Source organism: Rhodococcus opacus (assembly GCF_012396235.1).
Lineage (GTDB): Bacteria > Actinomycetota > Actinomycetes > Mycobacteriales > Mycobacteriaceae > Rhodococcus_F > Rhodococcus_F opacus.
In genome coordinates, this window is sequence record NZ_JAAXPA010000039.1 from 1 (window position 1) to 57,496 (window position 57,496).

At 63.8% G+C, this 57,496-nt stretch carries 52 protein-coding genes and 7 pseudogenes (1 of these 59 cut by a window edge); 27 read left to right on the forward strand and 32 right to left on the reverse strand.

Annotation, left to right across the window (positions count from 1 at the left end; genetic code table 11):
* Positions 1-128: 128 nt before the first annotated feature.
* The 7 genes and pseudogenes from HGB39_RS39235 to HGB39_RS34160 form a co-directional block, all read left to right on the forward strand.
* A pseudogene (locus tag HGB39_RS39235) lies at positions 129-542 on the forward strand (transposase); the annotation flags it as partial.
* Positions 543-629: 87 nt separating this feature from the next.
* Complete coding sequence (locus tag HGB39_RS40550; RefSeq protein WP_420916646.1) at positions 630-950, forward strand: transposase; 321 nt, start codon at positions 630-632, stop codon at positions 948-950.
* Positions 929-2,149 carry a transposase gene (locus HGB39_RS34140; RefSeq protein ID WP_240482762.1) on the forward strand — a complete coding sequence of 407 codons (1,221 nt, stop codon included), beginning with the start codon at positions 929-931 and terminating at the stop codon, positions 2,147-2,149. Before HGB39_RS40550 ends, HGB39_RS34140 begins: the two co-directional genes overlap by 22 nt.
* A gap of 104 nt (positions 2,150-2,253) precedes the next feature.
* Positions 2,254-2,504, forward strand: a pseudogene (locus HGB39_RS34145) (transposase); the annotation flags it as partial.
* Positions 2,505-3,050: 546 nt separating this feature from the next.
* A complete protein-coding gene (locus HGB39_RS34150) occupies positions 3,051-3,389 on the forward strand; it encodes a hypothetical protein (RefSeq protein WP_005565090.1) in 339 nt (112 codons plus the stop codon).
* A gap of 245 nt (positions 3,390-3,634) precedes the next feature.
* Positions 3,635-3,805 (forward strand): hypothetical protein, encoded by a 171-nt coding sequence (locus HGB39_RS38245; RefSeq protein ID WP_210753162.1) that lies wholly within the window; start codon positions 3,635-3,637, stop codon positions 3,803-3,805.
* Positions 3,806-4,039: 234 nt separating this feature from the next.
* The gene (locus tag HGB39_RS34160; protein WP_005565087.1) at positions 4,040-4,234 is read left to right on the forward strand and encodes a hypothetical protein; all 195 of its coding nucleotides are present in this window, start codon (positions 4,040-4,042) and stop codon (positions 4,232-4,234) included.
* Between the two features lie 106 nt (positions 4,235-4,340).
* On the opposite strand, the gene HGB39_RS34165 is transcribed toward HGB39_RS34160, so the two are convergent.
* The 8 genes and pseudogenes from HGB39_RS34165 to HGB39_RS34200 form a co-directional block, all read right to left on the reverse strand.
* Entirely contained in the window at positions 4,341-4,541 is a 201-nt protein-coding gene (locus tag HGB39_RS34165; RefSeq protein ID WP_005565085.1) for a hypothetical protein, read from the reverse strand.
* A gap of 399 nt (positions 4,542-4,940) precedes the next feature.
* Positions 4,941-5,246 (reverse strand): helix-turn-helix domain-containing protein, encoded by a 306-nt coding sequence (locus tag HGB39_RS34170; protein WP_005565083.1) that lies wholly within the window; start codon positions 5,244-5,246, stop codon positions 4,941-4,943.
* Positions 5,243-5,593: a type II toxin-antitoxin system RelE/ParE family toxin gene (locus HGB39_RS34175; RefSeq protein ID WP_005565081.1), complete on the reverse strand. Its 351-nt coding sequence runs from the start codon at positions 5,591-5,593 to the stop codon at positions 5,243-5,245. The genes HGB39_RS34170 and HGB39_RS34175 overlap by 4 nt, the downstream gene beginning before the upstream one ends.
* A gap of 213 nt (positions 5,594-5,806) precedes the next feature.
* Positions 5,807-6,195 (reverse strand): annotated as a pseudogene (locus HGB39_RS34180) (ExeA family protein); the annotation flags it as partial.
* A gap of 145 nt (positions 6,196-6,340) precedes the next feature.
* Positions 6,341-6,817, reverse strand: coding sequence for a hypothetical protein (locus HGB39_RS34185; protein WP_428839125.1), 477 nt, complete (start codon positions 6,815-6,817; stop codon positions 6,341-6,343).
* A 169-nt stretch (positions 6,818-6,986) separates the two neighbouring features.
* Entirely contained in the window at positions 6,987-7,871 is an 885-nt protein-coding gene (locus HGB39_RS34190) for a crotonase/enoyl-CoA hydratase family protein (protein WP_005565077.1), read from the reverse strand.
* 20 nt (positions 7,872-7,891) lie between these two features.
* Positions 7,892-8,866: an NAD(P)H-dependent flavin oxidoreductase gene (locus HGB39_RS34195; RefSeq protein ID WP_182625116.1), complete on the reverse strand. Its 975-nt coding sequence runs from the start codon at positions 8,864-8,866 to the stop codon at positions 7,892-7,894.
* 2 nt (positions 8,867-8,868) lie between these two features.
* Positions 8,869-9,768, reverse strand: a complete 900-nt coding sequence (locus tag HGB39_RS34200) for an SMP-30/gluconolactonase/LRE family protein (RefSeq protein WP_005565074.1) — start codon at positions 9,766-9,768, stop codon at positions 8,869-8,871.
* Between the two features lie 201 nt (positions 9,769-9,969).
* Between HGB39_RS34200 and HGB39_RS38250 the strand changes: the two genes are divergently transcribed.
* Positions 9,970-10,227 carry a hypothetical protein gene (locus HGB39_RS38250; RefSeq protein ID WP_005565072.1) on the forward strand — a complete coding sequence of 86 codons (258 nt, stop codon included), beginning with the start codon at positions 9,970-9,972 and terminating at the stop codon, positions 10,225-10,227.
* Positions 10,228-10,367: 140 nt separating this feature from the next.
* Here HGB39_RS38250 and HGB39_RS40040 read toward each other — a convergent pair whose 3' ends face one another.
* Together HGB39_RS40040 and HGB39_RS40045 are read right to left on the reverse strand one after the other, a co-directional pair.
* Entirely contained in the window at positions 10,368-10,631 is a 264-nt protein-coding gene (locus HGB39_RS40040; RefSeq protein WP_312029822.1) for a hypothetical protein, read from the reverse strand.
* 129 nt (positions 10,632-10,760) lie between these two features.
* Positions 10,761-11,045, reverse strand: a pseudogene (locus HGB39_RS40045) (winged helix-turn-helix transcriptional regulator); the annotation flags it as partial.
* A gap of 52 nt (positions 11,046-11,097) precedes the next feature.
* On the opposite strand from HGB39_RS40045, the gene HGB39_RS34215 reads away from it, so the two are divergent.
* Both HGB39_RS34215 and HGB39_RS34220 read left to right on the forward strand, forming a co-directional pair.
* Complete coding sequence (locus HGB39_RS34215; protein WP_005565068.1) at positions 11,098-12,729, forward strand: MFS transporter; 1,632 nt, start codon at positions 11,098-11,100, stop codon at positions 12,727-12,729.
* Positions 12,707-12,871: pseudogene (locus HGB39_RS34220) on the forward strand (IS256 family transposase); the annotation flags it as partial. The gene HGB39_RS34215 and the pseudogene HGB39_RS34220, both read left to right, overlap by 23 nt.
* 588 nt (positions 12,872-13,459) lie before the next feature.
* Here the strand turns inward: HGB39_RS34220 and HGB39_RS34230 are convergent.
* Positions 13,460-15,469, reverse strand: coding sequence for a fatty acid desaturase (locus HGB39_RS34230; protein ID WP_043788924.1), 2,010 nt, complete (start codon positions 15,467-15,469; stop codon positions 13,460-13,462).
* Between the two features lie 133 nt (positions 15,470-15,602).
* Complete coding sequence (locus HGB39_RS34235; RefSeq protein ID WP_043788922.1) at positions 15,603-16,844, reverse strand: PucR family transcriptional regulator; 1,242 nt, start codon at positions 16,842-16,844, stop codon at positions 15,603-15,605.
* 614 nt (positions 16,845-17,458) lie between these two features.
* Here HGB39_RS34235 and HGB39_RS34240 point away from each other — a divergent pair.
* The 10 genes and pseudogenes from HGB39_RS34240 (at position 17,459) to HGB39_RS34285 (ending at position 30,326) form a co-directional block, all read left to right on the forward strand.
* Positions 17,459-18,616 (forward strand): PucR family transcriptional regulator, encoded by a 1,158-nt coding sequence (locus HGB39_RS34240; RefSeq protein ID WP_005565064.1) that lies wholly within the window; start codon positions 17,459-17,461, stop codon positions 18,614-18,616.
* A gap of 339 nt (positions 18,617-18,955) precedes the next feature.
* A complete protein-coding gene (locus HGB39_RS34245; protein ID WP_005565063.1) occupies positions 18,956-19,972 on the forward strand; it encodes an AraC family transcriptional regulator in 1,017 nt (338 codons plus the stop codon).
* 136 nt (positions 19,973-20,108) lie between these two features.
* On the forward strand, positions 20,109-21,656 hold the full coding sequence (locus HGB39_RS34250; protein ID WP_005565062.1) for a flavin-containing monooxygenase: 1,548 nt from the start codon (positions 20,109-20,111) through the stop codon (positions 21,654-21,656).
* The gene (locus HGB39_RS34255) at positions 21,653-22,606 is read left to right on the forward strand and encodes an alpha/beta fold hydrolase (protein ID WP_005565060.1); all 954 of its coding nucleotides are present in this window, start codon (positions 21,653-21,655) and stop codon (positions 22,604-22,606) included. Before HGB39_RS34250 ends, HGB39_RS34255 begins: the two co-directional genes overlap by 4 nt.
* 404 nt (positions 22,607-23,010) lie before the next feature.
* Positions 23,011-24,156, forward strand: coding sequence for a zinc-binding dehydrogenase (locus HGB39_RS34260; RefSeq protein ID WP_005565058.1), 1,146 nt, complete (start codon positions 23,011-23,013; stop codon positions 24,154-24,156).
* A 186-nt stretch (positions 24,157-24,342) separates the two neighbouring features.
* The gene (locus HGB39_RS34265) at positions 24,343-25,797 is read left to right on the forward strand and encodes a long-chain-fatty-acid--CoA ligase (protein ID WP_247607582.1); all 1,455 of its coding nucleotides are present in this window, start codon (positions 24,343-24,345) and stop codon (positions 25,795-25,797) included.
* Between the two features lie 81 nt (positions 25,798-25,878).
* Positions 25,879-27,276, forward strand: coding sequence for an IS1380 family transposase (locus tag HGB39_RS34270; protein ID WP_064080751.1), 1,398 nt, complete (start codon positions 25,879-25,881; stop codon positions 27,274-27,276).
* Between the two features lie 175 nt (positions 27,277-27,451).
* Positions 27,452-27,580, forward strand: a pseudogene (locus HGB39_RS40405) (AMP-binding enzyme); the annotation flags it as partial.
* A 1,004-nt stretch (positions 27,581-28,584) separates the two neighbouring features.
* On the forward strand, positions 28,585-29,514 hold the full coding sequence (locus tag HGB39_RS34280; protein ID WP_248949997.1) for a 3-hydroxyacyl-CoA dehydrogenase: 930 nt from the start codon (positions 28,585-28,587) through the stop codon (positions 29,512-29,514).
* A 212-nt stretch (positions 29,515-29,726) separates the two neighbouring features.
* A complete protein-coding gene (locus tag HGB39_RS34285) occupies positions 29,727-30,326 on the forward strand; it encodes an acyl-CoA dehydrogenase family protein (RefSeq protein ID WP_267204513.1) in 600 nt (199 codons plus the stop codon).
* A gap of 731 nt (positions 30,327-31,057) precedes the next feature.
* Here HGB39_RS34285 and fdhA read toward each other — a convergent pair.
* The 7 genes from fdhA to HGB39_RS34315 all read right to left on the reverse strand — a co-directional run bounded on the left by fdhA (position 31,058) and on the right by HGB39_RS34315 (position 37,794).
* The gene (gene fdhA / locus HGB39_RS34290) at positions 31,058-32,281 is read right to left on the reverse strand and encodes a formaldehyde dehydrogenase, glutathione-independent (protein WP_005565051.1); all 1,224 of its coding nucleotides are present in this window, start codon (positions 32,279-32,281) and stop codon (positions 31,058-31,060) included.
* 135 nt (positions 32,282-32,416) lie between these two features.
* Positions 32,417-32,833: a zinc-binding dehydrogenase gene (locus HGB39_RS34295; protein WP_081276639.1), complete on the reverse strand. Its 417-nt coding sequence runs from the start codon at positions 32,831-32,833 to the stop codon at positions 32,417-32,419.
* Positions 32,725-33,420, reverse strand: coding sequence for an MDR/zinc-dependent alcohol dehydrogenase-like family protein (locus HGB39_RS34300; protein ID WP_005565049.1), 696 nt, complete (start codon positions 33,418-33,420; stop codon positions 32,725-32,727). The genes HGB39_RS34295 and HGB39_RS34300 overlap by 109 nt, the downstream gene beginning before the upstream one ends.
* A gap of 63 nt (positions 33,421-33,483) precedes the next feature.
* Complete coding sequence (locus tag HGB39_RS39250; protein WP_005565047.1) at positions 33,484-34,464, reverse strand: PDR/VanB family oxidoreductase; 981 nt, start codon at positions 34,462-34,464, stop codon at positions 33,484-33,486.
* 36 nt (positions 34,465-34,500) lie between these two features.
* Positions 34,501-35,772, reverse strand: a complete 1,272-nt coding sequence (locus HGB39_RS39255; protein WP_005565046.1) for a cytochrome P450 — start codon at positions 35,770-35,772, stop codon at positions 34,501-34,503.
* A gap of 12 nt (positions 35,773-35,784) precedes the next feature.
* Positions 35,785-36,951 (reverse strand): serine hydrolase domain-containing protein, encoded by a 1,167-nt coding sequence (locus HGB39_RS34310; protein ID WP_005565044.1) that lies wholly within the window; start codon positions 36,949-36,951, stop codon positions 35,785-35,787.
* Between the two features lie 33 nt (positions 36,952-36,984).
* A complete protein-coding gene (locus HGB39_RS34315; RefSeq protein ID WP_005565043.1) occupies positions 36,985-37,794 on the reverse strand; it encodes an SDR family NAD(P)-dependent oxidoreductase in 810 nt (269 codons plus the stop codon).
* Positions 37,795-37,946: 152 nt separating this feature from the next.
* On the opposite strand from HGB39_RS34315, the gene HGB39_RS34320 reads away from it, so the two are divergent.
* The gene (locus HGB39_RS34320) at positions 37,947-38,612 is read left to right on the forward strand and encodes a TetR/AcrR family transcriptional regulator (protein ID WP_005565040.1); all 666 of its coding nucleotides are present in this window, start codon (positions 37,947-37,949) and stop codon (positions 38,610-38,612) included.
* 23 nt (positions 38,613-38,635) lie between these two features.
* Here HGB39_RS34320 and HGB39_RS34325 read toward each other — a convergent pair whose 3' ends face one another.
* From HGB39_RS34325 to HGB39_RS34335, 3 genes are read right to left on the reverse strand one after another with little or no spacing between them, the layout of a single operon-like run.
* Entirely contained in the window at positions 38,636-39,112 is a 477-nt protein-coding gene (locus HGB39_RS34325; RefSeq protein ID WP_005565039.1) for an HtaA domain-containing protein, read from the reverse strand.
* The gene (locus HGB39_RS34330) at positions 39,109-40,083 is read right to left on the reverse strand and encodes a PDR/VanB family oxidoreductase (protein WP_005565037.1); all 975 of its coding nucleotides are present in this window, start codon (positions 40,081-40,083) and stop codon (positions 39,109-39,111) included. Before HGB39_RS34330 ends, HGB39_RS34325 begins: the two co-directional genes overlap by 4 nt.
* A 1-nt stretch (position 40,084) precedes the next feature.
* Positions 40,085-41,206 carry an aromatic ring-hydroxylating dioxygenase subunit alpha gene (locus HGB39_RS34335; RefSeq protein WP_005565035.1) on the reverse strand — a complete coding sequence of 374 codons (1,122 nt, stop codon included), beginning with the start codon at positions 41,204-41,206 and terminating at the stop codon, positions 40,085-40,087.
* Between the two features lie 126 nt (positions 41,207-41,332).
* Here HGB39_RS34335 and HGB39_RS34340 point away from each other — a divergent pair, with 126 nt between their 5' ends.
* Positions 41,333-41,983 carry a PadR family transcriptional regulator gene (locus HGB39_RS34340; protein ID WP_005565033.1) on the forward strand — a complete coding sequence of 217 codons (651 nt, stop codon included), beginning with the start codon at positions 41,333-41,335 and terminating at the stop codon, positions 41,981-41,983.
* A gap of 177 nt (positions 41,984-42,160) precedes the next feature.
* Here the strand turns inward: HGB39_RS34340 and HGB39_RS34345 are convergent, their stop codons facing one another.
* The 5 genes from HGB39_RS34345 to HGB39_RS34365 form a co-directional block, all read right to left on the reverse strand.
* The gene (locus HGB39_RS34345) at positions 42,161-43,372 is read right to left on the reverse strand and encodes a cytochrome P450 (RefSeq protein WP_043788929.1); all 1,212 of its coding nucleotides are present in this window, start codon (positions 43,370-43,372) and stop codon (positions 42,161-42,163) included.
* Between the two features lie 152 nt (positions 43,373-43,524).
* Positions 43,525-43,998, reverse strand: a complete 474-nt coding sequence (locus HGB39_RS34350) for a MaoC family dehydratase (protein WP_005565030.1) — start codon at positions 43,996-43,998, stop codon at positions 43,525-43,527.
* A gap of 31 nt (positions 43,999-44,029) precedes the next feature.
* On the reverse strand, positions 44,030-44,920 hold the full coding sequence (couO, locus tag HGB39_RS34355; protein ID WP_168442989.1) for a 4-hydroxyphenyl-beta-ketoacyl-CoA hydrolase: 891 nt from the start codon (positions 44,918-44,920) through the stop codon (positions 44,030-44,032).
* A complete protein-coding gene (gene couN / locus HGB39_RS34360) occupies positions 44,917-45,828 on the reverse strand; it encodes a 4-hydroxyphenyl-beta-hydroxyacyl-CoA dehydrogenase (RefSeq protein ID WP_120660846.1) in 912 nt (303 codons plus the stop codon). The genes couO and couN overlap by 4 nt, the downstream gene beginning before the upstream one ends.
* Positions 45,829-45,957: 129 nt before the next feature.
* The gene (locus HGB39_RS34365) at positions 45,958-47,520 is read right to left on the reverse strand and encodes an AMP-binding protein (RefSeq protein ID WP_043789885.1); all 1,563 of its coding nucleotides are present in this window, start codon (positions 47,518-47,520) and stop codon (positions 45,958-45,960) included.
* Positions 47,521-47,652: 132 nt separating this feature from the next.
* Between HGB39_RS34365 and HGB39_RS34370 the strand changes: the two genes are divergently transcribed.
* A complete protein-coding gene (locus HGB39_RS34370; protein ID WP_005260640.1) occupies positions 47,653-48,573 on the forward strand; it encodes a PaaX family transcriptional regulator in 921 nt (306 codons plus the stop codon).
* 51 nt (positions 48,574-48,624) lie between these two features.
* On the opposite strand, the gene HGB39_RS34375 is transcribed toward HGB39_RS34370, so the two are convergent.
* The 4 genes and pseudogenes from HGB39_RS34375 to HGB39_RS39265 all read right to left on the reverse strand — a co-directional run bounded on the left by HGB39_RS34375 (position 48,625) and on the right by HGB39_RS39265 (position 51,849).
* On the reverse strand, positions 48,625-49,560 hold the full coding sequence (locus HGB39_RS34375; RefSeq protein WP_005566780.1) for an IclR family transcriptional regulator: 936 nt from the start codon (positions 49,558-49,560) through the stop codon (positions 48,625-48,627).
* 117 nt (positions 49,561-49,677) lie between these two features.
* Positions 49,678-50,430, reverse strand: a complete 753-nt coding sequence (locus HGB39_RS34380) for an SDR family oxidoreductase (RefSeq protein ID WP_005260638.1) — start codon at positions 50,428-50,430, stop codon at positions 49,678-49,680.
* 134 nt (positions 50,431-50,564) lie between these two features.
* Positions 50,565-51,494, reverse strand: a pseudogene (locus HGB39_RS39260) (aldehyde dehydrogenase family protein); the annotation flags it as partial.
* Positions 51,436-51,849 (reverse strand): aldehyde dehydrogenase family protein, encoded by a 414-nt coding sequence (locus HGB39_RS39265; protein WP_312029821.1) that lies wholly within the window; start codon positions 51,847-51,849, stop codon positions 51,436-51,438. The gene HGB39_RS39265 and the pseudogene HGB39_RS39260, both read right to left, overlap by 59 nt.
* A gap of 737 nt (positions 51,850-52,586) precedes the next feature.
* Between HGB39_RS39265 and HGB39_RS34390 the strand changes: the two genes are divergently transcribed.
* Together HGB39_RS34390 and HGB39_RS34395 are read left to right on the forward strand one after the other, a co-directional pair.
* Entirely contained in the window at positions 52,587-53,378 is a 792-nt protein-coding gene (locus tag HGB39_RS34390; protein WP_240482929.1) for an N-acyl homoserine lactonase family protein, read from the forward strand.
* A 173-nt stretch (positions 53,379-53,551) separates the two neighbouring features.
* Complete coding sequence (locus HGB39_RS34395) at positions 53,552-53,764, forward strand: hypothetical protein (protein WP_005566777.1); 213 nt, start codon at positions 53,552-53,554, stop codon at positions 53,762-53,764.
* A gap of 103 nt (positions 53,765-53,867) precedes the next feature.
* Here HGB39_RS34395 and HGB39_RS34400 read toward each other — a convergent pair whose 3' ends face one another.
* The gene (locus HGB39_RS34400; RefSeq protein ID WP_043789892.1) at positions 53,868-55,028 is read right to left on the reverse strand and encodes an acyl-CoA dehydrogenase family protein; all 1,161 of its coding nucleotides are present in this window, start codon (positions 55,026-55,028) and stop codon (positions 53,868-53,870) included.
* Positions 55,029-55,339: 311 nt separating this feature from the next.
* On the opposite strand from HGB39_RS34400, the gene HGB39_RS34405 reads away from it, so the two are divergent.
* Positions 55,340-56,779: an MFS transporter gene (locus HGB39_RS34405; protein WP_081276462.1), complete on the forward strand. Its 1,440-nt coding sequence runs from the start codon at positions 55,340-55,342 to the stop codon at positions 56,777-56,779.
* A 276-nt stretch (positions 56,780-57,055) separates the two neighbouring features.
* Positions 57,056-57,496: the 5' end (the start) of an indolepyruvate ferredoxin oxidoreductase family protein gene (locus HGB39_RS34410; protein WP_064080028.1), read on the forward strand. Its footprint extends 3,117 nt past the window's final position; 441 of the gene's 3,558 nt are visible here — the first part of the coding sequence; the start codon lies at positions 57,056-57,058; the stop codon falls past the right edge of the window.

Consider the following 57,496-nt stretch of genomic DNA (forward strand, 5'->3'; position numbering starts at 1 on the left):
CCGCTTACGGCATGCGCAACGAGGCCGTCATCGCCTACCTCTCCGACCACGTCGACACCGCCCGCCTGCCGAACCCGTGACAGTTCAGGCGTCACCTCGCACACGTTCGCGCGAACATGTGCGCTTTTGCCAAGTTCTGGCTCGCCGTCCTGACGGAAATCCGCAACCGCGGCGTCGCAGATGTGTGCATCGCCGTCTGTGACGGGCTCAAGGGGCTGCCCGAAGCAATCACGACCGTGTGGCCACTGACGGTAGTGCAGACCTGCCTGATTCATCTGCTCCGCAACACCTTCCGGTATGCGTCCCGTCAGTACTGGGACGAGATGTCACGCGACCTGCGGCCGATCTCCCCCGAGCACTGCGTGCAGGGAGGTGCCCCCACCGCCGTAAACGAACCAGCGGCCAAGGAACAGTTCACCGAGTTCGCCAGCAAATGGGGACCAAAGTATCCGGCGATCGTCCGACTGTGGGACAACGCGTGGAGCGAGTTCGTGCCGTTCCTCGACTACGGAGCCTGTTGCAGAATGCGTGTCGTCGGGACCGTTCGTGACGCTCGTCTGGGAAAATTGGGTATGGCCAAGGGATATCGTCCGGTGTTGCGCGATCAGGTGTTCCTTTTGCCTCCGGATATGCGGGAATGGCTTCCTGCGGATCATCTTGTCTGGTTTCTGTTGGAGACGATCGAGGTGCTCGATACCAGCGAGTTCGACCGGCGTCGTCGCCGTGGTGGGGTGGGCGCGGCCGGTTACGACCCGCGGATGCTGCTGGGACTTCTGATCTATGCTTACTGCAAGGGGATTCGATCCTCGCGGCAGATTGAACGGTTGTGCTCGACCGATGTCGCGTTCCGGGTGCTGTGCGCGCAAGACGTCCCCGACCATTGCACGATCGCGCGGTTCCGGCCGAGGGCCAGGACGCGTTCACCGGGTTGTTCACGCAGGTACTGCTGATCGCCGGCCACGCCGGCCTGGGGCACTTCGGAACGGTCGCAATCGATGGCACCAAGATCGCCGCGAACGCATCGATCGACGCCAACCGCGGGCACGAGTGGCTGAGCGAGCAGGTCACTCGCATGGTTACCGAAGCCGAACAGACCGACGCCACCGAGAACATCCGCGCTGCACAACGTGCACATGATGACGGTGATCGAATTCCTGCCCGGCTGATGGACCAGAGCAGTCGTGCACGGCGGATCCGTCAAGCGGCCGACGAGGTGGCCGCACAATTGAACCGCCAGCGCATCAACGAGGATGAGCGTGATGCAGCGGCGCGGGTACGGTTGGCGAAATCTCGAGCGGGTGAACCTGTGGTCGGTCGTATCCCGGACGGACCGCACCGGCTCGCGGAAGCACGCGCCCACCTGGCACGTGAAATCGCTACTCACCAGTCGAAACTCGAGCGGCGCGCCGCACTGATCGCCGCGGGGAAGAAACCGATGGGCGCCCCACCTGTTCCGCTGGAACAGCACTCACGAATCATCCGCGCCCGACGAGTCGTCGAAGCCGCATTGGCAGCCGAACACACAGCTTCCGCCACGAAGCCTGGGAAACGTGTATTGCCGAAGACGGTGGCCAATACCACCGATCCACAATCACGGTTAATGCCGACCAGGCGCGGATTCCTCCAGGGCTACAACGCTCAACTCGCCGTTACCAGCGATCAGATCATCGCGGCCGTACAGATTGGTCAGAGTCCCAATGACATTGCATCCCTTGTACCGATGATGGAGGCAAGTGGGCGCGCCGCCGCGATGCTGCACACCGATACCGGCCGGCCTGAACACGTCATCGGTGTCGTCCTCGCTGACGCCGGATACTGCAGTGACAGCAACCTTTCTGCGCCCGGACCAGAGCGGCTAATCGCGTTGAACAAGACACGCGACCACGTGAAGGCGGTTATAGAACAGCCCGTGACAGGACCACCTCCGGAAGGTGCGAGCCCGAGACAGGCGATGTCGCATCGGCTACGCACGCCAGAAGGATCCCGTCTCTACAAGCGCCGCGGGGCCACCGTCGAACCCGGCATCGGCAACCTGAAGAAGGTCCTCGACCGATTCTCCGGCCGTGGTCTGAACAGCGCCCTCGGCGAGCTCAACCTCGCGGCCAGCGCATTCAACCTGATGAAGATCCACCGAGCAACGGCCAGCTGAACGCGCCGGCCGGAACGAGTCGGCAACCTCAGAATCGGCAGCAAACGAAAAAATCGACTGGACTGCTCCACCTGTTATGTCAGCGCGCATTCTGCGACGGGCTCTACGACCCCGAGATCCGACGGGTCATCTGTTCGACGAACGCGATCGAGTCCCTCAATGCCCGCTACCGACGGGCGGTCCGGACGAGGGGCCATTTCCCCAGCGAGCAGGCCGCCCTGAAATGCCTGTACCTGGCGACCCGAGCGCTGGACCCGACGGGAAGGGAAGAGCACGATGGGTGGCGAGGTGGAAGCCGGCTCTCAATGCGTTTGCAATCACGTTCGAAGGCCGAATCACCCCAAGTAAGAACTAAACCGATGCGCCAGAGCTAGATCCACCGAAAACCTGACACTCCCGGTGACTACTCGCAGACTGGAGTAGTTGCTGGTCGGGACCTCGCTCACGCAACCTCGTGGGTTACCGAGCGTCGTTTATGCGCTCGGCCTTTCCGACAAGTGTGAGGAGGCCCCGGTGTTTTGTGAGCGTACGAGTGGTGGGTTGGATGTGCATGCTCGGCGATCACCGTCGCCGAGTCACCGGGCAACGCGGGTGGCTCGCGCAGGGCCACCGGACCGCGGCCGTCGAAGGTGGACGCTCTCGGGGAGTGTCGGGCACTTGTGTCTTTTTCTCTGGGAATCTCCGAGCAGTTGGGGAGTGGCTGCCGTCGTCCGACAGGTGACGCTATCGGGGGATGATCGCGGTTGCGCGGATGGTCCTGTGAGCCCGTGTTCGTTTAGGTGGATGGAGGTCGGGTCGTCGCTGTGTGAGCGTGGGGTGACCTGCGTAAACGGTAGTCGGACCCGTACACTGTGGGCACCGACCGCAGCGGTAGTCGGCCTGAGCAATGAGGGAGCGAGAGATGACCGTCGTCAACATGAAGGTCACCCGACAGAAGCTCATGCAGACCGCCATCCTGAACAAGGTCGAGCGCGAGCATCTGCCCCTCGACACCGTCCGCGTACGCCGCAGTCTGCAGAGTGTCCGCGAGCATGTGAGTCGCAGCCCGTACTTCACCGACGTCCTGGATCGGTGGGAACGAATCGTCGAGGACAACGACGTCGAGACCCTTCGTCAGATCGTCGAGTCGGACGACGAGACCGGGAACGAGATGCGCAACCTTTCCCCGCTGCACGTACTGCTGACCGAGGATGAACGAATGCAGGTCCTCGATGATCTGCGTGACGTCGTCCTGAAGTGAACCGCGAGGAGCTCGAGCAGGTCATCAAGGCAGCCTGCGCGAACCTCGACGAGGGTCAGGTGATTGTCTTCGGCTCCCAGTCGATCCTCGGGATGTAGTGGTACTGCCGAAGCATTGGGACAACCGGATGGTCGCAGTGAAGGTCGAGGACGGGTCGGAATACGGGCGGACGGGCTTGTCGTCTCGATCCCGTCGACCTGTGTGCGTCCAAGGCCATCGCTGGTCGCGAGAAGGACCGCGTGTTCGTGGCGACTCTCGTGGAGAACGGGATCGTCACCCCCACCCAGATTCTCGGCCGCATCGACAATTACGGTATCGAGTGGCCCGACACCTACGACGCTGACAAGGACGTAGCACTCGGTCGCGCCCGGAACCGGCTCGCCGGCCCCGGGAAATTCGACGACGGCCGCGGCTGATCGGGACGAAGCCCCACCGGACCAAGCCTGGACGCTGGAGGTCGCCGCGAACCCTGCGACCGTGGTCGTGTTCGTCGGGGTCCGAGGCTATTGACGGAAGTGCCAGGTCCAAGCGATGATTTGGGTATCCCACCTGCGGTGGGGTGAGGGCCCGTCCCTCTGTTGGAGATCACTCATTGGGCAGCACCACAACGGTCGCTGTCGTCGCGTGTCCGCCAACAGAAAGGGGTTCACATGGCCCAACCCGAAATTCTCGTCTCGATCGCCTTGGTGATTGCCGCCTGCTTCGTCTTCTTCGTGACGGCCTGCCTGGTCACCGCCATCCTCATCGTTATCCTCACCGGCAGCACCGCCGGTCTCCGCGACTTTGCGAAGGTGATCGTCGCCCTCGGCCGGGTGATCCGGTTCTGGTTCCGGTTCGGCAACTGACCCGCGCGAGGCTTCAAACGCGAGGACAGTCCCCGGCCTCGGGCCGGGGACTGTCCTCATTCGAATTTTCGCCTATCCGTGTTTCCGCGTTTCGGTTCCTGGGTTCTCATGTGCGTCGGATGGTCGCGGGCGTCATCGTCGACTGCGTTCGCGGCGAGCCGTGGATGTTATCCGGGTGGATCACCTGGTGGACGTGCAGGCCGGCGATCTCGTGCAGGTCATGTCCCAGCAGGGTGGCGAACGTCGGTTTGACGTCGAGCAGGCGCGACTGGGCGGGCGTGAGAATCGGAATAGGACTGCGCGCCAACCGGAACCGGTACCTTCCCGCTCAGCGCGCCGCCGTCCGCCGGGGTCGGTGTGTGCGGATGTTCGGCTCCGCATTTCGCGGTGGCTGGTTCAGCCCGCGCGGCGACGGCGGGGCAGGTTCGCCATCAGGGTGTCTCATTCGCCGAACCGGTCCGGTTCCCGGTCGCGCTGATGCGGGGGCGGTCCTAGCGAGGACGTCATGGCGGCGGCAGGCGATGCATGTCTGGGTCGACGCGCCCAAGGGGGGCCGGCGAGCGGCCGGGCGCCATCGCTATCAGCTGATCGGTGAGGCTCGGTGACGGGAGGGAGTCGCCCCGCAGATGATGCTCGAGGTCGATTTCGGCGGCCCCGGGCGTGTCCGAGCCTCACGGACCGAGTGGTCTTTGGCGGCGTGCCGTGGTCAGTGGCCGGTGAGGGTGTGGTCGGTGTCGATGTGGACGTCGAGGTGGACGCCGACCTTGCTGCCGAGGTTGACCAGGGCGTCGAGGGAGAACTTGCTCAGTTTGCCGCGGTGCAGGTCCGAGATCCGCGGTTGGGTGACGCCGAGGTTGTCGGCGGCCACGGCCTGGGACCAGCCGAAACGGTCGATCTGTGCGCGGATCGCGGTCATCAGGTCGGCGCGCAGCTGCCGGTTGTAGGCCTCGCCGGGGGTGTCACTGATCGCCTCCCACACGGAGGTGGTTTCGGTAATGTCTTTGTCGGTCATGATGTCTCCTGTGCGTATGCCTGGGCTGCCTTGTAGCGGCGTCGGCCGAGGTTGATGTCTGCTTTCGAGGTCTTCTGTGTCTTTTTGTGGAAGCAGTGCAGTACGTAGATCGCCTCGCCGAACTGGGCGACGTAGAACGTTCGGAAGGCGCCGTCCGGAGTGCGGACCCGGATCTCGCGGCATCCGGGCCCGACGTCCTTCATCGGTTTCCAGTCGTCCGGATCGAGCCCCTGTTGGGCCCGGCCGAGTTGGTAGCCGAGATCGTCCTGTGCGGCGGCGGGCAGATCGCGCAGGTCGTCGAGTGCGCTACCCACCCATCGGATCGGTTTCTCGTCGCCTCGGTTCACCTCCCTAGGTTATATCAGTACGAATATATGCTGTTGTGTGAGGTGGAGGTCCGAAGGTGTTGCGCGTCGTTGAAGGTGACGACGATGCGGTGCGAGAACGGCCCCGCTCGGGGGTGGTGGGCGTGGCCGTGGTGGGCGTGGTGACGGGGTGGTCGTCAGGTTGACGCGGTGGTGGTCGGGTTGATGGGGGTCGGGTTCAGTCCGCGGCGATCTCGCTGAGGCGGTGCGGGCGGCCTTCTCGTCGACGATGGCGTGGTCGGCGGCGAAGGCGGCGGTAAGCGCGTGCAATGCGAGGTTGTTCACCGCGCGCGGGTGTCCGCGTGAGGCGCCCACGGATGAGCCCGATCGCGTCGTCGGAGAACAGGGTGTCGTCGCGGCCGGCGATGCGACAGTGGTGACGGATGTAGTCGGCGGTGTCGGCTGCGCTCATCCCGGCGATCGTGTAGCGCACGGCGATGCGCTGGTCCAGCGCGGCGAGCACACCGAGTCGGAGGCGGTGCCGCAGGGTAGGTTGGCCGACCAGCACGACCGCGAACGGGGACCGAAGAGTCCATCTCGTGGTTGGTGAGCAGGCGGATCGCTTCGAGCTGGTGGTTTCCGATGCGTTGCTGCTTCTGGTTCATGAGCTGAAGTCACACGAACATGTGCCGCGAGTACACGGCGGTGAAGATCAGCGCATGCACCTTGCGGCGCCGCCCGGTCTCCGGATCGGTCAGATAGCCGAGGTAGCCGAAGTCGATCTGGCATTCACTGCCGGGATCGCCGTCGACGACGCGGACGGTGGTGTCCCTGCGGCCGAAACCGCACCGCTCGGTGGCGAATCGGTGCAACGTCCGATACAGCCGCCACGCAGCCCTGGCGGGCCAGCAGGGTTTCGATCTTGGTGATCGTCAGCGGCGGATGGTTCCCGTCGCCGGCCACCCACGCGGTGATCTGGCCCTCGAACACCAGCAGCCGGTCCCAGGCGGACCCGTGCCCGCTCGGGCGCGCCGGGCGCACCGCCTCGATCACCGCACCGATCAGCCCGTCGTCGAGGGCCTCGACACCGTCGGTGCGCTGCAGCCCCGCGGCCTGGGCGGCCTCGACATACCGCCGCGCCGTCTTGCGGTCCACCCCGCAGTGCGCCGCGATCGTGCGCAGCCCCGGTGGCCGGGACCCGGCCACCCCGAGCCAGACCCGGAGCACTTCCTTGACTTCGTTCACGTTGACCTCCCGAAAAGCCATGCCCGTCCGCCTTCGTGACCGGGGATACCGACACGACGATCAAACGAGTCATCCGACGAGACTCCGGCACGACGCGCCGGGTGGTCCCATGACTGGCAATCCGAGTGGTCCCATGAGGTTGCCAGAAATCAGGCCAGGACGGTCCCATGCTCATGGCAGGCGACAGTGTTCACGGGACTGGGGCATCGACCCACTCCCGGTAGAACGGCGGCATCTCGGATGCCTTTCCGCGGAAGCTGGGTGGGCGCTTGTCGAGGAAGGCGCGCACGCCGTCGGCCCCGTCGGCGATGCTGGTGTAGAACATGGCCAGGGAATCGACGCGATGAGCTTCTACCGGGTGCGGCGCTGCGGAATTGCGCAGCATCATCTGGCGCATGAGTGCCACCGACACCGGCGACCGGTCGCGTGTCCACGCGTCCGCCAGCGCTCGTGCCGCACCGAGCAGCGCATCGGGTTCGTAAACGGCCTGCGCCAGCCCGACTGCGTGTGCGGCGTCGGCGTCGAGGATGTCGGCCCGGTACACCAGATCGAGTGCCGCGGGCATGCCGACGAGCCGGGGCAGAAACCACGTCGAGCACGCTTCCGGCACGATCCCGAGTTTGCCGAACACCAGCCCGAACCGCGCCCTGTTCGACAACAGACGCGCGTCCATCGCCAACGTCATGGTCGCTCCGATCCCGACGGCCGCACCGTTGATCGCGGCGATCACCGGTTTCCGGCAGCCGTGGATCGCAAGAGTGACACGGCCACCGGTATCGCGGATCCGGCGCAGCCCCGGGTCGCCGAGATCGTGCATGTCGGCGAGGGACGGCGTCTTCGACTCGTCGAGACCGAACACGTTTCCTTCGCTCGACAGGTCCATGCCGGCGCAGAACGCGCGTCCCTCCCCGGTGACGATCACCGCTCGGACCTCGTCGTTATCGTTCACCGACACGAAGGTGTGCTCGAGTTCGTCGGCCATCTCGACGGTGAATGCGTTGAGGTGGTCGGAACGGTCGAGCACGACAGTGAGGATGCCGTCCTCGATCTCGTGGCGGATGGTCGTGTCTTCCATGATTGTTCCTTGCCTACATGTCAGGTGAGGTCGGCGGCGATCCTGCGGATGGCGGCTTCGGCGTCGCTCACGATGTCCGAGATGATCGTCTTACAGGGCAGGACGGTCTCGATGAGGCCCTGGGACTGGCCAGCCCACCACATTCCGCCGTCCATGTCGCCGGTCTGCAACACCTCGGTGCGTCCGCGTACCCCGGATGCGAGGTGCGCGACATCGGCGAATTCTGCGCCCGGCCGGGCCGAAACGGCTGCAATTTCCTCGGAAATCGAATTCCGGGCCACACGAGCGGTGTTGCGGAACTCCCGGAACACGAGGATGGTCTGGCGTTCGTCGTTGGCGACGATCTGGGCCTTGACGTTCGGATGCACGGGTGCTTCGTCGCTCGCGACGAACCGGGTGCCCATATTGATCGCGGAAGCCCCGAGGGCGAGTGCTGCTACGAGCCCGTCCCCGGTGGCGAACCCGCCGCTGGCGATGATCGGGATGTCGAGGACGCGGGCCGCGGCGGGGATGAGGATGAGCCCCGGGATGTCCTCGTTGCCGGGGTGGCCGGCGCACTCGAACCCGTCGATGCTCACCGCGTCGACGCCCATTGATTGGGCCTTCACGGCGTGCCGCACTGCCACCGCCTTGTGGATGACCTTGATTCCTGCGGCCTTGAACGCGGCGACGTGCTCCTGGGGATTGCTGCCGGCGGTCTCGACGATAGTTATGCCGCTGTCGATAATTGCAGCGCGGTACTCGTCGTAGGGGACGGGCGTGACCGTCGGGAGAAGGGTGAGGTTGACGCCGAACGGCTTGTCGGTCATCTCGCGGCACCGGGCGATCTCGGCGGCGAGTGCTTCGGGTGTGGGTTGGGTCAATGCGGTGAGGAACCCGAGTCCGCCGGCTTCGGCGACGGCGGAGATCAGCTCCGCGGTGCCCACGCCGGTCATTCCTCCGCACACAACGGGGTGTTCGACACCGAAAATCTCGGTGAAACGTGTATTCAGCATGGTCACGGCCTTCCTGCGTGCGGAACGTCGATGGTCGTCGAGAGGACCTTGGCCTCCCGTGCGGCACTGCGCTTGGCCTCGTCGAAATCCGGTGCGACCGAGAGGAACAGGGTGCGTCCGTCGTCTCCGCCGAGGGCGACCGCGAACACGCCGAGCGGTGCGGTGCTCACCTCGTCGAGGACGACTCCGCCCTCACCCAATCGGACGACGCGTTGGTTGACGCAGTCGGCGATCCAGATAGCGCCCTCGGCGTCGAGGGCCTGGCCGTCGGGGGCGATCGTGCATGCCGCGAGCCGCTTCTCCACGTTCGGTTCGTCGCCGAGGTCCCCGAAGGAGGCGAAATCTTCTCGGTGGCCGAGTGTTCCGCCACTTGTGATGTCGAACCTGGAGATCCGGTTGCCGAACAGTTCGTTGACGTAGAGCGTCTTTCCGTCCGGGGAGATGCACATGCCGTTCGGGAAGGACAGCCCGTCGGCGGCCACGCGGGAGGTACCGTCGGTGTCGACGAGGACGACGACGCCGTGCTCGTGGTCGGCGCCGCCCATGAGGTCGAACCCGAATTCGCCGACGTATGCCTGTCCGTTCGCTGCGACCACCATGTCGTTGGCGTAGCCGCGGCAGTGCTCGGAGATGTCGGCGTGTTCGACGAGCGAGCCGTCGGGTTCTCTGCGGAGGATTTTGCGGTCCTTCATCGAGACGACGAGCATGCGTCCGTCGGGGAGCCAGCCGAGACCGGAGGGCTGGTGCTCGACGGCACAGACCCGTTCGATGGATCCGTCGGCGTTCACGACGTTGACCGAGTGGGTGTAGAAGTCCACGAACCACAGCCGGCCCTCATGCCAGCGGGGGCCCTCGGTGTAGGTGAAGCCCGCCGCGATCTCGGTGAGCTGACGATCGGACATGTCGGTACCTCTTTCCTGGGTTCTGCTCGTGCCACGTGCCGTGCCCTCCGTCGAAGGACGATTGACCCGTACGGGTGGTGTGAGCCCAGTCTCGCGACGTGCGCTGTGGTGCGGGTGTCCCACAACGCAACAGTGCGTTGCAGAGCGGCGTGTGGATCGGGGTGCTGTCGCGAATTCGGACGGTATGCAGGGCGGTTCGGCATGGACGCTGGTCGCGCGCTCACCCACCGGATCCGGAGGAATACCGCCATGCTCACCACGATGATGGAGCGTCCACTGCTGACCAGCTCGCTGCTGTGGCACGCCGAGAACGTCTTCGCCGACCGGGTCGGGGTTTCGTGCGACGCCGGCCGCGGCGACCGGGAGTTCACCTACCGCGATCTCGGCGCGGCCACCCCTGTCGCGACAACGGTCGTTGCCACTCGGTGCCGACTAGGTACTTGGTGTTGGCCGCATTAATGGCGAAGTCGTAACTGCACCGCCCTCCGGCGAGGTTACCGCGCCAGCCGTTGACGCTGTGCCCGACCAACCGCCACCGTTCGTCGTGGTTACGTCAACCGATTCGTGTGTCCGGATGTCTGTTGATCCGACGGATTCGATCAGGTTGAGCGGTCGACGAGGCGGTCGAAAGTCAGTGCCGATGAGGTCAGTGCGAAAAAGCGTCGGAGCGCGTCGGCGTCGCCCGTGACGTGGGCGTGCGCGCCTTCGGTGCGGTCGCCGGAAAGCGTGCGGAAGATCTCCTCGGACGAGCCCTTCACTATCACCTCGGCCGGCTCGCCGGCGCTCGTCATCGACGCGTGCACTCCTGTCGGGTCGGAGACGAGCAGCAGATTGTCGCCTTCGGCATCGATACGTGCCGTCACAGCGGGAATGTCGGACGACTCCTGCGTCGCACCGGGCTCCGGAAACAACGCCATGATCGCGAATGCGAGCCACCGGCCTCGGCTGTGGTCCTCCCCGGCTCCCGTGGACATCAGGGGCACACCCCACCGAGCGAGCTCAACCAGTGGGCGTCGTAGTTTTTGGCCCCACTCGGTCAGAGCGTAGACACGCGCGGACACTGGCGCGGGCGCATCGGTCGATGCGACAACTCCTGCCTCTTCCAAGGTTCGCAGTCGACTCGCCAGCAGATTTGTGGCGATCCCCGGCAGCGCTTTGTGCAGGTCCGAATATCTGCTCGGCCCGACCAGAAGTTCGCGGACCACCAGCATCGTCCACCGGTCACCGATCACATCTAGCGCCCGCGAGAGCGAGCAGAATTCCGAATACGACTTCACGCCTCCATCCTACACTTGACTTTTTCGTCTTAATGCTTGAAATAATAAAGTCGTGAACTCAATCCTTGAGCGGCGTCGAACGTCGCGCACAGCGGTCCTGCTCGTGTTGTGCGCGGCGACTCTGGCAATCAGCCTCGCTACGACCGCGATCAACGTGGCCCTACCATCCCTCGCCCTGGATTTCCAGGCGAATAACCGCGAATTGCAGTGGATCGTCGACGCCTACAACCTGTTATTCGCCACGTTCGTTCTGGCCTTCGGCAGCCTCAGCGACCGCTACGGACGCAAGGGCGCTTTGCTTCTAGGGCTGACGATCTTCGGCGGCGGAGCTGTTGGAGCTTCGTTCGCCGAGAGTTCGGGACAGTTGATTGTCTGGCAGGCGGTGATGGGGCTCGGCGCGGCATTCGTCTACCCCACGACACTGTCGATCCTGTCCAACGTGTTCACGGAACGAGCCGAGAAGGCCAAAGCAATCGGAATCTGGGGAGCTACAACAGGAGTAGGCGTAGCGTGCGGGCCGATCCTGGGCGGCTGGTTGCTCGAGCACTTCTGGTGGGGGAGTGTCTTCCTCGCGCTGGCCACCGGAGCCGCCATCGCCATCATCGTGTCGGCGGGAGTGGTGACCACCTCCCGTGACCCCAGCACGCCGCGCATCGACGTGGGGGGGCTGATCTTGTCGGTGCTCGCAGTCGGCTTCCTGGTTTACACCGTTATCGAAGCGCCGGAACACGGCTGGGCAAGCGCTGCGACCCTGGGAGGTTTCGTCGGCGCCGCTGCCCTGCTGTTCGCCCTCGTTATGTGGGAGCGCAAGCAGATCGACCCCATGATCGACGTCAGGTTGTTCACCAACATGCGTTTCACCGCTGCGAGCGCCTCGGTGACGTTCGCCTACTTCGCATTGTTCGGATTCATCTTCCTTATCTCCCAGTACTTCCAACTGGTTCGCGAATTCAGTCCCTTCGAGACAGGATTGAAATTCATTCCGGTCGCGGCATCGATCGCGGTAGGGTCCGTCCTCGGCACTATGCTGGCGGTAAAACTGGGTAACAAGCTCATCGTGACCCTTGGCCTCGTTCTGTTCACCACGGCCTTTCTCTGGATCTCCACACTGAGTCAATCGACGAGCTACGCCGAGATCGCTTTGCAGATGATCCCGCTAGGGCTCGGACTAGGGCTCACTTCGGCTCCGGCGACCGAAGCAATAATGGGGGCCGTGCCGCTGGAGAAAGCGGGCATCGGATCGGGAATGAACGACGCCACGAGGGAGGTCGGCGGAACGCTCGGAGTCGCGATCATCGGCAGCGTCTACGCCTCCCTGTACGCCTCGTCTCTTGCGGCATCCGACTCAGCGCAAGCCCTACCTGAAGGCGTGAAATCTGTTGCAGGAGAATCGATAGGAGCTGCGGCGATAGCTTCCGATCAGCTCCGCGGAGGTGGTGACCAGATTGCAGCGGAGGCAGTGTCAAACGCAGCGAACAGTGCATTTCTCGACGGCCTGGCAGCCGGATCTTATTTCGCCGCGGGAGTCACCGCCCTCGGCGCCATCGTCGCAGCGTTCTTTCTCCCCTCGCGACCGAAGCAAGAGTTGACGGTGCACCACGCCGACGCACCTGCGGCGACAATCGCAGCGGACGGAGCCGCAGATCGAGCGTCCAATTCTAAGAACACGACACCTGTCCGTTAGCGGCACCGACCTCGCCGAACAGTACGACGAATGGATCGAAGCCCGCCGCTACCTCGGTCTCCACGTGCTGGCCCGCTCCCGCGGAACCTACACCCCAGCCGAACCCGCCGAGGAGGTGAGACCGGTGGCCCTGACCGCATAGCCGCCAGCCGAGGAATCACACGACGACGTCGTACACCACCTCACGGGACTTGACCCGGTGAGATCCATGACGCGGACCGTCCCGGGCAACCAGATCTGACGGCTGCTCCACTCCTTGTAAAAGCTCGGGAAGCGATCTGCCCGCGCTTCGGGTCGATATAGTTGCCGGTGATCTGGGCAGCCGTGATCTCGTCCAGCCAGGTCTGCGCGTCGACCCTTCGGTGAAAACCTTTGGTGTGACTGCGGCTGTGTCTCGGTGTGGTATCCAGTCGACATCGCTTCGGAAGAGTGTGAAGAAGGTCGCCGGGATGTGGGCGAATGTGTCCTTGTCTTCCGGTCCCACTTCCAGCACGACCTTGGAGTTGGGTGGATCTGCGCTGAGCCGTTTGGCGAGTACGGCTCCCGAGGAGCCCGCACGGCACCAGGGTTGACCAGATCGAAATCGGTGCGTTCGGAGCTGGCGCAGCCGACCAAGTGCTTACCGAGGCAAGCCGCCAGAATCTTTCCAGCCCAATGGTGCCCTGGCGATCGCCGTCGCCGAGGCACCGGTGACGAGTGCGGTCTTCTCGCGGTGTTCGCGCATGTCGGCTCAGCTGTCGTAGTCGACTGCGACAGTTGGGGTGGTGGGATGGGATTGACAGGTCAGTATGAAGCCGGCCTCGGTTTCGACTGTGTTAAGTGCAAGATTTTGCTCCATCGAGACTGCTCCTGTTGTGATTCTGGCTCTGCAAGTCCCGCACGCGCCGCCAAGGCAGGCATACGGGGCGTCGATGTTGTTTTTCAGCGCGGATTCGAGGACGGTCTCACCGGGGGCGAGTTCCACGGTGTGATTCGCGCCGGACAGCGTGATGATCACTTTGGAGGCGGGGAAGGCATCGACGTGTGTGGATCGGTTCGTGCCGCGGAACAGTTCGAGGTGTATCCGATCGGTCGGCACTCCTTCGGATGCGAGGTCATCGCGCATTGTGGTGGCGAGATCGCTCGGACCGCACAGGTACCACCGGTCGATCGGCGTGAGGTCGCTGGCGAGCAGACGTTGAACCATTGCCAGGTCGATACGGACACGAAGCGAGGCGGGGTGGCGCGCCTCGCCTGAGCGGATGTGGAAGATGCGCAGCCGGTCGGCATATCGGGATTCGAGCTCATCAAGTTCGGCGGCGAACATGGTCGACTCTGCGGTTCTGTTGCCGTAGAAGAGGGTGAAGCGGCTCTCGGTCTCGATCTCCATCGTGGTGCGCATGATCGACAGGATGGGCGTGATGCCGCTCCCGGCAGCTACCGCGACATTGTCGCGCCGAGTGAGTGGATCGAGGGGTGCGCCGAAGCTACCCGTGGGGGTCATCAGCTCCAGGACGTCACCGGCTCGCAGTGTTTCGACCGCGAAGGTTGAGAACATCCCGCCGGTGATGTGGCGTACTCCGATCGCCAGTTCTCCCGATGTGGCCGAGGCGCAGATCGAGTAGTTTCGTCGCACCTCTTGCCCGCCGGTGCGGTGTCGAACGGTCAGGTGTTGGCCTGCCTGGAAGGCGAACTGGTCGCTGAGGTGATCGGGAACGTCGAAAGTGACTTTGACGCTGTCCGGAGTCAGGCGCTCGACGCTTTTGACAGGGATCGGGTGGGTGCTGGCATGGCGTGCCGCGGAGGACCGCGGCATTCGGACCGGGAGCAGCGCAGCTAGTTTGCCGTTGAGGCGTTTCCACTCGCGGTACTGCGTGGCGTCGAGCTGCTGCCCAAAGACGGTGCTTATCGCGGAGTCGCGCTCGAGGTAGGCGGCCTCGTTGCGTCGCCAGGCCGCGACGTAGCGGTAGAAGGGGATGGAGGGGTGTAAGTGGTGGACCAGGTGATAGTTCTGTGACAAGAGCAGGGGAGTCAATATCCACTCCGAGCCGACCCGGTTGCGGGTCGCGCGATAGCGGTTCTCGCTTTGTATGTCTTCCAGGTCGTGGTGGGGTAGCCAGTCGAACCACCAAGCGAGCACGAACATCGCCACCCGCTCGGGAATTAGGTAGATCAGCGCGAGCGTCCACAGATGTCCAGCGAAGGCAGCCGCCGCGATGACCGTCACCGAAAGGGTCATCAAGGCCGTCGTTTCGAGAATCTCGGCGCGGGGGCGCCGGCGCAGATTACGTACCAGGAACCCGATATATGGCAGGTCCATTGCCGGGAAGCGGATGGGCAGCTGCCACCAGGGTGCGGCGCTGACGAAGTGATCGGGATCGGACTCACCGTCATTGGTGTTGCGGTGGTGTTCGATATGGATGAACGCGAACGACTTGAATGAGATCAGAGGCGAGACGAAGAACATCGCCGCGCGACCGAATGCGACGTTGACCCAGCGATGGGAGCTGATCGAGTAATGCGAGGCGTCGTGCAACACGGTGAACAGGACGAAGATTGCTGCGGAGCTCGCGGCGATGGTGGCGACGGCAGGAAAAACGTCGGTGAGGGCAGCCCAAGTCGAGGCGCCGAAGAGCGCGAGCGCAAATGTGAAGAGGCACACTATCGGCCAGGACAGCGTAGGAACCTGCTCGCCCGGATCGGGTAAGGCGTGTTGGGAGGCCCCTGCTGGGGGTTGGGGCTGTCGAGTCGTAGTCGACATCGGACTCCTCTTCGCGTTTCAGGGTGAAATTCCTCACAACCTATATACGGCCGATATTGGTCGACAAGGCCCTCCCAGCCCTCTCCGGTGTGCTGTCAGCACATCCGGCACGCTCTGGCTCCGGTCAGTGAGGCTACGAATCGCGCAACACCGAGGCCCCCAGCACGTCACAGACGAGTAGGGCGGCGTGCAGTTCGGCGATGTTGATCGTTGCGGGCCGGCCCCTGCGTTCTTCGGCACGACGCATTCTTTGCAGGACCGTGTTCCGGTGGATTCCCAAGGTGCTCGCTGCGGTCGCCAGGCTCCCTTGCGCGTCGAGAACAGCCAAGAGCGCGGCGCGCTCGCTGCGCTCTTTCGCCTCGTCCCGTGCGAGATCGCCGAGCTGAGCGGCGACGAAGGCCCTCGCCGCATCCAGGTCGCGCGAGATGGCGTCCACCAAGGCAACATCGCTGAACTGGGTGATCGATGGCGCCGCGCGCCCGGACAGTTCGATGATTCGGCGAGTGCGTAAAGCCTCGAGGTGGGAGGTGCGGAAGCCTGCTGCCCCCGGATGGGGTGAGCCCACCGCGATGTGAACTTTGTCGCGTTCGCCGGGAAATTCAGTCGCCATGCCGATGGGTGAAGTCCTCACGTCCCCCGGGATCGACGCCCATCCCCACACTGCAAGTGGGCTGTCCGCGACGACGAGTGAGTGTCCCGCCCCGAGGAACCTACCAACCTGCCTGGCGAATCCCTCGAGATCGACGCCGCGGTCGTCGACCCAGCACACGAAACCGATCTGCCGACCGGTGAGCCGGTGGCTGAGCACACGTTCGGCGCGAGCGATGTCAACGCGTTCCCCAGCGAGCAGTGCCCGCACGACATCGGCGCGTTCGGCTCTTGCCTGGTTCTGGAGCCGGTCGAGCTCAGCGACGTACTCGGCAGCCACCAGACTGGAGATGCGGTCGATGTATCGAAATCCGAAGCGCTCGAGATCGACGAACGTCCTCAACGCGACCGCGGGGTCCTCGATCCAGTCAGTGATCGATTCGGACAGCTTCACGGTGAAGTACTCATGACCCAACCGATAGAACCGCAGCATCACATCCACGCTGTGCCCTCGTGATGCCATTGCGCGTGCGTGTCCGAGGGCCGTGACCGGCGCCTCCGCAGCCGCTACATCGATCCCATGGCGAACCATCGAAAGTGCCGCTTCGAGATTCGACGAGCACGACCCCAGGGTCAGACCGCGAAGCTCGGCATCCCCACCGACCTCCGGTATTCGCTCGGCTATATACGTCAGCATGTCGTCAGCCAGGCTGGACACATTCGCCAGCAAATACGCAGCGATACCCCTTCCAGCATCCGCACCGTGAGCCGGCTCCAGCGCCTCCATACCTGCACACTAACCTCGACCGCCCCGCGGTCAGGAAGCCGACACTGGTCCGGGCGTGCACCGAGATGGTTCCGTAGTTCAGCTCCGCCAAGAGTATGTCGAACCCGGTGCCTATGTTGAATCGTCCTGGGGTTTGCGACGATACTGATGCCGAGGGTTCCGGCGAAGTCAGAGTTGACCATGCGGACAGCCGCAGCCGCGAATGTTTAACCAGTGCACAGTAATCCGACAACGCCGAGAACCGGAGCGAAGCACTTGGTCTGCAGGCGCGTGACCCCGTCGCCCGGTCGATGTCGTGGGTCAGCACCCGTCCACTCTCGAGCTTGTCAGCGACGCCCACGTATTGCTCGCCAGTGCGCACTCGTCGAGAGCACGGTCGACGTTCGGGTGTCCTGTGGTGTCGGGGTGTTCGCGACGTGCAAGTCGGAACGGGTTTTGTCGGACACTGCGATCACTCGTCTCTGCCCTTGGGGTGGGGAGCCGCGGCCACGTAAATGGATTGTGGTCTCGTCGGGCGCTGGTCCGCTATGGGCGACCGCTCTTCAACATCCGCGTCTGGTTGTGCTGTCGCACAACTTCGATGTGGTCCACCAGCTCGGGTCTAGGCTGCCCCCATGTCGACAGTGGTCACGAAACCCGTGCATGTGCAGAACGCCCTGCTTCTCCCGCTGCTGACAACGGTGGATGGCATGGCTTCGGAGTTGGTTGCACGCATACTGTCCGCCGAGCGCGGCTACCTCGAGTCATCCTTGCTGACCCGCGAGCAGCTGTATGACGCGTGTCATGCCAACCTGCTGGCGATGATCACCTGTTTGGCGGGCGAGGTCGAGCCGGAGCTCGAGTCGGCCGCCGAGGCTGGGCGGCTCAAAGCCGAACAGGGTGTTCCGCTCGCCGCCCTGTTGCACGCCTTCCGTCTGGGCGGTCGGCTGATCTGGGAAGAACTGATGAACCGGTCGGAGGCGGAGGCGACGCGCGCGCTGCTCGATATGGCCGCCCAGATCTGGGCGATGGTCGATGTGTGTTCGGATGCGGCCGCCGAGGCCTATCGACACACGGTCGACGCCCGAAGCGAGGAGGATGCCGAGTCGCGGCGACGTCTTATTCGAGCACTGTTCGGCGACCACGCGTCCAATCGGTCTGCGGTGGCAGCCGCTGTGCATACCTTGCGGATTCCCGAACGTGGCAGTTTCGTGGTGATTTCCGCGGATTCGGACCGGCTCGAGTTCTCCACGCGTGAGGTAGGCGCGGTGTGGGATTCGGAGGCCGACGGCGTTCTCGGTCTGCTGTTCGGGCGGTCGGACGCGATAGTCAACGAGGTGGTCGCGCATCTGGACGTATCCGGCGCGGTGGGGGTCAGCGAGATGTTCACTTCGCCGTCCGGAACGGCCAAGGCTGTTGCCCAGGCCAGGTTGGCGCGGGCTTGCGCGCGCGTTGACGACAGTGCTGTCACACGTTTTGGCGCGGTTCCGGTGCCGCTGTTGCTAGCGACCCATCCCGACAGCAGCCGCATCGCTGTCCGTCAGATCTTCGGGTCGCTACTCGATCTGCCCGAGGTCGAGCGAAACAGCCTGCTGGCGACGCTCGACGCCTGGTTCGCATCCAAGGGGTCCACGAGTGACGCCGCCGCGCGCCTGCACTACCACCGCAACACCGTCCTCTATCGACTCCGGCGGATCGGCGACCTGACCGGTAGGGATTTTATGAATCCGGCGCAGGCCGCGGAGCTCTTCGTCGGGCTTCGCGCGTTTCAGCTGGGTGAAGACGGGAGATGACGAACTACAGACGGGCGGCGCGAGCGCATCATCGTTCCAGGATGTCATCTCACAGGCACGACATCGAGACAGTCCATTCGGGTGCATTCGCTCCTGACGATGAAACTGATTGCGTCACAACCTATTAGCCTCCACAGGCTGAGTTGTGTCATCTAACCTTGACGAGAACCCCTGGTATTTGACCCTGCTAGTCAGATCTGATGTGGTGATGCGGACGGAACCTGCGCCGTCGCACCGGCAAGCTCAAGGGTAAACGCGGCTGCAGTGACTCGCCCGATAATTGAGAACCACCCCGGCCAAAACTTGTCTTTGTGCGACACTGCGCCCACACTGGGATCCGTGGCTGTCTTGACGCGAGGTTCGGCGATCTCCCGGGTAGACGAGCTCATCACCGAACTCGGAGGTGATGCCGACGCTCTCCTCCGGTCCCACGGCATCGATCCGCTCGCAGTCGGCGACTTCGACCGATATGTCCGCTACGAAGACGCGGCCGCGGTTCTCGGACACGCCGCCCGCGAGTTCGACTGTCTCGACTTCGGATTGCGTCTCGGTGGCATGCAGAGCATCGCATCGCTGGGACCGCTGAGCGTCATCCTGCGGAATGCTGAGACAGTGGGCGAAGCGATCACCAACGTCTGTCGCTTCCTCGGAAACCTCGCTCCGGCCGACACTGCGCGGCTGACCACCTCGGCGGGATCGGCGATCTACTCGTACTCGACGATCCTCCACAACGACTTCGACCGGCGCCAGACGGTGGAGAAGAGCCAAACACTGGCCATGAACGCGATCAACGTCATGAGCGGCGACAGAGTGATCCCGATAAAGGTCACGTTCCAGCATGAACGGCTCGCACCATTGGAGTCCTACTTCGACGTGTTCGCTTGCCCCGTGGAGTTCGGCCAGAGTCAGAACGCTATTCACCTGTCGCCGGCACATCTCACCCGCGTCATCGAGGATCGCGACGAAGCCGCACTCGCACTTGCTCAGGAATATCTGGCCCGGGTCCATTCCGGCGTGGCGCTGGCCGAGCATGTCCGCGACGTCACGCGGCGCTTGCTGCTGGTCGGCGAGGCGGGTCTCAGCCGGGTGGCCCGAGCGGTGTCACTGCATGAGCGCACGCTGCAACGCGAACTTGCGGCCGAAGGCACGACCTTCGAGAAGATACTCGACGAGGTTCGACGGGCGACAGCCTGGGAGCTCGCCGCAACCGGCTTGCAGGCCTCGCAGCTCGCCTCGGCCCTGGGCTATGCCGAACAGAGCAGCTTCACCCGGGCCTGCCGCCGCTGGTACGGCGAATCGCCGCGCGACCTGCTCAAACGGCGCCGCGGTAGCCGCCCGGAGGATCCGATCCTCTAGGTGGTCGGCGCAACCGACGCCCACTTGGCACTGTCGCCAAATGGCAAAATTATGTCGTCTGAGGACAAGTTTTCCCGCCGCCTGGTTGCGAGGCTTGTAAGCATCGTCACACTGAAGCTCAACTACGGGAGTTGACATGCCTAAAGCCCATGCGCCTGATTCGGGCCTCGCATTCGATCACGTCGACGTCCTCGTCGTCGGCGCCGGCCTCTCCGGGATCGGGATGGGATACACTCTCAAGCATTCACAGCCCGGCCGAACCTTCGCGATCGTCGATGGGCGCGAATCGCTCGGCGGTACGTGGGATCTATTCCGCTACCCCGGGATTCGATCGGATTCCGATATGCAGGCGTATGGCTTCGGTTTCAAGCCATGGCGCCGTGACAACTCGATCGCCGACGCCCACGAGATCCTCGACTACCTCCGGGAAACCGTCAGCGAAAACGGTCTGCAGCGCCACATCCATCTCGGTTTCACGGTCGTTCGGGCGGATTTCTCGACACCCGAGCAGCGTTGGGTGGTCACCCTCGAGCGCGTCAGTGACGGAGTCCGACACGACGTGACCGCGTCGATGTTGTTCTCGGCCGCCGGCTATTACGACGCCGGCGAGGGTTTCACGCCGGACTTCGCGGGCCGTGATGACTTCGAGGGACAGATCGTCCACCCGCAGCATTGGCCCGAAGACCTGGATTACTCGGGCAAGAAGGTTGTGGTCATCGGAAGCGGCGCCACCGCGGTCACACTTCTGCCGTCGATTGCGGAGGAGGCCGAGCACGTCACAATGCTGCAGCGATCCCCGTCCTACGTGATTCCCATCCCACGCAAGGATCCGCTCGCTAACACTCTCCGAAGAATCCTCCCCGAGAAGACTGCCTACTCGATCTCCCGTGAGATCAGCATTCGGAAAGGGAATCTCGTCTACAAGGGCAGCCGGAAGTTCCCTCGACAGGCTCGGGCACTCGTCCGCAAAATCACGGCCGCCGCGCTCCCGGAGGGCTTCGACGTCGACACTCACTTCCATCCGGAGTACGACCCGTGGGACCAGCGCATGTGCACGGTCCCAGATGGTGACCTGTTCAAAGCAATCGCGAAGGGCCGCGCGGCGGTTGTCACCGACAAGATCGTGCGGTTCACTGAAACCGGGATCGAACTCGAATCAGGCACACGGCTCGACGCCGACATCATCGTCACCGCCACGGGTCTGAATATGGTGCCTTTCGGAAAGATCGCATTCGAGGTGGACGGCCAACGGATCGATCTACCCGATCACGTCATCTACAAGAGCGCGATGGTGAGCGGCCTCCCGAACTTCGCGTTCACCGTTGGGTACATCAACCACTCGTGGACTCTCAAAGCAGACCTCGTCGCACAGTGGTTCTGCCGACTTCTCGACCACATGAGCGAGAACGGCTACTCCAGCGTCGTACCCGTCGTCTCGGACAGTTCGATGCCGGTCAAGCGATTCTTCGAATTCGACGCGGGCTACATCAACCGGGCGATGCACTTGTTCCCCAAACAGGGCACCCACGGACCGTGGCAAGCTCCCCAGGATTTTAACCACGACCGGATCGTTCTCGGCAAGGACCCGATCGACGACCCCGAGCTTCGCTTCACGTCGGCCGCTTCACCTGCCGCCGGTTTCGCGGACGACGCGACCGAGCAAGTCAAAGAAGCCGTCCAGTGACCAACGCACCGACCACGCATGAGACCCCCGCACCCACCGCCGACAAAGCCACTCGGCCAGGTGAGCCAACGCGATTCGCCGACGCCACCGACGGCGTCAAGCTCGCGATCTACGAGTACGGCGACAGCGATCGGCCAACGGTGCTGTTCGTCCATGGATATCCCGACGACCACTCGGTCTGGGAACCGGTAATCGCTCTAACGGCCGGCGACTTCCACGTCGTCACATACGACGTGCGCGGTACCGGAGCATCAGGGCAACCCGCCAAGCGGGGCGGGTATGCGATGTCCCAATTGCGAGACGATCTCGCCACCGTCATCTCCCTGACCAGTCCCGACTCACCCGTTCATCTGGTCGCCCACGACTGGGGATCGATCCAAAGCTGGGCCGCCGTATCCGATTCAGCGTTTGCCAACAAACTGGCGTCTTTCACGTCAGTCTCGGGGCCGGGCCTGGACATGGCCGGTGCGTGGTTGCGACGTGGGCACCGTCACCCGCGTAAGTTCGCACGTCAACTGGTTGACTCCTGGTACATCGTCGCGTTCCAACTCCCATTCCTCCCCGAACTGCTGGTGCGGCGCGGTGTCGTCGAGAAAATGGTCTCGCGATCCGAGAACATCGGCGTGCCGACCGACCGTCAGATCCCGTCCGGACGCCGGTCACGGCGTGACGCAATAGACGGGATCGGGTTGTACCGCGCCAATTTTCGCCACCTGCTCACGCCACGTCCCACTCGAGCGGTGTGTCCGGTGCAGGTTCTCGCCCCGACCGACGACGCCCACGTGACCGTTCCGCTCGGACTCGAAGCACCAAAGCCGTTCGTGGACCGCCTGTGCACGCACGCGATTCCGGGCAACCATTGGGTGGTGGAGCAGAACCCCACCCTGATCACCACCCTCGTCACCGAGTTCATCAGCACCATCACGCAGCAGGACGAAGATTCGAGATGACCATCAGACCACAGCGCCGCAGCGACCCCAGTAAGGTCGCGCTTCCCGCCCGCAACGTGAATTTCGGCCGGCCGGATTGCCGTTCGAGTCGAGGCCGGGTGGGCGCTTCTCCTCGTACTACATCAACATCCGTCACCTCCGGTTCGTTGAAGGTGAACACCGGTTCGTGAAGGTTTTGGAAGTACTCCTGCCGACCTATCATCCGTCCCATGAGGGCTCGGCATAACAGGCCGTCGCCTATCTGGTGACGTCGCCCGCGGCGATACGGGCGGACGCTGTTGCGGACGCCCCGACATCATGAGTCCGTATCGCAACGTTCTGACCGAATACGAATGCGACGACCACATGATCCTGTGCGTCTCTCGCGCTCAGGACTCAATTTCCATCGATAGGAGAAGGACGCGATGAAGGCCGTTGTCTGTACGGAGGGCGAACTCAGCGTTCGTGAGGTGAAGACACCCGAACCAGGTCCGGGCCAGGTCCTGATCAAAGTACTGCGGACCGGGATCTGCGGATCGGATCTGCATGCCAAAAAGGACGCCACCGAGGTGAACGCGTTGTTGCTCGAATCGGGCTACGCGACCGCGATCCTTCCGAACCAAGAGGTCATTCTCGGCCATGAGCTCCTAGGCGAGGTGGTGTCATACGGCCCGAAGACCCGCGGCCGTTGGGCCGCAGGGACGACGGTGACAGCGTTGCCCGTCCTGCAGACGGAGGTAGGAATGCATATGACGGGCTTCGACAGCCATGCAGCAGGCGGTTACGCCGAATACACCCTTGTAGAGGAAGCGCTGACATTCCCCGTTCCTGACGGCGTCTCCCACGACAAGGCCGCGTTCACCGAGCCCCTCACCGTCGCACGGCACGCAGTACGTCGATCGAGAATAGGCAAGAAGCGCCCCGCTGTCGTCATCGGATGCGGGCCCATCGGCCTGGCAGTGATCCTGATGCTCAAGGCCGCGGGGGTCACAAAGGTCATCGCCTCCGATCTCTCGCCCGGCCGTCGGAAGCTCGCCAGCCAGTGCGGTGCCGATGTGGTCGTCGACCCCAAGGTTCAATCGCCCTGGGACACCCTCACACTCAAGAGCCCGGTCAACTCGACACCGGAACTCCTCGCGTTCGCACTCGAGATGACCAAAGCCGTGCGTAGGATCCCGATGCTCTCGATAGAGAAGATCTTCTTCGGCGCCGATCGACTCGGGCAAACCCCGAGCGGCCCCGTCGTATTCGAATGTGCCGGCGTCCCCGGAATCATCGATCACGTTATCGCCAACGCGCCGCTTCGTACACTGGTGACAGTGGTGGGAATGTGCACCGAGGTCGACAGGTTCCGACCAGCTGTTGCCCTCAGCAAAGAGATCGACCTGCGCTTCGTCTTCGGCTACGACCCCGCAGAGTTCAGCCAAACGCTGGGCATGATCGCCTCCGGCAAGGTCGACCCGTCACCCCTGCACACTGCGACCGTCGGCCTCGACGGCGTCGCACAGGCGTTCAACGACCTCAGTGATCCCGAGCGCCACGCGAAGATCCTCATCGATCCGTTCCAGTGAGAGTGCAACACCCAGTGTTGTGATCGCGCACACATCTCGATGCCATCTCAGCTCCCATCACGGTGCCGCCGGATCTGATTGCGTGTCCGGCCAAGGTTTGCCCGTCTGTATCACGCTGAACTCAACCGACTTCGCGTGAAGGCTTCACCGCGGAGCAGTACAACTATTGACGACCTCAGGAGAATCATGTTGAACCTGTCTGTCCTCCTTGAGGATTCAGCGCGTAGATATCCATCCAAGGATGCGCTGGTCCTGGGCAACACCAAGCTGACGTACGCACAGGTTGACGGAGCGGCGAATCAGGTTGCGAACCTGCTGGTGGAACGGGGGGTCCAACCAGGCGACAAGGTGGCGCTGAGCAGCCCCAACCTCCCCTGGTTCCCCATCGTCTACTACGGCGTCCTCAAGGCTGGGTGTGTTGTTGTTCCGCTGAACATCTTGCTCAAGAGACGAGAGGTGGCCTATCACCTGACCGATGCCGACGCCGTGGCCTTCTTCTGTTTCGAGGGCACCGAAGAACTCCCAATCGGAATGGTGGGATACGCCGGCTTCCAGGAGTCGACCACCGCGAACTTCTTCCTCATTACCGCAGACCCAGCCGCGTCAAGCCCAATCGACGGCGTCGAGACGCTCGGACAGGCCCTCTCCGGGCGGTCGGATGTATTCGAGTCTGTCCCCACCGAGGCCACCGACACCGCCACCATCCTCTACACCAGCGGCACTACAGGCCAACCCAAGGGTGCGGAGCTGTCTCACGCCAATACGCTCTTGAACGCCCTCACCTGCAATCGACTCTTCGATAATAAGACCACGGATACGCACATCGTGGCACTCCCACTCTTCCACACTTTCGGTGCGACGGTACAGATGCATGCCGGCTTCTCGACGGGCGCCACGCTGCACCTGATCCCACGTTTTGATGCTAGTCAGGTCATCGATCTCTTCCAGAGAGAAGACATCACGTTCTTCGCCGGTGTTCCGACGATGTGGTGGGGATTGCTCGAATCGCTCACCGACGATGTCGACGTCGAGCGGATCGCCCGTAACCTACGGATCGGTCTCTCAGGGGGCGCGAGTCTTCCTGCCGACATCATCTCCCGGGTGCAAGACAAGTTCGGCGTGCAGATTCTGGAAGGCTACGGACTCTCCGAGACATCACCGCTGGCAACCTTCAATGACCCCGACCGCGGTTCGCGCCCCAGTTCCATCGGTCTCCCGGTCTGGGGTGTAGAGGTCAAGCTCATCGACGACGAGTGGAATGAGATTGCCGCAATCGGCGAAGTCGGCGAGATTGCAGTCAAAGGCCACAACATCATGAAGGGCTACTACGGGCGCCCTGCAGCCACGGCGGAGGCCATCCGCGGCGGTTGGTTCCGTACCGGGGACCTTGCCCGAAAGGACGACGACGGCTTCTATTTCATCGTCGACCGATCCAAGGACATGATCATCCGCGGCGGCTTCAACGTCTATTCAAGGGAGATCGAGGAAGTCCTGATGACTCACCCAGGTATCAGCCTCGCCACGGTCATCGGGGTTCCGCACGAACGTCATGGCGAGGAAATCAAGGCGTTTGTCATCCCCAACGCCGGAGCCACACTAACCTCGGGCTTTCACGCTGGTCATGCCCGGGCCGCGTGTTGATCATGAAGAAAGGTGCTCTGAACTGCAAGAATATGGCTTGCTGAGGGCCAATATTCACTGCGTTCGAGGAGCACCTTTCTGGTGGGCAAGTCTACTTCGTGGTACCCGTCGCTGTCCGTCGACTCCGCCGGAACTGGTGTCGTGTCGCACGCCGGGGCGATGTTGTTGCTACGCACCGCAGAGAAGTCCGGTCTGACCACCGCGTTGTCGAGCGCGCTCGAGCCGTGGCGTAAACCGACGACCTCCCACGATCCGGGCAAGATCATCGCCGATCTGACGATGGCACTCGCCCTGGGCGGCGACTGCCTGGCCGATATCGCGCTGCTGCGGGAAGAACCCGCAGTCTTCGGCCGGGTGGCGTCCGATCCCACCGTCTCGAGACTGATTGCCGCATTGGCCGCTGACGCTCCGAAAGCGTTGGCGGCAATCAACTCCGCCCGTTCGGCAGCCCGACAGATCGCCTGGAACGCCGCCGGTGAGCAGGCTCCCGACCATGCGATCGACGCCAAGCATCCGCTGATCATCGACCTCGACGCCACCCTGGTCACCGCGCACTCGGAAAAGGAAAAAGCTGCCGCCACCTACAAGAGAGGGTTCGGTTTCCACCCGCTGTGCGCGTTCGTGGACCACGGACCGGACGGCACGGGAGAGCCGTTGGCGATGATGCTGCGACCGGGCAACGCCGGCTCCAACACCGCCGCCGACCACATCGAACTGATACGGCAAGCATTGCGGCAGTTGCCGTTCACCGCCAAAGGCGGACGGATCGGACGCAAGGTACTGATCCGCACCGACGCGGCCGGCGGCACCCATGCCCTCATCGACTACCTGACCACACAGAAGTTGTCGTACTCGATCGGATTCGGTCTGACCGACACCATCGTCACCGCCATCGACGCCCTTTCCGAACAGGCTTGGATCCCCGCGCACAACGCGGACGCGCAACCCCGCGACGGCGCCTGGATCGCGGAAGTTACCGGGGTGCTCGATCTGCCGGGCTGGCCCGACGGGATGCGGGTCATCGTCCGCAAAGAACGCCCACACCCCGGTGCACAACTGCGCTTCACCGACCGTGACGGGCTGCGGTTGACCGCGTTCGTCACCAACACCGAAGGTGGACAATTGCCCGATCTGGAACTGCGGCACCGGCGCCGGGCACGCTGCGAAGACCGGATCCGCATCCTGAAAGACACCGGCCTGGAGAACCTTCCGCTGCACGGTTTCGATCAGAATCGGATCTGGCTCGCCCTGGTCGCCCTCGCCGTCGAGGTCACCGCATGGATGCAGACGCTCGCGCTCACCGACGACCCGGCCAGGCGGTGGGAGCCGAAACGCCTACGACTACGCCTGTTCGCCACCGCCGGCCGCATCGCCCGTCACGGGCGAAAAGTGCACCTGCGGCTGTCCGCCCACGCACCCTGGATCGACTTGCTGATCACCGCATTGGCCCGTCTCAACGCGATCCCCGACCCCCTCTGACCAGCACCAATCCGACCACCGAGACGAAAGGAAATCAACTTTCGGGGCCCTGGACCCCGACGACCACCCGACCGCGTCGGGCGAACGCGCGTTGCCGAGCGCCGAATCCACGCCCGAAATACCCAACCTGAAATTGATCAGAGCGACACATCAGACGCATGCAAGATCGAGGCTAACCGGTGATGAGCTTATCGATTGGAGCAGAGAACAGATGGCGGCATACAAGTATCCCCGGATCATCGACATCGTCGACTCATTGCCCACGACCGCCACCGGGAAGATCCTCAAACGCGAACTCACCTGACCGTACGCCGCTCAAGTTGGCGTTCTGCAGAACTTCCCGAGGGGATCCGTGAAGGCCTGGCATGGAGGCGCCCGCAAATCATCGGCACAATCTCCACCTGGTTCGAGTCCACGCAGGACACGCACACGAATGTCCGTGCTGGTGCTCATCTCGGTGAAAACTAGCAACGGACATCGCGTCGTTTTCAGATTTTCGCGCGACGATCGGCCCCACGTAAGGAAACTCGGCATCCGCACATTGTCCGACGCATGAAAGTTTGTATTCCCAATGCTGGCTTCGGTTCGCTGCAAACAGTCGGGATTGAGGATGATTCGCTGAGGTTGTGCCTACCCGCCCCGCTTGATCGAACCCTTGGCTCATTCACCAACTATCCAAGCCTCAGCGCTTCCCAAACGGCCGGAAAAGCACATGACCACCTACCGACGTTCGTACTCACCGAGAACTGATCCCACACAACTAGCACAGGTGCTATTCGACGAACTCTCACATCGCTATCACGAAGAGAGACAACGCAGGATCGCAAACGACAATCCGCAAATGCACGTACACAATCACCCAGGTGACGCCGGATCACTACTCAATCTCGCTTTGAACTGGGCACCGTACGGAGGCGTCCCCGAGGAAGAAGTATTCGAAAGATACGGAACCACATTGGCTCGCTTCGTAGACCAACTATGGGTAATCGTGCGCCACCTCCACTGCGATCGTATGACTGTAGCGAAACTATCCGCGGTGTACCCCAAGCGCCGGACCTCGCTTGAGACCGGGCGCGGCGTTGTCACTCCATAACAATCAGCGCAAAACATTTGGCGTCATGGTACAAGCGAACTTTCGGAAACCAATCGTATCCTGTGTCAACGGTCACATCGATGGTTTCCTGATTCGACCCGACGGTCAACTCGGTGTTCGATCTCACGGATGCTGTCAATTGATGAACTTCCTCCCGCGCGCGTTTGCGCCATATTCGTCGACGAAAGAAGGAACCTATGTCTCATGTAGATAACGTGACAGTGCTCGGATCGGGTGTGTTGGGTGGGCAGATCGCCTGGCAAAGTGCCTTTAAGGGTAAATCCGTCACCGCCTACGACATTTCAGACGATGCCATCGAGCGCAGTAAAGCAGCTCATGAGCGTTACGCTGCAATCTACCTAGCGGACGTCGGCGCCAACGAAGAAGATATCGCCGCGACGCGAGATCGACTGACCTACACAACAGATCTTGCAGCTGCCGTCGGGCAGGCGGACCTTGTGATCGAGGCTGTACCGGAGATCCCGGACGTGAAGACCAAATTGTACAAGGAGATGGCGGAAATCCTACCTTCACATACATTAGTCGTAACGAACTCCTCGACTTTCCTTCCTCGCGACTTCGCTGCGGACACCGGTCGCCCCGAGAAGTACTGTGCATTGCACTTTGCGAACATGATCTGGAGGATGAACCTCGGAGAGATCATGGCCCACGCAGGTACTGCCCGAAAAACAGTGACCGAGGTGACCGAATTCGCGATCGAGATCGGGATGGTGCCCATCCCGGTACGTAGAGAACAGAACGGTTACCTCGTCAACACGTGGACCGTTCCCCTGCTCAACGCAGCCCAGACATTGGTCACCAACGACATCGGAGATCCTGAGGACATCGATCGTACATTCATGTTTCTCGGCGCCGCGATGGGTCCGCTCGGCATGATCGATATAATCGGCATGAAGACCACGTACGACGTTCTTGCTCACTGGGGCAAGGAGAGTGGCGATACGCAGATGAGTGCCAACGCTGATTACATCAAGGAAAACTTCCTCGACAAGAATTTGCTTGGTATGCAAACCGGGGAAGGCTACTACCAGTACCCGAATCCCGCGTACGCTCGCCCGGATTTCCTTAATGTTCCAGACATTTCCGCTGTCCCGAACCTCGTTTCCGCAATTCTCCCAGAATAGCGCCACGAACTGCCCACTCTGTTGACATCTTGGCGTGCAGAGATGCCGTGAGATTTGGTCCAGGTCAAGATGTCAACCAATGCAGGGCTTTTACACGAAGGTGATCGACAGACTCTCCGGCGGTTTTCGATCAGCCTTACCCGATATGCTCGGGCTAATTCGGACCATTCTGCAGTGCATACGGTGGAGAGCAAGCCTGGAATCGCAACGCAATTGGCCAACAAGCTGTTGGCCAATTCCCCAAGCCGGCGGGAGATTCCACTCCGCTCACCGAGACCGCCGCTGTCTCAACCGCCGGCTTCAAAGCGGTCGAGGCGGAGCTCAACACTGCTCGGGTGCAAACTGCGGCCCGCGCAGTGGGACTCGCTCGCGGTGCGGTCGAAGATTGCATTGTCTACTTGCAAGAACGGGAGCAGTTCGGGCGGCCGATTGGTGACTTTCAGTACCTGCGCTTCACCCTGGCCGAAATGGCCGCAAAGGTCGAGCAGGCTCGCGCCTTCTACCAGCGTGTGGCCCACAAGATAGATGCCGGCCAGCCGTGCGTGCGTGAAGCTGCGATGGTGAAACTACTGGCCACCGAGATGGCAGTGGAGGTGACAAATCTGGGCAGTCAGCTGCACGGTGGCAACGGCTACACCACCGAACGACGAGTCGAAGGGTATTGGCGCGATGCGCGACTGACTACGATCTTCGAAGGCACCAGCGAGATCCAGCGCAAGATCATCGCAGACCGGCTACTACCGAAAAGCTCGCTGAGCCGATCGGACCCCGGACGCGCTGGGCGGTGCCACCGCCCAGCGCGATCGTGTTGACCCATGGCCCGAGTGGAGCGTTCGACGCCGACTCTGCATCCGGACGCTTGGCCACCAGCGTCCCGGGACCGTCCAGTGAAAGGTGAACTGCGTGCCGACGACGTGCTGATGTGTGCTGTTGCGTTCGGCGGCAGCCGGGCATCCACTCGAACCGGTCGCAGATGGTGAGCTGTGCTGCAGCGGATCTACTGCTGATCGGCGGTCTCGTGGTGATCGGATCATCCGACCTGCGGTTCGTCGGTTGACGGCTCGTTGCAGATCCGCGAGCGCCGTGCTGACTCGTAGCGGTGCTCCGGCCGGGGCCTCCGCGGAGCGCCGTCGCTGCTCCGGCGCGCCCTGCTGGCGTTGTTGTCATTGATCGATATGGTGCGGCTCCGCAGTGGCGTGCCGGACGCCTCTATGAAAAGCCGCCGCTGGGGGCGGCTACCGGAGAACCCGGACCTACCTGTAGCGGACGGAGCGGACGTTTTCACTGACGCAGGTGTGTTTACTCAGCGGTGCCCTTGTACGCCCGCCCGGTGAGGATGAAGCCCCGCCGTCCCCTCCGGTGTGTGGCCGGGGAGACGGCGGGGTTTCTGCGCCGGTGAGATATCGAAAACAGGCCATACCGGCCGGGGTGGAGGAGGCAGGTCACCGGCGGCGACCCGATCCCCGCCGCCCGGGGGATGGGTAGCGACAGTCGGGAGTGGGGGACGGACTGCCGGTGTGCGTGCAAACGGAGAAGCGCCGGGTTAGACGGCGATCATCCCGTGAGGATCGATGACGAACTTCTGGGCCACCCCGCTGTCGAAGGCGCTGTAGCCGCGCGGTGCATCATCGAGCGTGATGACGGTCGCGTTGACGGCTTTGGCGATCTGTACCCGGTCCGCGAGGATCGCGTTCATCAGCTCTCGGTGGTAGCTCATGACCGGGCACTGTCCGGTGGCGAACGACAGCGACTTGGCCCAGCCGGTTCCCAAGCTCAACGAGAGCGCTCCGGCCTTGGCAGCATCGTCGGCGGCGCCCGGGTCCCCGGTGACGTACAGTCCGGGGATGCCGATGCCGCCACCGGCGGTGGTCAGCTCCATCAACGAGTTGAGCACTGCGGCGGGCTGTTCGTGCCCGGCGTCGCCGCCGTGACCGCGCGCTTCGAAACCGACGGCATCAATTGCTGCGTCGACCTCGGGGACGCCGAGCAGCTGCTCGATCTGGTCCTGCGGGGCGCCCCCGGAGACGTCGATGGTCTCGCAACCGAACGAGCGAGCCTGGGCAAGGCGTTCGGTATTCAGGTCGCCGACGATCACGACCGCGGCGCCGAGGAGCTGCGCACCGACCGCGGCGGCGAGTCCGACCGGGCCGGCGCCGGCGACGTAGACGGTCGATCCTGCGCGCGCGCCGGCCGTGAGAGCGCCGTGATAGCCGGTGGGGAAGATGTCCGAGAGCATGGTCAGGTCGCGGATCTTTTCCAACGCCTGGTCCTTGTCGGGAAACTTCAGCAGGTTGAAGTCGGCGTAGGGTGCCATCACGTATTCGGCCTGGCCACCCACCCAGCCGCCCATGTCGACGTACCCGAATGCTGATCCGGGCCGGTCGGGGTTGACGTTGAGGCAGATGCCGGTCTTGCGTTCCTTGCAGTTGCGGCACCGTCCGCAGGCGATGTTGAACGGTACCGAGCACAAGTCGCCGACCTTGATGAATTCGACGTCGCGGCCGACTTCGACGACTTCGCCGGTGATCTCGTGCCCGAGGACCAGTCCTTCAGGGGCGGTGGTGCGGCCCCGGACCATGTGCTGATCGCTTCCGCAGATGTTGGTGGAGACCACCTTGAGTATGACTCCGTGCTCGCACTTGCGTCCGACGTTGGCCGGGTTGACGCCGGGACCGTCCCGCAGTTCGAGTTTCGGGAACTCGATCTCGCGCACTTCGACCTTGCCGGGGCCGACATAGGTCACCGCGCGGTTTGCACTCGCTGTCATGATTGTCCTTCTGTGTGTGGGGTTTCGAGGCCGAATAGCGGCCAGCGGGGGACGGGGAACCGGATCGTGATAGCTGCCGGTCCGCCCAGACGGGCATGGGGCTGCGACCCAGCCGACTATCCTGGGATTGTCGAATTAAACCTGTGCCAGCAATTTTCCTCGGTTCTTCCCGTTGAGTAGCAGAGCCAACGCGTCGGGAACATTCTCGAAGCCATCGACGACATGTGTGCGCGCAATCAACTGTCCGCGTTGTGTAAGGTCGTCGAGCAGGTTGTCGACGACGTGGTTGCGTGGACCGAAGTCCGCAACAAATCCTTGTAGGCGTGCGCTGCGGAAAATGAGCAACGGTAAATTCTGTACACCGTAGAGATTGGACGGTTCGCTAATGTTGTACTGAGAAATCGCTCCGCACAGAACAATGCGACACCCTACTGCCATGTTCGTCAGGACGGCATCGATTTCTTCCCCACCCACATTGTCGAAGAACAGGTCGACACCGCCCGGGAAGTGCCGGTGGACGGCCTCGCGAATGTTTTCTTGCTTGTAGTCGATCGCACCGTCGAGTTCAACTCGTCCAGAAGGAACTCACACTTGTCCGGTCCACCGGCAATGCCAACCACGCGGCAGCCCTGCGCCTTCGCGATTTGGGCGGCCAACGAGCCCGTGGCCCCGGCGGCCCCGGACACCAACACCGCATCGGTCGGCTTCACTTCACCGATGAGAGTCATGCCACCGGCCGCTGCGCGCCCGACGTGCGAGAAGATCGCCAGTTGTTGCTCAAACGACATTTCCGTAGCAGGTTTCGCCGGATGCACGAGCAGGGGATCGACGACGTCGAATCGTCGCCACCCCCACATTCCCGTCACGACGTCACCGACGGCGTGGGCAGGTGCACGGGATTCGATGACGACACCGATGGAAACACCGATCATCGGATCTCCGATGCCGAACGGTATCGCCTGCAATTGAGGATCGAGTTTGAGCCAGTTGAGGTTCGTCGGGTCGAGGGACATCAGCAGCGTCTGTACCACGATCTTGCCGTCTGGAGCTGAGGGAATCGGGCCTTCTATCAGGCAGAAACAGCGGGGATCGTAGGTGCCGGTCGACGCCCGGTCCACAATCCAACTCTGATTCTTCACGGCAAGTCCTCCGGCATTCCTTGTGCGTGTCAGGTCCAGAGCATTTGCTCCGCGGTGTGGGCGTTACAGGTCGAGGACGATCCGTTTCGAGCAGGCCCGGGAGACGCAGATGAACATCGTCTCGTTGGCGTCTTTCTCCTCCTGGGTGAGCAGCGAGTCCCGGTGGTCGGCTTCACCTTCGAGGATCGGTGTCTCACAGCTGCCGCAGGTTCCCTCCCGGCACGAGGAGACCACGAGCGCGCCGGCCTCCTCGACGACGTCGAGGATCGAACGGTCGGACGGAACCGACACCGTGACGCTCGTTAGCGCCAGTTCGACCTCGAATTCGGTGTCGACGCTCCCCGGGTCGGCGGCCTTGGCGCGGAACCGCTCCATGTTCACCGCGCCTGCCGGCCACGAGGTGCAATAGGAGTTGATGGCATCGAGCAAAGGGCCCGGCCCGCAGGTGAAGACCCGGCGGCCCGGCCGGTGCTCCCCGAGGATCGCCGGCAGATCCAGATGCCCCACCTCATCCTGGGGACAGATCGTGACCCGTCCGGGATAGCGGTTCTCGAGGTGCTCGACATACGCCATCGAGGACCGTGCGCGCCCACCGTAGACAAGCCGGAACGGAATACCCTGCGCCTCGGCGGTGGCGATCATCGGAAGCAGCGGCGTAATGCCGATTCCCCCGGCGATGAACAAGTACTCCTGCGCGTCGACCAACGCGAAGTTGTTGCGCGGACCCTGGGTATCGAGCATGGCCCCGACAGTGAGGATGTCGTGGACCGCGAGGGAGCCTCCGCGACTATCGGGTTCACGCAGGACCGCGACCCGGTATGCCGAGCGGTCACCGGGGTCGCCGCACAGCGAATACTGGCGCACCAGGTTCGGCCCGAGGACCAGGTCCAGGTGTGCACCGGGTGTCCACTGGGGTAGCGGCCACCCGGCAGGGTGGGCCAGAGTCAGTTCCACGACAGCATCGGCGACCACGGTCCGTGCCGCGACAGTCAACGTCATACGGTTCTCCGTCGACGTCGGCAGGGACGTGTCGGTGTCGATCACAGGTGTCGTTTGCATGGGGAGGTCCTTGTCGGCGAGTTATTCGGTGGTGCTGTCGGCCGGGTCCCAGGTCGCGACGAGGCTACGTCGGATCGGAAGCATGACCAAGGGGAGGAAGTCCTGTGCGAAGTCGGGAGCGATGCGCAGGCTGGGCAGTCGTTCGAACAGGACACGGACCCCGGCGGTGCCCTGCGTCCGGCCGAGCGGCTGGCCCAGACAGGTGTGTCGGCCCTTGGTGAACGCGTAGTGATCGGTGGGCTCGTCGCGGTGGATGTTCCACTTCTTCGGTTCCGGGTAATGCTGGGGGTCGTTGCTGGCGCTGGCCAGTGCCACCCACACCATGTCCCCGGCGGGGATGGTGACCCCCGACAGCTCGCCGTCACGGGTGGCCTGCCGGGAGGCGAACGGGGCGGACGGGCGCCGCCGGAGGGTTTCCTCGAACACCCGCGGCCACAGGCTCGGATCGGCTTGGGCCTGGTCGAGTTGGTCTTCGTTTCGGGAGAGGAAGATGACAGCATTGGCCATGCCCTGGGCAGTGGTGTCGGTCCCGGCGGCCGAGAATTCGCACAGATGAAGCGCGACACGCTCGTCCGACAGGGTTGGTTCGCCGTCGCGGTTGCGTGCCGAGGCCATCACCGAGATGAGATCGGAGGCGGTACTGTCGCGGCGTTCGCGCACGACTTCGCGGAGCGCGAGTTGCGCGTTGGTGTACCGCGTCCACACCTCGGTGCGGCGCGGCTCCTCCATAGGCTCTCGTCCGCTGGCCAGGACCGCGAAGTGGTCGTCGCGTAGTTGGCGCATCATCGGCTCGAACGAGTCCGGCAGATCCATCAGCGCCATCAGCGTCTGGGTGGTGAGCTCGAGGCAGTAGTCCTCCATCAGCTCGGCGGTGCCGCGGTCGGCGAGCCGATCGATGATGCGGTGGGCGCGGGCTTCGATCTCCGGCTCGAGGGCGTCGATGACCGGCTTGAGGAAGCCGCGTTGCGCGACCCGACGCATTTCGGTGTGGATCGGCGGGTCCATGCTGATGGAGATGTGCGCCATCAGCTCGGAGGTGACGATGGAGGTGAATTGCTCGGGCACGGGAAGGTTTCCGCCGTTACCCCTGCAGGAGAACGTCTTCCAGTCCATCAGGACTGTGTCGACGTCGTCGCGGCGAGTGACGACCCAGGTGCCGAGCTGCTCGTGCCAGAACACGGGCCGCTCGGTGCGGATCTGGTCGTACATCGAGGCCGGGTCGAGCAGGGCGCTCTCGCTCAGCGGATTGAATTCTGGTGGTGCAGCGGGGCGCTGCCCGTAGGTGCTGGTCATGTCGGGGTCCGTTCAGAGGGCGGTGGCCGCGGCCATGGTGGACAGACGTTGGAAGCGGGCGAGGTTGTCGCCTTCCTCCATCACTCCGGCGGTCAGGCACACGAAGGTCAGGTCCTTGTCGGGGTCGACCCAGAACAGGGTGGAGCCGGCGCCGTAGTTGCCGTGGGTGCGTGGGCTGGTGGATGCGCCGAAGAACGTCGGGTACACCCCTTCGCCGCGCAGCGCGAAGCCGAGACCGAAGTTGCCGGGGGGCACGTCCCACCCGCGGGCGTGGCACAGCATGGCGTACAGGTCGTTCGGTGCTGTGCCGGTCTGCAGGGTGGTGGCGAGATCGAGGATGCTCGGCGAGAGAATGCGGACGCCGTCGAGTTCGCCGCCGCGGCGGATCATTTCCGCGAAGCGCAGGATGTCGCTGGTGGTCGAGACCGCGCCGACCCACGGCATTTCCGCGCCCTCGACGACGATCTCCTGCATGACCTCGATGTCCGACGACTTGAGCCATCCCCCGGGAGGGAAGTGGGCTTTGATGGGCACCATCCGATCGGCCCAGGCCTTGGGGGCGCCGAGTGCGGTGTCGGTCATCTTCAGGGGGGCGAAGAGTTCGGTGGTGAGCAGTTCCCCGTAGCTGCCGTATCCGGTGACGCGGCGCACCATCTCGCCGAGCAGCGCGTGGTTGAGGGTGGGGGAGTAGTTGAAGGTCCCCCCTGGTTCGCCGACGACGTCGAGTTGACTGATCGCGTCGATGACGGCGTCGAGGTTGCCGATTTCGGAGTACGGCAGGGGGGTGGGTGTGGCGACGAGACCGGCGCGGTGGGTGAGCAGGTGACCGACGTTGACGCGGTCCTTCTTCGCGGCACGGAACGGGTCGCGGCCGACGAACTCGGGGATCACGTCGACGACCCGGGTGGTCAGATCCAGCTGACCGCGGTCGATGGCCTGCAGGACCAGAATGTTGGTGAACGCCTTGGTCATCGAGAAGATCCAGAAGACGTCGTCGACGGTCGCGGTGCGTCCTGTGGTGCGGTCGGCGTATCCGATGGCCTCGTGCATGCCGATCTCGCCGTGGCGGGCGATGGCGATGACCACGCCGTCGTAGTGTCCGGCGTCGATGTCCTCGCCGATCGTGGTGCGGATGCGGCGCAGGGCGTCCTGGTCGAAGGTGGTCGTGGGTGTGCTCATGGTTGCTCTCTTTGTCTGTGCGTCCGGGCGGGTTTACATGTAGAGGCCGCCGGACGGCGACAGGGTCTGTCCGGTGTAGTACTTGCTGTCGTCGGAGGCGAGGAACAGCATGGTGGCGGCGAGGTCTTCGGGCTTGGCCAGGCTCGAGATCGGCTGCACGCTGGCGATGGAATCGACGATCTCGTCGGGCTGGGCGCGCAGCAACGGGGTGTCCACCGCGCCCGGTGCGACGGCGTTGACGCGGATGTCGTGGGGCGCGAGCTCCCCGGCCGCGGCTCGGGTCATGCCGAGGACACCGGCCTTGGAGGCCGGGTAGTACAGCGGCATCGGCGTTCCCACGAGCGCGGACACACTGGAGATGTTGACGATCGACCCGCCGCCGGATCGTTTCATCAGCGGGGCCGCCTCACGGATGGTGTAGAAGGGGCCCTTGAGGTTGACGGCGAGGACGCGGTCGAAGTGCTCGTCGGTGACACCGGACAGGAAGTCCGGGTGCAGGATCTCGCCGCGTTTGCGTGCCTCGAAGACCTGCACGTTGACCTCGACCAGGCGCTGGTTCTCTTCGCGGGTCGGTGCGTTGATGCCGGCGGCGTTGATCAGCACATGGAGTGCGCCGTAGCGGTTTTCGACGTGCGCGAATGCCTCCTTGACGGCGGTGCTGTCGGCGACGTCGAGGGCGATGCCTTCACCCTTGTCGATTCCGGACAGTACCTCTTTGACGTTGGCTTCGGAGATGTCGGCGCCGATGACGGTCGCACCGTGCTCGGCGAACAACCGGGCGGTGGCGGCGCCGATTCCGGACCCGGCGCCGGTGACGAATGCGACTTTTCCAGCAAGCTTCATGGAGAGACTCCTCGAGAGGGGGCGAGCGCAATGGCGGCTCGTAAGTGGTGCAAGACACACCATACCAAAAACTAGATCCATGTCTAGTTTTTTTCTGGATTCTTGTCTAGTTCCGCTGTGTGTGCTGATCGCGGCACCGATACGCTGGACTCATGAGCACGACGGAAACCGCATCCCCGACCGACTCGTCCGCACCGCGCGTGGGCAGGAAGAAGCGGGCCACCCGCGCCCGCATCGTCGAGTGCGCGATTCCGCTGTTCTCCGAATACGGCTACGACAAGATCACCATGGAGTCGATCGCCAAGGCCGCCGGCATCAGCCGCGCCAACCTCTATCTGCACTTCAAGGCCAAAGCGGAGCTAGTCGACGCCATGCTCGAACAACTCAGCCCGGAGGTCGTCGACAGCTACCGAACGCTCGATTCCCTCGACCCGGCCGATACCCACCGCCTGCGGCGGTGGGTCGAAGACAGCTCACAGCTGTGGGTGGACAGGCGCCGGCAACTCGAAACCCTCGAGCATGCCTTGTCCGTCGAACCGGTCGTCTCACAGCGGTGGTACCAGACGCTGTCGGAAGCGGCGGACGCGATGACGACCTTCCTCGGCCGCTACCCGGACGGCCCGGAACGGCAACGGGCACGATTGACGCTGGTCACGACGATGCTCGGCTTCGAGCGCACCCTGTACTTCGTGCTCGTCCGCTCCGCTCCGGCCGACCACTCCGACGTGATCGACGTCTTGACGGCGCAGTGGCACGCCGCTCTCGCCGGCGCGACCACCCCGGCGGCGACACACCCGGCGGCGACACACCCGGGGTGACGCGCACGGCGGCGAACGCGGACCTACTCGATGACGAGCATGTCGAGTTCGGTACCCGGTGGGTAGTGATCGTCGAAGATCACCGCACCGGCGCCGGTCAGGGTCGCGGCGTACCGGCGTTCGGTGAGCCCGTGCGCTGCTTCCCAAAGATGCAGCTCGGCCAGGGGGATGCGTCGAGTTCGATCCGGCCAGCCGGTCGGATCTATCACCGACAGGATCGGCCCGGACCCGGTCATCTCGACCCACGGCTCTGCGATCAGGATGTCGAGCATCCCGCCGTGTCCACCGAGCCGAACGACTCCGCCGAACCGCATGACCTGCGGCGTGTCCGGGGCGGGAGCCGGCGGGAAGGTGAAGTAGCTCGTCTCGCCCAGATACGTGCCCTCGGACATCGCATGTCGACCGTCGGGCAGAGTGCCGATATAGCGGATGAAGCTGCGCTTGATTCCCCAAGTCAGTCCGACCAGGGGAAGCGCGCACGGTCCGACGCCGGCGGTCATGGCACCTCGAGGGTCAAGGTCGCGCCGCGCCCGCCTTCGCCGCACACTACGCGGGACACGCAGGCGCACAGCTTCTTCGAGTTGGCCTTCTGCTCTTCGCTGAAGAACACGTCCCGGTGGTCGACGGTGCCCTCGACGTCGACGATATCGACCTGGCACAGACCGCACTCGCCCTTGCGGCAGTCGAACATCATGTCCGCGCCGGTTCGCTCGAGGGCGTCGAGCAGCGAGTCACCGGCCCGGACGGTGGTCTCGATGCCCAGTCGCGGGATGTTCACGACGAACTCCTCGGCCTGGAACCACCCGCTGTTCCCGAAGGTTTCGTACCGCAGGTTCGGCAGCGGCAGATCCCGCTCGATCCAGGTGCGGCGCACGGCATCCATCAGCCGGATCGGCCCGCACATGTACAACTCCGTTACCTCGTCGACGCCGGCGACGAGATCCTGGACATCGAGTCCGGTGCCCTCGTCGTCGATGTGCACCTCCAGACGATCACCGTGCACGGCGAGCAGTTCCGGCAGGAACGCCATCGCGGGTCGGCTGCGCGCGACGTAGACGAATCGGTAGTCGGCCCCGACCCGCCGCAGCACCGCCGCCATCGCCGCCATCGCGGTGATCCCAATGCCCCCGGCGAGCAGCACATACCGCGGTGCGCCGACCCGCAGCGGGAAGTTCTGCATTGGTGCGGTGAGCTCGATCGGGTCACCGGCCTGCAGGGTGTGCATGTACCGGGACCCACCACGGGAGGTGGGGGACAGGTGGACCCCGAGGGTCACGCTGTGGCCGTCGGCGGCGCCGGAGACGATCGAGTACGAGCGGACGGCGCCGCTGCCGATGCGGACATCGACGTGCACTCCGGGCGCTGCGCGATGGGATTGTTCGGTGGCGATCACGATCTTGGCGATGCCGTCGGCGGCCGGCTCGACAGAAATAACCTGTCCCTGCTGCCAGGTGATCTTGTTGTCGGTCATGTCAGTTCACCGTTTCGGCAGTGAGAGCGTCGATGTTTGCGGTGTGCAGGCGCTCGCTCTCGATGATGCGCTGAATGATGCGGCGGACCCACATCCCGCCGGCGTCGATGTTGAGGTTGTAGAACTCGTGATCCGGGTTGGCCTCGATGGCGGCCTGCTGGGCGGTGAGCATGGCCTCGTCCTCGCCGAAGACTCCGTGTACTCCGTCGCGCAGCTGCGTGGTGATCAGCTGGCTTTCGAGGCGGTAGTTGCGTTGGAAGGCCCAGAAGTACAGCGCCGTCTTCTCGTCGACGGGGGTAATGGTGTTCATGACGAAGCCGTTGACACCCTGGCTGCGATCACCCTCGGGGGCACCGGTGCCGGCCTTGGCCACGCCGACGTCGATGCGAATGGTGCCGGGGGCCTGGAATTCGATGATCTGCCAGCGGTCGACCTTGCCCTCGAACCCGGGGAACTTGTCACGCATGTTCTTGAGCCAGAACGGTGGCGCGTCGATGTTGTGCATCCAACGGGAGACCGTGACCGTGCGCTCGTCGTGGGTGACTACGAAGTCGGACTCGCTGAGTTCTTCCTGTCCGATGGAGGAGGAGTGGACGAACTCTTCGTGGGTGAGGTCCATCAGGTTGTCGAGCACCAGCTGGTAGTTGGCCTGGACGTCGATGGTGCGGCCGTCGCCGGCCCACTCGGGCGAGTCCATCTGGAACATGTCCGGGATGGTCGTGGGGTCAGCGAGTGTGGGATCTCCGGGCCACACCCACAGGAACCGATGACGCTGTTCGACGGGGTAGGACGCCACCATCGCCGAGGGGTTGATCGTCTCCTGCGCCGGCATCTTGGTGCACCGGCCCGCAGAGTTGAACCGCAGGCCGTGGTAGGGGCACTGCACCTCGTCCGCACCGATACGGGTACCGAGTGACAGCGGGGCAAGCCGATGCCAGCAGGCGTCGGCGAGGGCGACCGGGCGGCCATCGGTGGTGCGGTAGAGCGTCATCGGCTTATCGGCAATTCTGCGGGCAAGCAGCTTCGCGGAGGTCACTTCGTAGTCCCACGCCGCGACGTACCACGCGTTGAGAGGGAAGGCCATGTTCTTGGCGGTCGCGCCGCCCGGGCCGAGATCGGTCATGCGATGTCCTTGGGGATCGTCACCAGTAGAAACCGCAATAACTATGCAGATAGCTATTGGGTGATGTGACGCACACACTATCTATCGATATAGTGATTGGCAAGACAGCCCGGCCGACGAGGAGACATGAGCCTTCGCTACGCACTGCTGGCCCTGCTCACGGCGGGCCCGCTCACCGGATACGACGCCGCCAAACGATTCGGCGGCTCCGTGGGGCACGTCTGGCACGCCCCCGATTCGCAGATCTATCCCGAACTGCGCCGCATGCAGAAGGACGGACTGATCGAGGGCGAGCAGGTCAGGTGGGGGCCGCGGAGCACCAAAACGCAATACCGCATCACCGACGACGGCATCGCCGCCTTCCGAACGTGGATGAACACCCCGCTCGACCACGCCCCCGAACGCGATGCCCACCACATGCAGGCCGCCTATTTCGAATGGGCGGACCCCGATCGTGCACGGGCGATCCTGCACAGGCACATCGAGTACTACACCACTCAAGTCGAGTTGCTCACCGCCGTCCGGGACGGAATCAAGGCCGGCACGGATCCAGCAATCGTTCGGCGACTCGATCACTACCCGCAACACGAACACGCCCGGATCATCGCGTACAAGGCCTACACCTACGACGGCATGATCGCCCGGAGCCGGTCCGAGATCGACTGGGCAAACAAAGGTCTCGTCCTCCTCGATGAGCTGTCACACGCCGAGTCGTCACACCGGGACCACGACGATGACGGCACGGCCACCGAACACCCGGTCACTGTGCACTCGTAATCCACCACCTGTTTTGCCCGACAACTCCCTACCGAAACACCGGCACCGGCGACCCTTCGTACCGGCCACAGCGCCCTGCGCGATGTGACCCGCACGAAATACCGAGTGCCGAAACCCACCGAGCACGACTCTCCGGTGTTCACCGCGGCGGTTCCGGCGAACCACCGGAGACACCGGCTAGCGGGCGATCAACCGAAGAGGAATCGCGGCCCATCCCTTGAGCGTGTTGTTCAGTCTCGGCGTCGGTGGGTCCACGAGCTCGATCCGCTTCACCTTTCGGGCGAGCGCACCGAGAACGATCTCCGCCTCCAGGCGGGCGATGGGCTGGCCGACACATTGATGCACGCCCATGCCGAAGGCGACGTGCCCACCGCCGGACCGGGTGATTCGATACTCGTCCGCCGACTCGCCCCATTTGCGCGGGTCCCGGTTGGCGGAGCCGAGGAACAGGAGCACCTTCGCATCGGCAGGGATGTCGTAACCTCCGACCGTCTTCCGCCGCGACGAGGTACGGAAGAATGTTTGGACCGGTGACTCGCACCGCAACGCCTCGTCGAACGCGAACTTCGCCAGATTCGGTTCACGGTGCAGCAGTTCCCATTCCGCAGGGTTCTGTGCCAGTGCATACATCGTGTTCGCGATGCCGTACACGGTCGTGTCGACACCCGCACTGAGCAGAGAGCGAACCAACAGCGGAGCCTGTTCCTGGCTTACCTCCCCGCGGTCCGCGGCCGCCCAGATGTCGGCGCCGAAACCGGAATCGGTGAGGGCCTCGCGCTGACAGCTGGACCATATCCATTCCCGCACCGCCGCCGCGGACTCCATCGCCGATTCGAGGAGCGCGTTGTGGGGTCCGAAGGCGTTGAACGCCAACGCACCGTATGGGAGCAGGTTGTGCCGTCCGTCGGCCGGAAGCCCGACGGCATCGGGAAACACCTTGAGGGGATAGACCTCGGCGAGGTCGGTCACCGCGTCGATCGTCTCGCGCTCGATCAACGCGTCGACGAGTGCGTCAGCCTCGGCCTGAAACTGTGTCCTCAGCCCACGAACGGTGCGCGGGGAAATGACACTTCCCATCACCGTCCTGACGGCAGTGTGATCCGGAGGGTCGGACTCGAGCAGAAGGGAAGGCGGCCGCCACGGCTTTTCCTTCTGAAAGTCCGTGAGCCCGGCCCCTCGGCTGGAGACGAAAGTCTCCCAGTCCACCAGGGAGGCGTGGACGTGTTCGTGCCGCCCCATGGCGTAGACCTCGTATCGAGGAAGGAATACGACAGGCCCGGCATCACGCAACCGTTGGTGAAAGTCGTACGGGTCGGTCAGGATGGCCGTACCGAAGGGATCGTCGTCGAGGACGGGCAACTCGGTGGCGGTCGTGGATTCGGTAGACATGGAGGGCCTCTCCTGATAGCGCAGTGTCACTGCTGTCGGATTCGATCGCGAGTCCCCACCTCGCACAATGCGTGGGTTTCGAGGTTGAAACTTGACCCCGCTGCCCGCCGAATCTGCGCTGTGAGCGCAGATTCGGCGGGTGGCTGTCGGCGTCAGTTGTAGTAGCGCAGAACCGCTTCGGCGATGCAGACCGGCTTGTCGCCGCCCTCGCGCTCGATCGTGATCGAGGCGACGATCTGGACGCCGCCCTTGATCTCCTCGGCATTCGCGACCGTCGCGCTCAGGCGGACGCGCGATCCGACCGGGACGGGAGCGGGGAAACGAGTCTTGTTCAGCCCGTAGTTCACGCCCATGCCGAGGTTTTCGACCTTCAGGACATCGTCGAACAGCGGAGCTATCAGCGACAACGTCAGGTAACCGTGGGCAATGGTGCCGCCGAAGGGACCGGTCTTCGCGCGTTCGACGTCGACGTGAATCCACTGTTCATCACCGGTCGCCTTGGCGAACTGGTCGACATCGGGCTGTGTGATGTCACGCCATCTGCTGGTCCCCAGCGACTTTCCCACGTAGGTCAAAAGGTCGGCAGCGGCGGCGACGGTGGTGGACGCCGTTGTGCTGGCGGTCATGTCAATCTCCAAAGGTTGGTGTGGTGGTCGATCAGGCTTTGATGCCTAATGCGGTCAGGGCGTTGTCCTTGAGGATCAGGGGGCGCACCTCGGGTTTGATGTCGAGGACCGCGAAGTCGGTCATCCAGCGGTCGACCTGGATGACGGGGAAGTCGGAGCCGAACAGCTCCTTGCCGCGGAGCTTGCTGTTGGCGGCCTTGACCAGCTGCGGCGGGAAGTACTTCGGCGACCACCCGGACAGGTCGATGAAGACGTTGGCCTTGTGGGTGGCGATGGAGATCTGCGAGTCGACCCACGGCACCGACGGGTGGGCCATGATCACGGTGAGGTCGGGGAAGTCGGCGGCGACGTCGTCGAGCAGCATCGGGTCGGAGTAGCGCAGTTTGATGCCGTGGCCGCCGGGCAGCCCGGCGCCGATCCCGGTCTGACCGGTGTGGAACAGGGCGGGGACCCCGGCCTCGGTGATGGCCTCGTAGAGCGGGTAGAACTGCCGGTCGTTCGGTTCGAATCCCTGCATGCTGGGGTGGAACTTGAACCCCTTCACACCGTATTGGTCGACGAGCCGGTGCACGCGCCGCACGGCGGCCTTGCCCTGCCAGGGGTCGACGGATCCGAACGGGATCAGGACGTCGTTGTGGCGGGCCGCGCCCTCGGCGATCTCCTCGACCGAGTTGGCGGCGTGGCCGGTGGCGGCGCCGGCGTCGACGGTGAACACGACGGCGGCCATGTTCCTGGCCCGGTAGTGCGCGGCGACATCGTCCACGGTCGGGTTCTGGTCCTCGGGCGATTTGAAGTATTTCGCGGTCGCTGCGAGGAGCACCTCGTCCATCGCGTGATGACCACAGCCGTCCAACTGGACATGAGTGTGGAAATCGAGGGCCTCGATCGTCGTGAAGTCGATGCCGTACTCGTAGCGGCTCACTGCGCCACCAGTTCGTCGGGGAACTTTTCGCCGACCGACTCGGTCGATTCCGCGAATGTCTGCTGCCAATCGGACGCGATATCGTCGGCCGACCATCCGCCGTCGTGGAAGGCAGTGGTCGTCAGCTGCGGATGTGAGAACAGTGCGAGGCGGTCGCCGCCGACGGCGAAGGCCTGCCCGGTGATGTCCGCGGCGGCGTCGGACGCGAGGAACGAGATGATGCCTGCGGCGTCTTCGGGGGTGCCCATCCCGACCTCGCGGCGGATGATGTCGGGGAGCGGCTCGCCGTTCTTCATGCCCTCGATGTAGGGGGCGAGGAACGGGACGGTCTCGGTCATCGCCGTCGCGGCGACGGGGCAGACGGCGTTGGCGGTGATGCCCGCGCGCTGCAGTTCCATCGCCCAGGTGCGGACCATGCCGACGATGCCGGACTTGGCGCCCGAGTAGTTGGTCTGCCCGAAGTTGCCGCGCTGGCCGGCGGGGGACCCGATGCAGATGATGCGACCACCGTCGCCCTGCTCGCGGAACTTCAGGACGGCTTCGCGGACGCAGGTGAACGTGCCGCGCAGATGCACATTGATCACGGCGTCGAAGTCGTCGTCGGTCATCTTCCACAGCACCTTGTCGCGAAGGATGCCGGCATTGGTGACCATGACGTCGAGGCGTCCGAATGCGTCGACCGCGCCGGCGACCAGCTTCTGGGCGGTTTCGGTGCTGCCGACCGGGGCGACGACGGCGACGGCCCGGCCGCCCGCGGCGGTGATCTCGGCGACGGCGGCGTCGGCGGTGGCCTGGTTGACGTCGTTGATCACGACCGCGGCGCCGTGCCGCACCAGGTCCTTGGCGTAGGCGAGCCCGAGGCCCTGTCCGCTGCCGGTGACGACGGCGACCTTGTTCGTCAGGTCCATAGCTGTAATCTCCCGATCTCGTTGAGGTGGTGGGGTGGCAGGTGACTGGCGGCGGCCGGATCGAGTGGGCCGACCAGCTTCCGCCATGTCGGAAAGTGGACAGAAAAGTGAATGTGCAGGGGCGAGGCGCTACCGGAGACCGCTCGTGGATCCCGCGGCGTCCTTCAACACTCGGCGCAGGATCTTGCCTGCGGGTGATTTGGGTATGGCGTCCACGAAGGTGACTGCTCGAATCTTCTTGTACGGCGCCACTTGGCTGGCTACCCACGTCATCAACTCGTCGCCGCCGATGGGCTCGGTCGTTACGACGAACGCTCTCGGGGCTTCACCGCCGGTCGAATGGGGCATAGCGACGACGGCCGCATCCCGTACGTGCGGATGGGTGAGAAGCAGTGCCTCGAGTTCGGCTGGTGCGACCTGGTAACCCTTGTACTTGATCAGTTCCTTCAGACGGTCGACGATCGCGAAGTTCTCGCCGTGGGCGACGGCGATATCCCCGGTGCGGAGCCATCCATCGACAATCGTGGCGTCGGTGGCATCCTGATTGCCGAGGTACCCACGCATGATCTGTGGCCCCCGAACCCACAGTTCGCCTGGGTTTCCCGGTGGAACATCGTCTTCGGTTGCCGGATCGACGATGCGGGCCTCGGTAGCCGGCATGAGGCGCCCGACGAATCCCGCCGGGGTGTCGGCGAAATCCTCGTCATAGACCATGTGGGTTCCCGGGCTCGCTTCGGTCATCCCGTAGCCCTGCCGGATCACCACGCCGGTGCGGTCCTGAGCCCGGGCCACCGCCTCTTCATCGAGGGGGGCCGCACCGGAGAGGGCGATGGTCATCGAAGACAGGTCGTACTCGGCGACGTCCGAAGAATGCGCAAGTGCCAGCACGACCGGTGGCGCGAAATGCCCCCGCGTCACTCGGTAGTCCTGGACGGTGCGCAGGTAGGTACGAAGGTCGAAGCGGGGGAGCGTGATCACGGTCGCGCCGGCAAGGAGAGCGGAGTTGAGGATGATCGTGAAGCCGTAGATATGGAAGAACGGCAGGGCTGCGCAGAGCACATCCGATTCGGTCAGACGCCAGCCTGCGCGGAGTTGCTGGAGGTTCGCGACGATGTTGCGGTGGCTCAGCATCACACCTTTGCTGGCGCCGGTGGTGCCACTGGAGTAGGGAAGAACGGCCAGCGCGTCTGGTTCGATGCGGGGCAGTGGTGCTGGCGCCGTGGCACAAAGCGTGTGAAAGGACGTGAAGCCTTCCCGCTCGCCGAGCACAAGATGCGTCTTTAAGCGTGAGTGGTCCCCCGCCAACGCGACCTTCGCCGCGATATCGGTCGATGCGATGGTTGCCTTGGCGTTCGAGTCGCCGAGCTGCTTCGCCATCTCGGCGGCGGTCCACGCCGGATTCAGCGGTGTCAGGATCGCCCCGGCCCGCAAGATCGCCAGTACGGCAACGGCATACATCGGCTGGTTGTGGCTGGCGAGTGCCACCACGTCGCCCGTCCCGATCCCGCGGGCACGCAGCCCCGCGGCCGCCCGTGCGGACAGTGCATCGAGCTCGCCATACGTCAGTCGTTCCCCGGTTTCGCCGTCGATCAGAGCCGGCTTGCCGTCCCGGCTTGCGGCGCCGGCGAGAACGTGCTCGGGCATGGTCACAGCGGGGATGTCGATCGATGCGATGCGGGAACGATAAATCACGATGCACTCCTGTGCGTGATCCCAGACGAGAGGACCGGGACTGTGAGCTGCGGCGCCTGAGCAATGGCGCATGTCACCAAAAAGCTACACAAATGGAGGACGAGCGTCAATATTTCACTTAGCATTGTGCGTATGGCACTGTACGAGTGGAACCCGAAGTGCGGGGACCTCTCACGGGTGCGAAAGGGAGAGCTGATGCAGGCGTACGTGGAGGCTGACTCGGTCGACCCGCCGCGGGCCGAGGTCAGCGAGCGGCGGACACCGCAGGAACTGTTGCTCAGTTTTTTCGGGGCTCTGGTGCTCGATCATGACCGGGCACTGGTCAATGCGCGTGTCTTCATCGACGTCCTCGGCTACCTCGATGTCAGCGAGCCTGCCGTTCGGGCAACACTGAACCGCATGGTGCGGACGGGGCTACTCGACCGGTCGCAGACCGGTCGGATCGCAGCCTTCGGCATGAGTTCAGGCATGGAGGAACTACTCCGCCAGGGACGCGAAAGGGTGGTCTCCAGCCACCCGTTCACTCCTGCAGACGACAACTGGACTCTGCTGAGCTACTCCGTGCCGGAGACGCATCGCGACCTGCGCCGGCACCTGCGATCGCAACTGATGTGGGCAGGTTTCGGGCGCCTGCGGGACGGGTTGTGGATCGCCCCGGGTGTAGTCGATGTCGCAGACATCCTCGCCCGCACCGAGGCACCCGATGCTCGCGCATTCGCGTTCGCGGGCACACCGCTCGCGGGTATCGCGCCGAACGAGTTCGTACACACTGCCTGGGATTTGGTGCACATCGAGCAGCAGCACCGGCGATTCGTCGAGTGCTGGCGAAACCCGGCGAACGATCCGCCGAATCCCGTGGCCGCTTTTACCGCCCTCGGTGCGGACTGGGTTCGCCTTCTTCGCAGCGACCCGGGACTGCCTGCCCGGTATCTGCCCGATCCCTGGCCCGCGGAGCAGTCGGCGGCGGTGCACGACGACGCCGTGAAGCGTCTCGCGGGACCCGCGGAGGACATGCTCGATCACATGATCCTCTCCTATTCCCGGCGCCGGTAGGACGGCCCGTCCGCGGCGCCGGTAGGCCAGATCGTCGGGATGGCATGCCAGTCACACCATCCCGACGACATCACGCGAACCGGGTGCATTCCTTCCGGTGAGGTGCCGACCTTCGGATGACGCCAACGCACGCGTGATTCCCAGGGCCGCGGCTCGCACGGCGATGGCGAGCGGGCCGGGATGAGCGCCGTCTGACCGCACGACGAGGGACACCGCTGCTCGCGCGGTACCGTCGAGGGAGAGAATCGGCGCGGCAACCGAGAGCGTGTCTGAGGTGATCTGACGGTCGCTGACGGCGTACCCCTTCGCACGCACCGTGCCAAGGCATGTGCGCAGTGTGAGCGGGTCGGCGATGGTCCACTCGGTGTACTGCTGGAGCGGTGAGGCGCAGACACGGTCGCGCACATCGGGCGGCGCAAAGGCAAGTAGTGCAAGTCCGACACCCGTGGCATGAATGTCGAATCGTCCACCCACGCGGGTGTGGACCGGGACCGCGCGCCGCCCGGTGATGCGTTCGACGAACACCACCTCGGTGTCCTCACGCACGGCGAGCTGAACGTTTTCATGCGTGAGCTCGTACAAGTCTTCCAGATACGGCAGTGCGGCCTCGCGCAGCGCGAGGCCCCGCGGGGCCAAAGACCCGACCTCCCACAGCCGTAGGCCTATGCGAATCCGACCTTGGGGCGTCCGTTCGAGTGCGCCCCACGCAAGAAGCTCCGCCACTCGCCGATGTGCGGTCGGAACGGACAGCTGCGCCCTGCGGGCAAGTTCGGTCAAGTTCAGTTCGGGTGTGTCGACACTGAAGGCGGCGAGGATCGCCAGAACTTTGTTCGTGACCGACCGTCCTGCAAGGGAAGACGGCCTTCCGCCCAGTGGATAAGCTTCCTCGGCCTCGGCCTCGGCCTCGGCCTCGGCCTCGGCCGCGGCTGCGATGTGCCCGCAGTCGGGACCCGCCGAGCGCAGGGCGGCCAGAGTCGATTCGTCCATCGCGGGTCTCGGAACTCCATCAGATGTCGTTGACGGCTCCCGGCGGACGGGTACGGCGTTCCAGTACTCGTCCGCCGGGAAGGGAGGCTGATCGGTCAGATACGGCCACAGCTACAGTTATTGGATGCTTCGTCCGCCGTCGACATCCAGGGCGACGCCGGTGATGAAGCTTGCGGCCGGCGACGCCAAGAACAGAATTGCGTCGGCGATGTCCTGAGTGGCAGCGGTTCTGCCCATCGGAATCTCGCTGAGCATCGCCACCTTGACATTGTCCGGAATCTTGTCCAATCCCTGTGCGCCCTTGACAAAATTCGTCTCCGCGACCGCGGGATTGACCGCGTTCACACGTACATCGGGGGCCACTTCCGCGGCGAGCCCCCGGGTGAGTGTGATGACCGCGGACTTACTGGCGTTGTACACCGTCATTCCGCCACGCGGACGGATTGCACCGATGGATGCCACGTTGACGACCGAGGCACCGGGCCGCTCCCGCATCACCGGAATGCCGAATTTGCAGGCGAGGAAGACCGAACGGACATTGACGGCCCACATGCGGTCGGCATCTGCTGGATCGAGGTCGAGCATCGGCATCGACCGGTGCGGGACACCGGCATTGTTGACCAAGACGTCCAGTCCGCCGAACTCCTTTACCGCGGTATGGATCATGTCCCGAACCGAATCGACGTTCGAGACGTCCGTTTCCACTGCAACCGCCTGGCCGAGCGAATCGGCGGTGGCCTTCGCACCGTCGGCGTCGATGTCGGCAACCACCACCTGGGCCCCGGCATCGGAAAAACTGCGAGCGATGTTCTTGCCGAAACCACTGGCTGCGCCGGTGACGATGACGACCTTGTCCTTGTAGAGCGACATGGGATCTCCTTTTCTCTACCGCTAGTACGTGACGATGACGCTTTTGAGCTGGGTGTATTCGTGAAGCGCCTGAAGGCCCTTTCACGGCCGTATCCGCTGTTCTTGTAGCCGCCGAACGGGGTTTCGATCAGGGAACTGCGCCAGGCGTTGATGTAGACCTGGCCGGCTTCGAGCTGTTCGGCGACTCGGTGAGCACGAGAGATGTCTCGGGTCCAGATCCCCGCGGACAGCCCGTAGTCGGAGTCGTTCGCCAGGGCTACCGCCTCGTCCTGATTGTCGAAGGGGATGACGGCGAGAACCGGTCCGAAGACCTCCTCGCGGGCGATGCGCATGTCGTTGGTGACACCGGTGTAGATCGTCGGCTCGATGAAATTTCCCGATCCCGGGGTGCCGCCGACGACCGCACGGGCGCCTTCCGAGGCTGCCACCTCCAGGTAGTGCGCAACCTTGTCGCGCTGCGCGGAGGTGGTCAGGGGGCCGAGTTTGTTGCTCATCGACGGCGTCTTCGCGGCGAGGGCATCGACCACACGATCGTGCACGGTGCGTTCGACCAGCAACCGCGTGCCTGCTGAGCAGACTTGGCCGGTGTTGTAGGCGAAGGCCATGAGGCTACCGTCGACCGCTTTGTCGATGTCCGCGTCGGCGAAGACGAGGTTCGCGCCTTTGCCGCCGAGCTCGAGGCTGACGGGGATGATCCGTTCGGCAGCAATCCGGCCCACCTCACGACCGGCACGGACGGAACCGGTGAACGACACGCGCCGCACCTTTTCGTGGGAGACCAAGGACTGGCCCACAGCGCTGCCTGTCCCGGTGACGACGTTGAAAACGCCGTCGTCCAAGCCGATTTCGGTGGCTAACTGAGCAACGGTCAGCGTGCTCGTCGACGTGAACTCGGAGGGCTTGACCACCACCGTGTTGCCTACCGCCAGGGCGGGTACGGAGGAGCGAAGGCACTGATTGAGGGGTGAGTTCCAGGGGGTGATCACCCCGACGACGCCGAAAGGTTCACGCCGGGTGAATGCATGGGTCCCGGGACCGGCGTCGAGGACACTGCCTTGCTCGATGTTGACGAGCCCGCCGTAAGAACTCGCAGTACTGGGCGGCGCCCTCGACCTCGAGTTCGGCCTGCCAGGCAGGTTTTCCTGTCTCCGCCGATTCGAGTTCGATGAAACGATCGGCGCGTTCCCGGATTGCGCGGCCGAGGGCCATGAGGAGTTGTCCGCGTTCCATCGGCCGCCGCTCGCACCAAGCGTGCCCGGCGTCATGAGCCGCGGCCACCGCGCACGCAACGTCGCTTTCGGTCCCCGAAGCGATCCGGGCAACAAGTCGTCCGTCGACGGGGCTGGTGGAGTCGATGAATGCGCCGGAGGAAGGTGCGGTGGCCTTTCCCGAAATCCAGTGGTCGTAGTTGATCATCATGGTCTTTCTCTCGTGGCCCGTCTGGTGCCGAGCCGACTGACCCAGTCAATGGTCGGGAGCATCAAAAGCGTTGAAGTGCAGGTATATAGAGATGAAGCCAGAGCGAAATCTGCGACATCTCTCGGAGAGGTATCGCCGGTGACGCCACGGCCAACGCCGCGCCGTCCCGGGCCGCGCGCTCGAACGCCCTGGGGGCCTCGTCTCGCGCGGCCCGGAAGCTGCCCGAATGGGACGTGGATCACAAACTAACACCAAAACTAGACTTCTGTCTAGTAAGTGAATAGCAGTCCACTCCGGTCTCCCTATGGCGGGAGCCGGTCACGAAAAATCACGCGCCTACCAGCCGCGGGGAGCAGCTCGACGATGACCTGCATCACTAAGAAGCTACATCAAAGTGCGACGCGCGGCAATAATCTGCATCGGTTTGGTGCAGGCCGTAGAACCCTTACGGCCCGCGATGTTTTCCGAATATCGGAAGGAACTCGATCGCCCCTTCCCGCGACCCCGGTTGTCGTGGACACTTTCGAGCAACCTCCGCAGAGGACGATCTTGCGGCCGCGTTTCTGCTTCCGACCGGACAACTGCGGTCGAATTCCCTTGCTGCGCGGAGGGCCTGCGGTCAGCCCTAGTCGCAAGCAGGTCTTGGAGCAGCGTCGCCACAGTCAGATTCTGGACGACTCCGGCCGCGGCTCCGCGCGCGAGCAACTTCTCGCCCTGCACATCAGAAGGAGAAATCGATGCCAAAGAATGCAAGGAACACGGCAAAGCGCCTCTGGGCGCTGGACGCACCGACGATGGACATGGACGCCGGCGAGCTCGTCGTGGGGGCCGAAGGGAAGGTGACCATCCCACTGCCGGCGTTTCTCATCGAACACGACCAGGGACTGATCATGTTCGATACCAGCTTCGCTCCCATCCTCAACGAGGATCCGTACGCGTACTTCGGTGACCTGGTCGACGTGTACAACGTCCAGTCTCACCCCGGGCAGCGGATCGACAGGCAGATCGCATCCCTCGGTTTCCGCCCCGAGGACATCACCCACGTCATCCTTTCCCATACGCACTCCGACCATTCCGGCGGGCTCTATCTGTTCCCGCAGGCCAAGTTCTATATCGGCCCCGGGGAGTACGACTTCGCGGCGGATCCTCCGGCCGACAGTGCCCAGTTCTACCGCTTCGCCGACGACCTCGAACCGGTCAAGAACTTCGACTGGACGACCCTCTACGCCCCGCAAACCGATCTTTTCGGCGACGGCGCGGTGACCATCATGCACACCCCGGGACACAGCCCTGGCGAGCTGTCGCTGATCGTCGAACTTCCCAGCCAGCGGCTGGTGCTCACCGGCGACACCGTTCATCTGCGGGAGGGACTGGACAAGTGTCAGCCGGATCCGTTCGACTGGGACCACGACCAGGCGCGCGCCAGCATCGAAAAACTCAGGAGACTCGAGGAGGGCGGCGCCCGGTTGTGGATCGCCCACGACATGGAGGACTGGAAACACTTCGGCGCTCTCGTCCCCCAGGAATAACCGTGATCCTCGTCGACTACAAATGCACCCCCTGCGGTGTCATGCGGGAATGTCTTGTCGCACAACCCGTCCCGGATACCAACGCCTGCCCGGACTGCGGCTCGAGTACGCGACGGATATATTCCAGTGCTGGTCTCGTCGGTACGTCGTCACCTGGCCGGTCCACGCATTGCGTGGACAATCCCTTCATTCCGGGTCTGTGTCACGTGGGGCCCTCGGCGCGAAGCGCGCTGATCGCGCGGGCCACCGGCGACGACAAGGCTTACGCCGCGGAGCGGCAGCGCCAGACCGCCGAGTACGAGAAGACCGGTCCGCCGAGCCTCGGGTCCGTGATTGCTCCCGGGCACGTCCATCACAGCACCCCACGTGCCGCGGGCGCAGACTGAAATGACGTGATGTCCCCGCTGTCGCGGCGGAGAGCGGGGACATCAACATCGACGATCCGGGGTAGTGCACCGGGTGGTGGGATGGAGGCCGCCCGGGCCCCGTTCACCGCCCTGCGGGCGCGATCAGTTCGCGGCCGATGATCTCTTTCATGATCTCGGTCGTGCCACCGTAGATGGTCTGAACTCGTGCGTCGACGAATGCCCGCGCGATGGGGTATTCGCGCATGTAACCGTACCCACCGTGCAGCTGGAGGCATCGAGAGATCACCCGTTGCTGAAGCTCGGTTGCCCACCATTTCGCCTTCGCGGCATCAACCGCAGACAGTCTGCCCTCGTTGAGGTCCAACACAGCGCGGTCGATGAAGGCGCGGGTGACGTCGAGTTCGGTCGACAGGTCGGCGAGAGTGAACTTGGTGCTCTGAAATTCGGCGATGGCGTGTCCGAAGGCGTGCCGATCCTTCACGTACTCGATCGTCCAGCCCAGAGCGGCTTCGGCGGCGGCGAGACCGTAGTAGGCGATCGACATCCGCTCCTTCGGCAGCCGCTCCATCAGGTGGCGGAATCCTGCCCCCTCCTCGCCGAGCAGATGGGTATTGGGGACGCGGACGTCATCGAAGAACAACTCGGAAACATCCTCGGCACGCTGGCCGAGCTTGTCCAACGCCCGGCCGTGGGTGAAGCCGTCCATGCCTTTGTCGACCAAGAACAGGCTGAAGCCGCGTGCTCCGGCATCGGGGTCGGTACGTGCGACGACGATGACGAGGTCGGCGCGGCGCCCGCCGGTGATGAAGGTCTTTCTGCCATTGAGGATCCATCCATCCCCGTCGCGCCGTGCGGACGAGCGGATACCCCGCAGGTCACTTCCGGCACCGGGCTCGGTCATGGCGATCGCGGCACCGAACTCGCCGCTGCACAATTTCGGAAGCAGACGCCGTTTCTGTTCCTCGGTGCCAAGATCGACGAGGTAGGGACCGATCAGGTCGTCGAATCCGCCGAGCGCGACGTTGACCGCCGCCGCACCGACCTGTGCGAGTTCGTCCATCACCACACACCGGAACCGGTAGTCCGCCGACCCGGCGCCGCCGTAATCCTCGGGGACCGACAGGCCGATGAGGCCGTGTTCGGCCGCCGAGGACCACAGGTCCTTGTCGATCGAGCCGTCGGATTCCCACCGGTCGATATGGGGGGTGATCTCCCGCGCCACGAACTTCTGAACGGTCTCGCGGAACATTTCGTGCTCGTCGGAAAAGAGGCGAGTGTGCATGAGCACTCCTAGGTCGAGTAGCCACCCCGTCGGCGGTGGGTGCGGTTGGGAAGCAAGTCAATAGCGGCCGACCGTGACCAGAGGACGTGCCGGCCGCGACACTGCTCCTTCTACCGGACCGAGCCCCCGAGGGCACGGCGGCTTTCAACTGTTGAAAGCCGCGTTGACACCCGTCGGGCCGAAGGAGACAGTCGTCACACCGTGCCGGGAAGGTATGCGCGCGGTCACCCATGGTGGCCGATGGCCCCTCGCTGCGAGGGATCTTGCGCCCTCGGCGCGCTCACGTCTCCGATCCACAGAAAGGGCCGTTCATGGCCTCCACCGCAGATTCCGCGACCTCTCGTGTCGCCGAGCCGAGTCTGGCCGCACGTATGAGCCGATTGCCCAGCGCCACACCGACTCAACGACGCTGGCTGGTCCTCCTGGGTGCGTTGATGCTCTTCGACCAGGCGGACCTGAATGCGTTTGCGTATGCAGCACCCGCCGTCCGCGCACAATGGGATCTGTCGGTCGGCGACATCGGCATCCTCACCTCGGCGTCGTTCTTCGGCATGTTCGTCGGTTCCACCGCCGGTGGTTGGCTCGCGGACCGATACGGCCGTAAGTGGACCATCATCGGCGCCACCTTCTGGTACTCGGCATTCTCACTGGCCTGCGCCTTCGCTGTCGGAATGGTGGATCTGACCATTTATCGAGTGCTGACCGGCGCCGGCCTCCAGGCGATGGTGGCCGTATTGCTCGCCTACGTCGCGGAAATGTTTCCGCGACATCTACGAGGCCGCATCCAAGCGCTCACCCTCGCTGTCGGACTCGCGGGCATCCCGCTCATGGCTTGGTTCTCGCGATTCGTCATTCCCACGGGTCCATCCGCCTGGCGATGGATCTTCGTTCTCGGAGCCGGTGGTGTCGTGATCGGCATCGTCTCCATCTGGAAGTTGCCCGAGTCGGTGCGCTGGCAGGAAGCCAATGGTCGCGGAGCCAGCGCGGCACCGATCGTAGAAAAACTCGAGCGAGAAGCGCTCAGCCTGTTCGGAGCACTGCCCGAACCCGAAGAAGAAGGTCCCATCGTCAAGGCTCGGACGAGTGAACTGTTCGGCCGTGCCTACATCAGACGCACCCTGGTCGCAGCTGTGATGCTCACGTTCCTGGCGGTGGGCTTCTACGGCTTCAATTCCTGGCTTCCCACCCTCCTGGTCGATCACGGGCTGAGCGCGTCGCAGAGTCTGACGTACACCTCGATCCTGTCGCTCGCGGCTGTTCCCGGCGCCCTCTTCGCCTGGTTGTTCATCGACCGGTGGGAGCGGCGTCGCATGCTGTGGATCATCGAATCGATTGTCGCGGTATTGATGTTGGTCTTCGGATTCACCAACAGTGCCGTAGTGCTCGTCGCGAGCGGGCTGCTGATCACCCTGCTGTTGCAGACCGGGACGGCGTTCGTCTTCACCTACCTGCCCGAGATCTTCCCGACGCGCCTGCGAGGAACCGGAACAGGATTCGTCAACGGCATCGGTCGGATCGCCGGATTCGGGAGCGGGTTCCTCATTGCCGGGGTGTACGCGGGGCTCGGCTATGCGGCCGTCTTCATCATGACGGCAGGAGCGATGGCACTGATGGGAATGACAGTGGGCGTCTTCGGTGAACGCACGACCAACCGAAGCCTCGAACAGATCGCGACCACAACGGATCCGACCGAGGATGTGCAGGCGAGGAAGGCCGCGGGGCGTACCGACGAAGCAGTCTCTCCCGCCTGACCCACCACACTGCAGCGAAATCTTGCCGACCGTACAAAATGTGTCTAACGTGTTGGGGGTCACTCCTCACCATCAGGTGCGGACGGGCTCTCAGTGTGGTGATCGCGTGACGCAACCGTCCGACAGCTCCGGCCGCTGTTCCGTCTGGGCGGACCCCTCACGCGATCACCACTCACAACAGGGCGAGAACAGTGCAGGGAACCTCCCGGCCGTGCCGGAGTATTCCGGCACCGAAACCCATTCTCGTCAGAAACGAATCAGGGGCGACCGAAACCGATGACCACCGACACCGAGTTGCAGACCCGCCAACTCTCACCTATCGAACTCCGATACAACGGATACGACGAGGCCGTACATCTGACCGGAATCCAGGCGATCGTGCGCGCTATCGCCGAGCGTCGGCGTACCGATATTCGTGCAGGCCTCCACACGGCCGGCTTCATCTCCGGATACCCGGGAAGCCCCCTCGGCGGGCTCGATGTCGAAATCGACCGTCAGCACGAACTCCTCGAGCCGTTGGCTGTTGTGCACCAGCACGGTGTCAACGAAGAGCTCGCCGCCACCGCGGTCTTCGGTTCTCAACTCGTCGAGGGTCGCCCCGAAGCTGAAGTCGACGGCGTCACGGGTTGGTGGTACGGCAAGGCTCCCGGTCTCGACCGGGCAGCGGACGCCCTGCGGCACGCCAACTACGCGGGAACCGGTGCACACAGCGGCGCA

What these genes read in the sequence shown, in the direction of transcription:
- HGB39_RS39255 (WP_005565046.1), bottom strand. Translation starts at nt 35,772, where the DNA reads ATGACCAGCACCTACGGGCAGCGCCCCGCTGCACCACCAGAATTCAAT.
- HGB39_RS34250 (WP_005565062.1), top strand. Translation starts at nt 20,109, where the DNA reads ATGCCTAAAGCCCATGCGCCTGATTCGGGCCTCGCATTCGATCACGTC.
- HGB39_RS34330 (WP_005565037.1), bottom strand. Translation starts at nt 40,083, where the DNA reads ATGACCGACAACAAGATCACCTGGCAGCAGGGACAGGTTATTTCTGTC.
- HGB39_RS34240 (WP_005565064.1), top strand. Translation starts at nt 17,459, where the DNA reads ATGTCGACAGTGGTCACGAAACCCGTGCATGTGCAGAACGCCCTGCTT.
- HGB39_RS34185 (WP_428839125.1), bottom strand. Translation starts at nt 6,817, where the DNA reads ATGGCTTTTCGGGAGGTCAACGTGAACGAAGTCAAGGAAGTGCTCCGG.
- HGB39_RS34335 (WP_005565035.1), bottom strand. Translation starts at nt 41,206, where the DNA reads ATGACCGATCTCGGCCCGGGCGGCGCGACCGCCAAGAACATGGCCTTC.
- HGB39_RS34195 (WP_182625116.1), bottom strand. Translation starts at nt 8,866, where the DNA reads ATGCTGAATACACGTTTCACCGAGATTTTCGGTGTCGAACACCCCGTT.
- HGB39_RS34380 (WP_005260638.1), bottom strand. Translation starts at nt 50,430, where the DNA reads ATGTCGCTCTACAAGGACAAGGTCGTCATCGTCACCGGCGCAGCCAGT.
- HGB39_RS34340 (WP_005565033.1), top strand. Translation starts at nt 41,333, where the DNA reads ATGAGCCTTCGCTACGCACTGCTGGCCCTGCTCACGGCGGGCCCGCTC.
- fdhA (WP_005565051.1), bottom strand. Translation starts at nt 32,281, where the DNA reads ATGACAGCGAGTGCAAACCGCGCGGTGACCTATGTCGGCCCCGGCAAG.
- HGB39_RS38250 (WP_005565072.1), top strand. Translation starts at nt 9,970, where the DNA reads ATGGACGCTGGTCGCGCGCTCACCCACCGGATCCGGAGGAATACCGCC.
- couN (WP_120660846.1), bottom strand. Translation starts at nt 45,828, where the DNA reads ATGGACCTGACGAACAAGGTCGCCGTCGTCACCGGCAGCGGACAGGGC.
- HGB39_RS34310 (WP_005565044.1), bottom strand. Translation starts at nt 36,951, where the DNA reads ATGAGCACACCCACGACCACCTTCGACCAGGACGCCCTGCGCCGCATC.
- HGB39_RS34370 (WP_005260640.1), top strand. Translation starts at nt 47,653, where the DNA reads ATGGCACTGTACGAGTGGAACCCGAAGTGCGGGGACCTCTCACGGGTG.
- HGB39_RS34265 (WP_247607582.1), top strand. Translation starts at nt 24,343, where the DNA reads ATGTTGAACCTGTCTGTCCTCCTTGAGGATTCAGCGCGTAGATATCCA.
- HGB39_RS34405 (WP_081276462.1), top strand. Translation starts at nt 55,340, where the DNA reads ATGGCCTCCACCGCAGATTCCGCGACCTCTCGTGTCGCCGAGCCGAGT.
- HGB39_RS34320 (WP_005565040.1), top strand. Translation starts at nt 37,947, where the DNA reads ATGAGCACGACGGAAACCGCATCCCCGACCGACTCGTCCGCACCGCGC.
- HGB39_RS34315 (WP_005565043.1), bottom strand. Translation starts at nt 37,794, where the DNA reads ATGAAGCTTGCTGGAAAAGTCGCATTCGTCACCGGCGCCGGGTCCGGA.
- HGB39_RS34200 (WP_005565074.1), bottom strand. Translation starts at nt 9,768, where the DNA reads ATGTCCGATCGTCAGCTCACCGAGATCGCGGCGGGCTTCACCTACACC.
- HGB39_RS34390 (WP_240482929.1), top strand. Translation starts at nt 52,587, where the DNA reads ATGCCAAAGAATGCAAGGAACACGGCAAAGCGCCTCTGGGCGCTGGAC.
- HGB39_RS39265 (WP_312029821.1), bottom strand. Translation starts at nt 51,849, where the DNA reads ATGATGATCAACTACGACCACTGGATTTCGGGAAAGGCCACCGCACCT.
- HGB39_RS34325 (WP_005565039.1), bottom strand. Translation starts at nt 39,112, where the DNA reads ATGACCGCCGGCGTCGGACCGTGCGCGCTTCCCCTGGTCGGACTGACT.
- HGB39_RS34235 (WP_043788922.1), bottom strand. Translation starts at nt 16,844, where the DNA reads ATGGAGGCGCTGGAGCCGGCTCACGGTGCGGATGCTGGAAGGGGTATC.
- HGB39_RS34190 (WP_005565077.1), bottom strand. Translation starts at nt 7,871, where the DNA reads ATGGAAGACACGACCATCCGCCACGAGATCGAGGACGGCATCCTCACT.
- HGB39_RS34150 (WP_005565090.1), top strand. Translation starts at nt 3,051, where the DNA reads ATGACCGTCGTCAACATGAAGGTCACCCGACAGAAGCTCATGCAGACC.
- HGB39_RS34170 (WP_005565083.1), bottom strand. Translation starts at nt 5,246, where the DNA reads ATGACCGACAAAGACATTACCGAAACCACCTCCGTGTGGGAGGCGATC.
- HGB39_RS34400 (WP_043789892.1), bottom strand. Translation starts at nt 55,028, where the DNA reads ATGCACACTCGCCTCTTTTCCGACGAGCACGAAATGTTCCGCGAGACC.
- HGB39_RS34160 (WP_005565087.1), top strand. Translation starts at nt 4,040, where the DNA reads ATGGCCCAACCCGAAATTCTCGTCTCGATCGCCTTGGTGATTGCCGCC.
- HGB39_RS34230 (WP_043788924.1), bottom strand. Translation starts at nt 15,469, where the DNA reads ATGTCGACTACGACTCGACAGCCCCAACCCCCAGCAGGGGCCTCCCAA.
- HGB39_RS34375 (WP_005566780.1), bottom strand. Translation starts at nt 49,560, where the DNA reads ATGGACGAATCGACTCTGGCCGCCCTGCGCTCGGCGGGTCCCGACTGC.
- HGB39_RS34260 (WP_005565058.1), top strand. Translation starts at nt 23,011, where the DNA reads ATGAAGGCCGTTGTCTGTACGGAGGGCGAACTCAGCGTTCGTGAGGTG.
- HGB39_RS34345 (WP_043788929.1), bottom strand. Translation starts at nt 43,372, where the DNA reads ATGTCTACCGAATCCACGACCGCCACCGAGTTGCCCGTCCTCGACGAC.
- HGB39_RS40550 (WP_420916646.1), top strand. Translation starts at nt 630, where the DNA reads ATGCGGGAATGGCTTCCTGCGGATCATCTTGTCTGGTTTCTGTTGGAG.
- HGB39_RS34350 (WP_005565030.1), bottom strand. Translation starts at nt 43,998, where the DNA reads ATGACCGCCAGCACAACGGCGTCCACCACCGTCGCCGCCGCTGCCGAC.